Genomic DNA, 43,549 nt, shown 5'->3' on the forward strand with positions numbered 1-43,549 from the left:
GCTGCCCTCCGGGATGCCGACCCGGCTGCCCGCCACCCAGGCGGCCTTCAGCGAGATGTACGGCAGCGTGCTCACGATGGCCAGGGCGGACAGCGTCTTCTTCATGTTCATGGCTCCCACCCTCCTGTTCGGCGTGCGCACGACACCTCCTGCGCAGAGAGGAACCGCCTCCGCCGCACGGGGGAGGCGGGCTCGCGGGCCGGTGAGAATTGACCAGAGATTCTGATGCCGAAGTGCACCCTGATCCAGGTCACTCGATTGCATAAGATGATCTTCATGAACACGCAGAAGAACGCCTTCGCCCCCGTCCTGACCCGCGCCGCCGAGGCCGAGACCACCGCCGACCCGAGCGCCGTGATGACCCTGCTCGCCGACTCCGACGCCACCGGCGGCGCGCTCACCAGCTACCGCTCGACCTTCGCGAAGGGTGCGGTCGGCGCCCCGGCGCACTTCCACACCAAGGCGTCGGAGATGTTCTTCGTCCTCGACGGCTCGCTCCAGGTGCTGCTCGGCGAGGAGCTCACCGTCCTGGAGCGCGGCGACTTCCTGCTGGTGCCGCCGCACACCCCGCACGCCTTCGCGGCCGCGCCCGGCGACACCGCCGACGTGCTGTTCGTCTTCACCCCGGGCATGCCGCGCTTCGACTACCTGCGGCTGCTCGGCCGGGTCATGCGCGGCGAGGCGAGCGTCCAGGAGATCAAGGACTCCTCCGAGCAGTACGACAACCACTACGTCGACAGCCCGGTCTGGCAGCAGGCCCTGGCCGCCCGCTGAGCGACGCCGGCCGGCCCGCTGCCTCTCGCCCCCTTGTTTGAACGCCCGGCCCGTCCATAGATTCACCTGCAGGAACTGTGCTCAGCAAGGCGAACAGGGGCGTGTCGGTGGCAGCGGAACCAGTGTGGAGTGTGGACCCCCGGACCGGGAAGGCACGGGAGCAGGTCGCGGTGGAGGCCTCGGCCGAGGAGATCGATCAGGCCGTCCGGGCCGCGCACGGCGCCCGCGCCGCGCTCGCGGACCGGACCGCACGGGCCGCGCTGCTCCGGGCCGCCGCCGACCTGCTCGATGCGGCGGCCGAGCACGTCATCGAGGCCGCAGACGCCGAGACCGCGCTCGGCCCCACCCGGCTCACCGGCGAACTCGCCCGTACCACGGGGCAGTTGCGGCTCTTCGCGGACGCCGTCGACGAGGGCTCGTTCCTGGACGTCCGGATCGACCGGCCTGACCAGGACCGCACCCCGCCCTGGCCCGATCTGCGCCGGATGAAGATCCCGCTGGGCGTCGTCGCCGTGTACGCGGCGAGCAACTTCCCTCTCGCCTTCTCCGTCCCCGGTGGCGACACCGCCAGCGCCCTCGCGGCCGGCTGCCCGGTCGTCGTCAAGGCGCACCCGTACCACCCGGCCACCTCCGAGCTCTGCGCCTCCCTGCTGCGCCGGGCCGCGGCCGAGGTCGGACTGCCCGAGGACGTCGTCGTCCTGGTCCACGGCTTCGACGCGGGCGTGGAGCTGATCCGCCACCCGCTGGTCGCCGCCGCCGGGTTCACGGGTTCGGTGGAGGGCGGGCGGGCGCTCCACGACGCGGCGGCCGCCCGTCCCGTGCCGATCCCCTTCCACGGCGAGCTCGGCTCCCTCAACCCGGTCGTCGTCACCGCGGCCGCCGCCGAGGAGCGGGGCGCGGACATCGGCGCCGGCCTCGCCGCGTCCATGACGCTCGGCGAGGGCCAGTTCTGCACCAAGCCCGGCTTCGTGCTGGCGCCCTCGGGCGAGGCGGGCGACCGGCTCGTGTCCGCCCTGACCGACGCGGTGAGCGAGACCGAGCCCGGGGTGATGCTCTCCCAGCGGATGCGGGGCGCGTTCCTCACCGCCACCTACGAGCTGGCCATCCTCCCCGGGGTCACCGCACCGGTCCACCCAGGTCCCGGCGGGCCGTACACCGTCAACGCGGGCTTCCTGGCGATCGACGCCCGCACCCTCCTCGAGGAGGGGTACCGGACGCCTCTGATGGAGTGCTTCGGCCCGGTGACCATGGTCGTCCGGTACGCCTCGCGCGAGGAGGTCACCTCCGTCCTCGCCCTGGTCCCCGGCAGCCTCACCGCCACCCTCCAGGCCGCCGAGGAGGACCCCGAGGCCGCGTCCCTGCTCGCCGAACTCGCGCCGCTCGCCGGCCGCGTGCTCGTCAACGGCTGGCCCACCGGCGTCGCCGTCGCCCCCGCCCAGCACCACGGCGGCCCGTACCCGGCGACCACCTCCACGTCCACCTCGGTCGGCACGACCGCGGTCGAGCGCTGGCTGCGCCCGATCACGTACCAGTCGACCCCGGACCACCTGCTGCCGCCGGAGCTGCGCGACGACAACCCGCTGGGCCTGCCCCGCAGGGAGAGCTAGGGCCTGCCCGGCGGATCATGGCCGGGGCCGCGAGCCGGCCGGACTCATACCGTCACCACGATCTTGCCGGTGTGGGTGTTGGACTCCATCAGCCGATGGGCGTCCGGCATCCGCTCCAGACCGGCGAAGGTCTCGGCGACCACCGGGGCGAGCGAGCCGTCGGCCAGGCCCGCGCCGAGGAACCCGGCGGCCCGGCGGCGGCCCTCCGCGGTACCGGTGAACGTGAGGTTGTTGTACGTGTGCACGGTCTGCGGCCAGTTCATCGACAGCGCGACCGGACGCGGGTTCAGCCAGCCGTACAGCACCGTCGTGCCGCCCGGCGCCAGCGCGTCCCCGAGCCGCGCGAACTCCGGTCCGCCGATCGCGTCGAAGGCGATCTCCGCGCCCCGGCCGCCGGTGATCCGCCGCACCTCCTTCACCAGGTCCTCGCTCTCGGTCGCGATCACATGCGCCGCGCCGAGGTCGAGCAGCCGCTGCCGCTTCGCCTCGCCGCGGGTCGTGGCGATCGGGATCGCGCCGACCCGCAGCGCCGTCTGGATCGCGGCCGTGCCCACGCCGCTCGACCCGCTGGTGATCACCACATGGTCGCCGGCCTTCAGCCCGGCCGTCTCGATCAGGCCGCCGTACGCGGTGGAGTACGTCAGCCACGCCGCCGCGCCCGTGACGGCGTCCACGCCGGCCGGGCGGTGCACCGCGTACTCCTGCGGCAGCACGACCCGCTCCGCGTACACCCCGTGCACGCCGAAGTCGAAGTTGGCGGCGGACAGCACCGGATCGCCCGGCGCGAAGGCGGTCACGCCCTCGCCGACCGCCTCGACGACGCCGGCCGCCTCGTAGCCGAGCCGGGAGCCCGGCAGCGTCGCCGGGTAGTAGTAGCCGCCCGAACGGAACAGCGCCTCCGCCCGGTTGAGGCCGATCGCCGCCACCCGGATCAGGATCTCGCCCGGGCCGGGCGCGGGGAGCGGCACCTCCTCGACGGTGAGGACCTCCGGCCCGCCGATCTCATGGAACAGAACTGCCCTGGTCTGTGCGTCAGTTGTCATGCCGACGACCGTAGGCCGGGGGCGGTGAGACGATCCATGTCCGAAAGCCTCCGGACCATGTCCGCACGTCTGCGGCGGGTGCGGCTTGGGTACGGTGCGGGCATGGACGTACTGAGCGACGCGATCGCCGCGATGCGGACCGGGCGCCCGCACTCCTCGCGCACCCGCGCCCGCGGCGCCTGGGGGATGCGGTTCCCGCCGAGCGGTGGGGCCGGTTTCCACGTCGTCCTGCAGGGGACCTCGTGGCTGCTGCCGCCGGGGGACGCCGAGCCGGTCCGGCTCGGGCCCGGCGACGTCGTGTTCGACGCCCACGGCACCGGGCACGGTCTCGCGGGCCACCCGGACGCGCCGCTCCTCGACGTCACGCCGCTGCCCGACGGGTCCTGGCCCGCCTGGCCGGATCCGCGGCCCGGGGCGGAGGGCGCGGAGACCGTGCTGCTGTGCGGGGCGTACCAGCTGCGCCGCGCTCGGGCGCATCCGCTGTTCACGGAGCTGCCGGCGTACCTGCACATCCCGGCCCGGGTCGGCGCGCACCCGCGGCTGCGGGCCGCGATCGACCTGCTCGGGGCCGAGCTCGCCGACCCGCAGCCGGGCTCGGACGCGGTCGTGCCGGCCCTGCTCGACACGCTGCTGCTCTACCTGCTGCGCACCTGGTGGCTCGCGGAGCGCCCGGACCGTGCGACCGGCTGGTCGGGAGCGCTCGCCGACCCGGGGATCGCGGCGGCGCTGCGGGCGGTGCACGCGGACCCGTCGAAGCCGTGGACCGTGGAGAGCCTCGGCGCGGTCGCCGGGCTCTCCCGGGCCGCCTTCGCCCGCCGCTTCACCGCCCTGGTGGGCCGGGCCCCGCTCGCGTACCTGACCTGGTGGCGGATGACGACCGCGGGCCGCCTGCTGCGCACCGGCGACGCGCCGCTGCGCGCGGTGGCGGACCGGGTGGGCTACGCCTCGGAGTTCGCCTTCGCCAAGGCGTTCAAGCGCGAGTTCGGGGTGGCTCCGGGACGGTACCGGACGGTGGGGGAGGAGGCGGGCGCCGCGGGGGCGGGCGCGACCGTCGCGGCCCGGGCGGGCGCAACCGTCGCCGCTGCCCGCGCGTCCCACACATCATGATCAGACTCGCCATCGCCGACGACCTCGACGCCATAGCCGCCCTGCACCGCGAGGCGCGCGCCACGTACTACCGGGACCGGCTCCCGGAGGACGAGTACGACGGGGCGGAGGAGCTCGCGCGGTCCCGGGCGGCGTGGGGGAGCGCCGTGGCGGAGGGGCGGGTGCTGTGCGCCGTGCGGGACGGGGTGATCGCCGGGGTCGCGGCGAGCGGCGTCCGCGACGGCGTCATGCAGCTGAGCCAGCTCCACGTCGCGCCCGCGCTGTGGCGGCGCGGCGTCGGCAGCGAGCTGCACCGGGCCTGCGTCGACGCCTGGCGGGAGGGGGGCGTCACGGACGTACGGCTCGACGTGTACGAGCACAACACCCGCGCCCAGGCCTTCTACGCGGCCCGCGGCTGGGAGCCCGACCCGGACGTGCCGCGCGGCTCCACGCACCTCGTGCTCCGGCTCACACTCGCGCCGTCCGCGGAATGAGACGCGCCCGGTCCGCGTTGATGCCGGGAGTGAGCGGAGGAGACGCCTCCGGGCCGGGAGAGCCCTCCGGGCCGTAAGAGCGGGAGAGAAACGGACACATGCGCGTCGAGATCTGGAGCGACATCGCCTGCCCCTGGTGCTACATCGGGAAGGCCCGCTTCGAGAAGGGCCTCGCGGCCTTCGCCCACCGCGACGACGTCGAGGTCGTGCACCGGTCCTTCGAGCTCGACCCGAACCGGGCCAAGGGCGACACCGGCCCCGTCCTGGAGATGCTGGCGAAGAAGTACGGCCGCACCCTCGACGAGGCCCGCGGGATGGAGGAGCACGTCGCCGCCAACGCGCGCTCCGAGGGCCTGGAGTACCGCACCGAGGGCCGCGACCACGGCAACACCTTCGACATCCACCGGCTGCTCCACCTCGCGCGCGAGCGCGGCCGGCAGAACGAGCTGCTCGACCTCGCCTACCGGGCCAACTTCGCCGAGGAGCGCTCGGTCTTCGACGACGAGACCCTGGTCGTGCTGGGCGTCGAGGCCGGCCTCGACGAGGCCGAGGTGCGCGCGGTGCTCGCCGACCCGACCGCGTACGCCGAGGCCGTGCGGTCCGACGAGCGGGAGGCCGCCGAGCTGGGCGCGAACGGCGTGCCGTTCTTCGTGCTCGACCGCCGCTTCGGGATCTCCGGCGGCCAGCCCGCCGAGCTCTTCACCCAGGCGCTGGAGCAGGCCTGGTCCAGCCGCGTCCTCCAGCCGGTCGCCGTCACCGCCAGCGGGGCCGGCGACGTGCCCGTCTGCGACGTGGACGGGAACTGCGAGGTCTGACCGCGTTCCACGGATCTGACCGCGTTCCACGGGTCTGATCGCGTTGCAGAGGTCTGACCTCGCTCTATAAGAACTTCTTGGATGCAACCCTCAACCCTTTGTTATTGACTTTGAGTTGAGGGTTGTCCAGGGTGGGGGCATGGAGTTCGAGCCCCTCGGCGGCGACGAGTTCGCCCCGACGCAGACGTATCTGAACACTTCCACCTGTGGCCTGCTGCCGCGCCGGGCGGTGGCGGCCGTGACGGCCCTCGCCGCCGAGCTCGCGGCCGGGCGGCCCGGCGGGTCGGGTGACGACGAGGCCGTGGCGGCCGCGCGCGCCTCCTACGCCCGGATCGTGGGCGTGGACCCGGACCGGGTCGCCACCGGCGGCTCGGTCGCCGTACACGTCGGACTGATCGCGCAGTCGCTGCCCGCCGGGGCCGAAGTCCTCTTCCCGGAGGGCGAGTTCAGCTCGGTCATCGACCCGTTCCTGGTCCGCGGCGACCTCAAGCTCCGGTACGTCCCGCTGGAGCGGATCGCCGACTCCGTCGGCGCCGACACCGCGTTGGTCGCCCTCTCCTCCGTCCAGTCCGCCGACGGCCGCACGGCCGACCTGGCGGCAGTGCGCGCCGCGGCCGCCGCGCACGGGGCCCGGACCCTGGTGGACGCCACCCAGTCGGCCGGCTGGCTGCCGCTGCGCGCGGGGGACTTCGACTACACCGTCTCCGGCGGCTTCAAGTACCTGATCTGCCCGCGCGGCGTCTCCTTCCTCACCGTGACCGAGGAGGCCCAGGAGAGCCTCACCCCGATCCACGCGGGCATGGCCGCGAGCGCGGACCCCTGGGGCAGCGTCTACGGCCCGCTGGCCGAACTCGCCCGCTCCGCGCTGCGGTTCGACGAGCCCCCGGCCTACCTGTCGTACCACGGCGCGGCCGCGTCACTGGCGCTCCTGGAGGAGATCGGCATCGAGCGCGTGCACGCGCACGGCACCGCCCTGGCCGCCCGCTTCCGGGCCGGCCTGGAGCGGATCGGCCACCCCGCCGTGCCCGACACCTCGGTCGTCGTCGCCGTGCCGGGCCTCGGCGACCGCCACGCCGACCTGCTGCGCGCCGGGGTCGTCACCGCCGCCCGCGCGGGCAACCTGCGGGCCTCGTTCCACCTCTACAACACGGACGCCGACGTGGACCGCGCGCTGGACGTGCTCTCCGCCTGAGCCCCGCCGCCCTCCGCCGGAGGGCAGGTGAGCGGCTCGTCCAGCCCCTCCGCGTACAGCCCTTCCTCGACCCGGATCAGCAGCCGCTCCAGCGTGGCGCGCTCGTCCGGGTCGAGGTGCTTCAGGGTCACTTCTTCCAGGGTCGCCCAGGCCCCCGCCACCTTCGCCCGGAGCGCCTCGCTCTCCTCCGTGGGCTCCACGCGCACCGCGCGCCGGTCGGCGGGGTCGGGGGAGCGGCGCACGTGGCCGGCCTGCTCCAGGCGCTGGAGCATCTTCGTCATCGTCGACGGGTCGAGCCCCATCTCCTTGATCAGCACCGACTGGCGCGCCGGACCGCCCTCCCACAGCCGCATCATCAGGAACTCCTGTCCCGGGTAGAGCCCGAGGTCCCTGAGCAGCCGGGCCGCGGTCATCCGGTGCACCCGGAACGTCCGGGCCAGCGTGCAGCTGACCGGTGCGTGGTCCGTGACCGACGGCGGCCGCCGGCCGCAGTCGGCGTCGCCCTGGGCTCCGGGACTCTCGGCGGACATGGGTTCTCCTCGTGTGTGACGTTCGTTTCCCAGATTACCTTGGTCGGCCAATGAATGCGTTACAGTGGCATCCGGGCCATTTACTTGGCCGACCACATAAACCCTTTTCTCCTGCCCGGGGGCAGACATGACCACCGCGTTCGACCCGATCGACCTGGCCGGCACCCGCCTCGCCAACCGTATCGCCATGGCCCCGATGACCCGCAGCCGCGCCGAGGGCGAGACCCGCACCCCGACCGCCCAGGTCGCCGAGTACTACGCCCAGCGCGCCTCGGCCGGCCTGATCATCACCGAGGGCGCCCAGCCCTCGGCGGTCGGCCAGGGCTACCCGAACACCCCCGGCCTGCACAGCCGCGAGCAGATCGCCGCCTGGCGCGAGGTCACCGACGCCGTGCACGCCAAGGGCGGCCGCATCTTCGCCCAGCTCATGCACGCCGGCCGGATCGGCCACCCCGACGTACTGGACGGCGACCTGCACCCGGTCGGGGCCTCCGCCGTCGCCGCGGCCGGGCAGCACTTCACCGCCGACGGGCTCAAGGACCTCCCCGTCCCGCGCGAGTTGACCGCCGACGGGATCCGCGCCACGGTCGCCGACTTCGCCGCCGCCGCCCGCAACGCGGTGGAGGCCGGCTTCGACGGCGTCGAGATCCACGGCGCCAACGGCTACCTGGTCCAGCAGTTCCTCTCCACCGGCACCAATCTCCGCACCGACGAGTGGGGCGGCTCCGTCGAGAAGCGCATCCGCTTCGCGACGGAGGTGGCGCGCGCCGTCGCCGCCGAGATCGGCCCCGAACGCACCGGCCTGCGCATCTCCCCCGCCGGCACCGTCAACGACATGGCGGAGACGGACACCGAGGAGACCTACACCGCCCTGGTCGCCGCCATCGAGCCGCTCGGCCTCGCCTACCTGCACGTGGCCGAGACCGTCCCGGGCACCCGCGAGATCACCCTCGCCCTGCGCAAGCAGTTCTCCGGCGTCTTCGTCCTCAACCCGCACACGGACGGCCCGACGAACCGCGAGGCGCTCTCCCTGATCGAGGACGGCACCGCCGACCTCATCGCCTTCGGCCGGCTGTTCATCTCCAACCCCGACCTGCCGGCCCGCCTCAAGGCCGACGGCCCGTACAACGAGGGGGACTTCCAGACCTTCTACGGCGGCGGCGACCGCGGCTACACCGACTACCCGGCGCTCACGCCGACCGCGTAGCGCTCTTGTGCGGGGGAAGGGGCATGCCGCCCGCGCGGCATGCCCCTTCCGTGCGTCGTCAGACCCATGCCTCCGTGACCGCGCGCCGCGCGCCCTCCAGGTCCACCGTGCGGCCCGTCTCGCCGAGCGCCGCGCCCAGCGCCGCCAGCGAGGACTGCACCGCGCCCGGCGTCGCGTCCACGCCGTAGTGGTTCACCCGGATCATCTCCTTCGCCAGCGTGCCGCCGCCCGCGATCAGCGGCAGCGACGGGTCCGCCGCCAGCGCCTTCGCGACCAGCTCCGAAGCGTCCACGCCGGCCGGCGCGCGCAGCGTCGTCGCCACCGGGGCCGCGTCCCGCGCCTCGTACACGTACGGCTCCAGGCCGCCGCCGAGGGCCAGCGCGCCCGCCCGCGTCGCCGCGGCCGCCGTCGCGTGCCGGGCCGTCAGCGCCTCCAGACCCTCCGCCTCGATCCGCTCCAGGCACGCCTCAAGGGCCAGCATCTCCAGCTGCGCCGGGGCGTGAAGCAGCGCCTTGCGGCCGCCGTCGATCCAGCGCTCCTTCCAGTCGAGCAGCGACAGATACGAACGGCGCGGCGCGGCCGGGTTCGCCGCGAACCGCTCCCAGGCCCGCTCGCTCACCGACACCGCGGACACGCCCGCCGGGCCGCCCATCGCCTTCTGTGCGCCGATGATGCACATGTCCACGCCCCAGGCGTCCGGCAGCACCGGCTCCGCGCCGATCGAGGCCACCGCGTCCAGGTAGAACAGCGCGCCGTGCGCCCGCACCACCTCGCCGATCTCCGCGACCGGGTTGGTGTTCCCGGTCGCCGCCTCCGCGTGCACCAGCGACACGAACTCGATCTCCGGGTGCTCGGCCAGCGCCCGCTCCACCTGCGCGGCCGTCACCGCCGTGTGGAACGGCACCTCCAGGTCGACCACCATGGCCCCGCAGTCCCGCAGCCAGTTCCCGAAGGTCTGCCCGTACGGACCGGTCACCACGTTCAGCGCCGTCGAACCGGCCCTGGCCCCGCTGCGGATGCACCCCTCCAGCGGCAGCAGCGCCTCGCCCTGGGTGATCACCACGTCCTGCTCGGTGGAGAGGAGGGCGGCGACGCGGCGCTCGATGGACGCGAAGTGCGCGGCGGTCAGCGGAGCCAGGTCCAGGAGCGGGTGTGTCACGGTCACGGCGGTGCCTACTTCGAATCGGTGCGGTGCGGTGCGTTCTGTACGGGCGGAACCCCGGCTCAGGGTATCGAGCGGGCCGCGCCGGGCCGTCGGGCCTGGCCGGATCTTCGCTGTCAAACCGTGACATCCGACGCGTACAACCCTGACGGTCCATCCGGTGTCAAAGAGGGTGCCGGACAAGGGACGGGCCCTTTCCGGACACACCCCCACTGCCGCCCGGATCATCTTCAGTGCATCCAGGAGCCGCTCCATGCGCAAGAACCGCACCGCCGCACTCACCGCGGCGACGTTCCTCCTCATCGCGGGCGCGGGGATCATGACCGCGCCCGCCGCACACGCCGGGGTCCCCGGCGGAACCCGTGCCGACGACCGCAACTGCGACTTCAACGGCGACGGTTACGACGACGTCCTCGTCGGCGCGCCCGGCGCTCCCGTCGGCGGGAAGCGGGGCGCGGGCCTCGTCACCGTCCAGTACGGCTCGTCCCGCGGCATCGGCACCAGCCGCGCCGCGGTCATCAGCCAGAACACGGCCGGCGTGCCCGGCACGGCGGAGAGCGGCGACGCCTTCGGGAAGGCCGTCGCCACCGGCGACCTCGACGGCGACGGGTACGACGACGCGATCGTCGGCGTCCCCGGCGAGGACATCGGCACCAGGACGGACTCCGGCGGGGCCGTGGTTCTTTGGGGCTCCCCGAAGGGCCTGGTCGGGGCGAACAGTCAGGGCCTTGACAGCCTGCTCGGCGTCACCGCGGGCCAGCGCTTCGGCTCCGCGTTCGCGGCGGCCCGGTTCAGCGCCGAGAGCCCCGGCGACCAGCTGATCGTGCTCGACCGCCAGGCCGCGGAACTGCACCGGTTCGAAGCCGTGCCGCAGCGGAGCGCCGCCCGCGCCGACCGGATCAGCCCGCTCACCCGCAGCGCGCTGCGCGCGACCGCCGGCGCCGAGGACCCGGTCCGCGACATCGCCGCGAAGTCCCTCACCACCGGGGACTACGACCGCAACGGCTTCGCCGACCTGGTGATCAGCGGCACCAGCCGCGGCGAGGACCCCGGCCACGGCTGGTCCTGGTACATCGCCGGCACGTCCGGCGGGCTCGAGTACCAGCGCGCCCTGCGCGGCGGCCCGGTCGTCGCCTCCGGCGACATCAACCGCGACGGGTACGACGACCTCGTCACCGGCGAGCCGCACAGCCCGAACGACGGCGGCGACTGGATGACCGGCGGTCAGGTCGGCGTCTACCTGGGCAGCGGCCAGGGGCTGAAGGGCGCCGGCGGCGTCGGCGCCCCGCCGACGTGGTGGACGCAGAACTCGCCCGGCGTGCCCGGTGCGTCGGAGCGCGGCGACGGCTGGGGCGCGGACCTGTCCGTGGCCGACACCAACGGCGACGGCTACGCCGACGTCGCGATCGGCGCCCCCGAGGAGGACATCGGCACGGTCGCCGACGCGGGCATGGTCACCGTGCTGCGCGGCAGCTCCCGCGGGCTCACCGCGACCGGGGCCGCGGCCTGGACCCAGAACTCGCCGGGCGTGCCCGGCGGGGTGGAGAAGGGCGACAAGTTCGGCGGCCAGGTCCGCTTCGTCGACCCCAACCGCGACGGCCGGTTCGGGCTGCTCGCGGCCGCGCCCGGCGAGAACACCAACGACGGCGTGGTGTGGGTGTTCTCGGCCGGCTCGGGCGGCGTGACGGCGAGCGGCTCGTGGACCTTCGGCGCGGGCTCGTTCGGTGCGCCGTACGTGGACGGGCTGTACGGAGCGGCGATCGACGAGTGACGGACGACGAGTGACGGATCACGCATCCCGCACGGGCGCCCGCCCCTCGTACAGTGCAGACATGAGCGATCACGTGGTGCTGCATGTGAAGGGGCGGGTGCTCGTCGGACCGGAGGACGTCCGGGACGAGCTGTGGGTGGTCGACGGCCGGATCACGTACGACCGCCCCGCCGGGGCGGACGACGTCCGCACCGTACGCGGCTGGGCGCTGCCCGGTCTCGTCGACGCGCACTGCCACGTGGGCCTCGACCAGCACGGCCCGGTCGACGCGGCCACCAGCGAGAAGCAGGCGCTCGCCGACCGGGACGCCGGCACGCTGCTGATCCGCGACGCCGGATCGCCCTCCGACACCCGCTGGATCGACGACCGCGACGATCTGCCGAAGATCATCCGGGCCGGCCGGCACATCGCCCGTACCCGCCGCTACATCCGCAACTACGCCCACGAGATCGAGCCCGACGAGCTGGTCGCCTACGTCGGGCAGGAGGCCCGGCGCGGCGACGGCTGGGTCAAGCTGGTCGGCGACTGGATCGACCGCGGGGCCGGCGATCTCACCGCCTGCTGGCCGCGCGCCGAGGTCGAGGCCGCGATCGCCGAGGCGCACCGGCTCGGGGCGCGGGTCACCGCGCACTGCTTCGCCGAGGACTCGCTGCGGGACCTGGTGGAGGCGGGCATCGACTGCATCGAGCACGCGACCGGGCTCACCGAGGACACGATCCCGCTGTTCGCGGAGCGCGGCGTCGCGATCGTCCCCACCCTGGTCAACATCGCGACCTTCCCGAAGCTCGCGGCGGGCGGCGACGAGCGCTTCCCGCGCTGGTCCGCGCACATGCGGCGGCTGCACGAGCGCCGGTACGACACCGTCCGCTCGGCGTACGACGCGGGCATCCCGGTCTTCGTCGGCACCGACGCGGGCGGCTCGCTGGCCCACGGCCTGGTCGCGGCGGAGGTCGCGGAGCTGGTCAAGGCCGGCATCCCGCCGGTCGAGGCCCTCGCGGCGACCACCTGGGCGGCCCGCGCCTGGCTGGGCCGCCCGGCCCTGGACGAGGGCGCCCCGGCCGACCTCGTCGTCTACGACGACGACCCCCGGGCCGACGTCCGCGCCCTGGCGGGTCCGCGCCGCGTGGTCGTCAACGGCCGCGTGATCGCCTGAGGTTCCGTTTCCGGTGCGGCATGCCGGGAACATGGCGGCGGGCCGGCTCGTTGATCTTGATGCCGACCACCCCGAACCGAGGAGCGCCTTGACCGACACCTCTTCCGCCGACACTTCTTCCGGCGCCGCCTCTTCCGCCACCGCTGCCGTCACGTCTCTTCCGGCGCTCGCCGCGCAGGCGGAGCAGCTGATCGAGCTCGGGGTGCACGAGCTCGCGGGGATACCCGCCGACGAGCTGCGCGCCTTCGCGGAAGGCGCCGGCAGCGGACGTACGGACGCCCTGCTCGCCGTCCACCCGGACCGCGCCCCCGCCTCCGCCCTCGCGCCGCTGCTCCGCCGCGACGGCAAGCCCGGCTTCGTCGTCGTCGACATGCCCGACGTCGACGGCTTCGCGCCCGAGGGCGTCGAGCTGCCGGACGCCCCGCTCTACCTCGTGACCGGTGTCGACCGCGGTGACGACATGGCCAACTGGAGCCCGGAGGAGGCGCTGCCCGCCCTCACCGAGCGGGACCGCACGCCCCTCCTGCTCACCGAGGGCATCCACTGGGTGCTCCAGCAGCCGGAGGCCCTGGAGCGCAACCGCTGCTTCATGACCATCGGCTCGCGGCTGCGCAAGGCGAAGGGCGGCTTCGACGCCCGCACCCCGGCGATCTGGATCAGCAACGGCACGGGGCGGGACGGCCGCGAGCGGCGCAATGCCCCGAAGGTCGGCTGGTGCTGGTGGGGCAACCGCCACACCTGGCTGGGCTTCGGCTCTGCCACGGGGCGCACGTCGTAGGCCTTGTGGGGAAGGCCTGCTAGGGCCTGTCCGGCGGATCATGGCCGGGCTCGCGACGCCTGGCACGGCACCTCGCCGCGTTGCCGAAACGCCCCAATAGCTCCTTCCTCAAGCTCTCGGCTCCGTTCGAGCAGGGGAGACCCCATCCGAGGCGCTCCGGCGCCTTGCGATGCACCGCACCAGACGCCGCGACCTATCCGGCCCTGATCCGCCGGACAGGCCCTAGTCGGACGGCGTCTTGTCCTCGCGCTCCTTGTGGGCGATCTTTCCGACGGCTCCCTTGGCCTTGCCGGTGCCGGAGTGGATCTTGGTGCTGTACTTGCCCTTGGTCGTCGAGTCGACCATCCTCGCGGCCTTGTCCAGGCTCTGGTCGATCTTCTCCTCGTGCCGCTCGGCCAGCTGGGACACCTTGTCCTTCGCCGGGCCGAGCTTGGCCTTCAGCGAATCCATCAGGCCCATCGGGTCACCGCCCTTGGTCGAAAACGCCCATATCAACCTGAATCAACAGCGTACTCGTGCGCACGGACATTGCGCCGCCGGAGGTTTGGGAGACTGGGGAGGTGAGAAGTGCAGCTCCCGCGCCGCGGGTCATCGCCGTCGTCGGCCCCACAGCGGCCGGTAAGTCCGATCTGGGCGTGTACCTCGCCCAGCAGCTGGGCGGCGAGGTCGTCAACGCCGACTCGATGCAGCTCTACCGCGGGATGGACATCGGCACCGCCAAACTGACGGAGGAGGAGCGTGACGGCGTCCCGCACCACCTCCTCGACATCTGGGACGTCACCGAGGCCGCCAGCGTCGCCGAGTACCAGCGGCTCGCCCGCGCCGAGATCGACCGGTTGCTCGCCGCCGGCCGCACCCCGATCCTCGTCGGCGGCTCCGGCCTGTACGTACGCGGCGCCATCGACGCCCTGGAGTTCCCCGGCACCGACCCGGCCGTCCGCGCCCGCCTGGAGGCCGAGCTGGCCGAGCGCGGCTCCGGCGTGCTGCACGACCGGCTCGCCGCCGCCGACCCCGAGGCGGCCCGCGCGATCCTGCCCAGCAACGGCCGCCGGATCGTCCGCGCCCTGGAGGTCATCGAGATCACCGGCAAGCCCTTCACCGCCAACCTGCCGGGCCCGGACTCCGTCTATGACACCGTGCAGATCGGCGTGGACGTCGGCCGCCCCGAGCTCGACGAACGGATCGCCCTGCGGGTGGACCGCATGTGGGAGGCCGGACTCGTCGACGAGGTGCGCGCCCTGGAGGCCGTCGGCCTGCGCGAAGGGCGGACCGCCGCCCGCGCCCTCGGCTACCAGCAGGTGCTCGCGGCGCTCGCGGGGGAGTGCACCGAGGACGAGGCGCGCGCCGAGACCGTGCGCGCCACCAAGCGCTTCGCGCGCCGTCAGGACTCCTGGTTCCGCCGCGACACGCGGGTGCACTGGCTCAGCGGCGCGGCCGAGGACCGCGGGGAACTCCCGCACCATGCGCTGACGTTGGTCGAACGAGCGGTTACAGCCTGATCACGTGATGGCATCGGGACGCTCTGCCCGTCATTTCGGCGGTCGAGGGCGTGCCATCATCGAGCATCGATCGACCAAGTGGAGTCCGAGTGGGGAGGGCGCGTGGCGATGGAGGCCGGCCCTCGCGACAGAGAACAGCACGATGCACGGGACGCCCGGGAGGGCGCCCTGGGCGCGATCCGCGGCGGCGCCCGTGACGCGGACGCCGCGGCTCTGACGCCGGACGGCCCCGACGACGCCGAGGGCTCCTCCGTCGAGGTCGCCCCGGACGAGGTTGAGGTCGAACTCCGCCCGCAGCGGCGGCTGCGGATCTGGCAGCTCGCCCCCATCGTCGGACTGGCCGCGCTCGGCTCCCTGATGTTCGCCTTCCCGCTGGCCTTCGGCTCGGGCGAGGGCGGACCGGTCGTCGCCATGCTCGGCCTGCTGATCTGCTCCTGCGCCGCCGGCTGGGGCATGATGGCCGCCCGCAAGGTCGGCCACACCTGGCCCGGACTGCCCGCCCGCGGCTCCGGCGAGCGCCCCGACTGGCGGGTCCTCGCCCTGTACGTGGGCGTCAGCGCCGTCCTCGTCGCCCTGGCGGTATGGCGGGTCGCCCGCCTCCGCTGAGGACCGGCCCGGCCGCGTCCCACCCCGCGGTCGCCCGGGCCCGCCGTCGTACCCCACCCGTACGATGGATCACGTGACGAACACCCAGGCCGCTCCGCTCGCCTTCCTCAAGGGCCACGGCACCGAGAACGACTTCGTGATCGTGCCGGACGCCGACAACGCCGTCGACCTGTCCCCGGCGGACGTCGCCCGGCTCTGCGACCGCCGGGCCGGCATCGGCGGCGACGGGGTGCTGCACGTGGTGCGCAGCGCCGCCCACCCCGAGGCGAAGGCCATGGCCGACGAGGCCGAGTGGTTCATGGACTACCGCAACGCGGACGGCTCGGTCGCCGAGATGTGCGGCAACGGGGTCCGGGTCTTCGCCCGCTACCTGGAGCACGCCGGCCATGTCGCCGCCGGCGAGGTCGCCGTCGCCACCCGGGGCGGCGTCAAGCACGTCCACCTCGACAAGGACGGCTCCGTCACCGTCGCCATGGGCCGCGCCGTACTGCCCGAGGAGAGCGTCACCGTCACCGTCGACGGCCGCAGCTGGCCCGCCCGCAACGTGAACATGGGCAACCCACACGCCGTCGCGTTCGTCGAATCACTCGACCACGCCGGAGACCTGCGCGCCGAGCCGCCGTACCAGCCCGCCTCGGTCTACCCGGACGGCGTGAACATCGAGTTCGTCGCCGACCGCGGCCCCCGCCACGTCGCCATGCGGGTGCACGAGCGCGGCGCGTCCGAGACCCGCTCCTGCGGCACCGGCGCCTGCGCCGTGGCCGTCGCCACCGCCCGCCGTGACGGGCTCGACCCCGCCGAGAGCGGGACGCCCGTCACGTACACCGTCGACGTGCTCGGCGGGACGCTGATCATCACCGAGCACCCGGACGGACGGGTCGACATGACCGGTCCGGCCGTCATCGTCGCCGAGGGCGTCGTCGACCCGTCCTGGCTCACCTCCTGAGCCTCCCGGCGCGATCCATATCGCGTGTGAGACACCGAATCGCACGCGAAACAAACGGCACTCGCCCGATCCATCGCTCGAATGGGTGATCCGTTTCACGCTGAGCGAGAGCGGGACTCCGCCACGTGGTGGGGTCGGTAGCATCAAGCACCGGCCCCACGGGCACGCCTTGCCCGCCATCCGCCGGTCGACGCCGCCGGAGGTGCCCCATGAGTGCAGAGGCCACCAACCCTGACGCCCCCAGCCGCCGCCGCGCCCGCCCGCGGATCGACCTCCGCAGGCTGGGCCGCGCCGCTCTGCTCGGACCTGCCGCGCGGGACCGGCTGCCCGACGCCATCGGGCACGTCGCCGAGGCGCACCGCGCCCACCACCCCGACGCTGACCTGGCGGTGCTCCGCCGGGCGTACGTCCTCGCCGAGTCCTCGCACCGCGGCCAGTTCCGCAAGAGCGGCGAGCCGTACATCACCCACCCGCTCGCGGTGACCCTGATCCTCGCCGAACTCGGCGCGGAGACCACGACATTGACCGCCGCGCTCCTCCACGACACTGTCGAGGACACCGAGGTGACGCTCGATCAGGTACGCGAGGAGTTCGGCGACGAGGTCTGCTATCTCGTCGACGGCGTCACCAAGCTGGAGAAGGTCGACTACGGCGCGGCCGCCGAGCCCGAGACCTTTCGCAAGATGCTCGTCGCCACCGGCAACGACGTCCGGGTGATGTCGATCAAGCTGGCCGACCGGCTGCACAACATGCGCACCCTCGGCGTGATGCGCCCCGAGAAACAGGCCCGGATCGCCAAGGTCACCCGCGACGTCCTCATCCCGCTCGCCGAACGGCTCGGCGTCCAGGCGCTCAAGACCGAGCTGGAGGACCTCGTCTTCGCGATCCTCCATCCCGAGGAGTACGAGACCACCCGCGCCCTGATCGCCGAGAACAGCCGCGCCTGCGACGCGCTCGCCACCATCGCCGACGACGTCTCCGCCGTGCTGCGCGAGGCCGACGTCCCCGCCGAAGTCCTGGTCCGGCCACGGCACTTCGTCTCCGTCCACCGGGCCAGGCTCAAGCGCGGAGAGATGCGCGGCACCGACTTCGGCCGGCTCCTCGTGCTGGTCAACGAGGACGCCGACTGCTACGCCGTCCTCGGTGAACTCCACACCTGCTTCACGCCGTTGATCTCGGAGTTCAAGGACTTCATCGCGGCCCCCAAGTTCAACCTGTACCAGTCGCTGCACACCGCCGTCGCCGGACCCGACGGCGCGGTCGCCGAAGTCCTCATCCGCACCCACCGGATGCACAAGGTCGCCGAGGCCGGCGTCGTCGCCCTCGGCAACCCCTACGCGACCGCGGACGGCGCCGAACCGGCCGCCGCCGGGCCCGCCGAGGACGGCGAGCGCGCCGACCCCACCCGCCCCGGCTGGCTCTCCCGGCTGCTCGACTGGCAGGAGTCCACGCCCGACCCCGACACCTTCTGGACCCAGCTGCGCGACCACCTCGCCGAGGACCGCGAGATCACCGTGTTCCGGCCCGACGGCGACACCCTCGGCCTGCCCGTCGGAGCCACCTGCATCGACGCCGCCTACGCCGAACACGGTGAGGCCGCCCACGCCTGCCTGGGCGCACGCGTCAACGGCCGCCTCGCGACCCTCGCCACGGTGCTCGGCGACGGCGACACCGTGCAGCTGCTGCTCGCCCAGGACACCGCCCAGGACACCGCCTCCGGCCCCTCGCCCGACTGGCTGGAGCACGCCCGCACGCCCGCCGCCCGGATCGCGATCACCGCCTGGCTGCAGGCCCACCCGGAGAGCGCCAAGGCCCCGGCCGCAGCCCCCCGGGCGGCCGCGTCCGTCACCGCCGACCGGGGCGGGGCGGCCAACGCCGTCGTGGACCTGCCGGGCGCCCAGGTACGGCTGGCCGGCTGCTGCACCCCCGTACCGCCCGACGCGATCACCGGCTTCCCGGTACGGGGCGGCGCGGTCACCGTCCACCGGGAGGAGTGTCCCGGCGTCGACCGGATGAGGGCCCTCGGCCGCGCGCCGCTCCCGGTCCGCTGGGGCGACACCGCCGACTGCCGGGTCACCCTGGTCGCCGAGTCCTTCGGCCGGCCCCGGCTGCTCGCCGACCTCACCGAGGCCATCGCCACCGCCGGCGCCGCCGTCGTCTCGGCCACCGTCGAGCCGCCCAGCGAGCAACGGGTCCGGCACACGTACACCCTCCAACTGCCCGACGCGGCCGGTCTGCCCGCCCTGATGCGCGCCATGCGGGAGGTGGCCGGGGTCTACGACGTCAGCCGGGTCCGCCACCCGGCCTCCGCGACCGTGCGCTGACCTCCTTCGGGTGGCGGCCGCGCGCGTCGCCCGCTGCGGTGCACGGCCTCCTGGTAGCGGTAGGCCATGCTGCTCACCCCCCGACCTCCCGCTCCCCGCCGGCGGCTGCTGCGGGCCGCCGTCCTGGTCGCCGCATCGACCGCCCTGGTCGCCGCCGCGCTGCCCGCGCCCGGCCCGCTCGGCATCGGCGACCCGCTCTTCCCGCACCTCGGCAACCCGGGCTACGACGTCCTCGCGTACGACATCGCCCTCACCTATCCGGGGAAGAACACCCAGCCCCTGGAGGCGGTCACCGGCATCGAGGCGATCGCCACCAAGAGCCTGGACCACCTCAACCTCGACTTCACCCACGGCTCTGTCCGCGCCGTCCGCGTCAACGGGGCCCCCGCCGCGTACCAGACGAGCGGCGAGGACCTGGTGATCACCCCCGACGAGCGGATCGAGCAAGGGGAGACGCTGGAGATCACGGTCACCCACACCAGCGACCCGTCGGGACCGGCCGACACCGGCGGCTGGGTGCGCACCGCCGACGGCCTCGCGATGGCCAACCAGGCCGACGCCGCCCACCGGGTCTTCCCGTCCAACGACCACCCGGCCGACAAGGCGTACTTCACCTTCCGCATCACCGCGCCCAGCACCCTGACCGCCGTCGCCAACGGCCTGCCCGGCGACCGCACCGAGAACGGCGCGACCACCACCTGGACGTACCGCACCGCCCACCCCATGGCCACCGAGCTCGCGCAGGTGTCCATCGGCCGCTCCACCGTGCTGCACCGGACCGGACCGCACGACCTGCCGGTGCGGGACGTCGTGCCCGCCGCCGACGCGGACCTCCTGGAGCCCTGGCTGCGCAAGACCCCCGAACAGCTGACCTGGATGGAGGGCAAGGTCGGCGCGTACCCCTTCGAGAACTACGGGCTGCTCGTCGCCGACGCCGAGACGGGCTTCGAGCTGGAGACCCAGACCCTCTCCCTCTTCGAGCGCCGGCTCTTCACCGACACGCGCTACCCCGCCTGGCTGGTCGAGGCGATCATGGTCCACGAGCTGGCCCACCAGTGGTTCGGCGACAGCGTCTCGCCGCGCGGCTGGTCGGACCTCTGGCTCAACGAGGGACACGCCAGCTGGTACGAGGCCCTGTACGCCGACGAGACCGCCGGGCAGTCCCTGGACCGGCGCATGAAGGCCGCGTACGCAGCGTCCGACCGCTGGCGCGCGGCCGGCGGCCCGCCCGCCGCGCCCGAGCCGCCCTCCCCGGGCCAGAAGATCAGCCTGTTCCGGCCCGTGGTGTACGACGGCAGCGCGCTGGTCCTGTACGCCCTGCGCCAGGAGATCGGCAAGGAGGCCTTCGAGCTCCTGGAGCGGCGCTGGGTCGCCGACCACAAGGACGCCACGGCCACCACCGCCGACTTCGTCCGGCTGGCCGGCGAGATCGCCGGCCGTGACCTGACCGCCTTCTTCAAGGACTGGCTGTACGGCGAGAAGACCCCGGCGATGCCGGGCCACGCGGACTGGCGCACCACGCCCGTCACCGCCGCGAAACCCGGATGACGGCTCCCGTCCGGCCGTGTCACCATCTTCAGGTCGGCGACGCGGCCGGGCCCGGGAATCTTTCGAGCTCGTCACCCGTTGTGATCGACGTAACCGACTTTCCAATCGACGTAAGGATCAAATGACCTCCTCTTCATCCCCTTCCCAGGACGAGCAGAGCTTCGCGGACACCAGCCGCACCGAGAGCCTTCGGGCCGATGCCCTGATGGAAGAGGACGTCGCCTGGAGCCACGAGATCGACGGAGAGCGGGACGGCGAGCAGTTCGACCGCTCCGAGCGTGCCGCGCTGCGGCGTGTGGCGGGCCTCTCCACCGAGCTCGAGGACGTCACCGAGGTCGAGTACCGACAGCTCCGACTGGAGCGCGTGGTACTCGTCGGCGTGTGGACCTCGGGGACGGTGCAGGACGCGGAGAACTCCCTCGCGGAGCTGGCGGCCCTCGCCGAGACGGCGGGCGCCCTGGTGCTCGACGGCGTGATCCAGCGCCGTGACAAGCCCGACCCGGCGACCTTCATCGGCTCGGGCAAGGCGCGCGAGCTGCGCGACATCGTGCTCGAGACCGGCGCGGACACGGTCGTCTGCGACGGCGAGCTCAGCCCCGGTCAGCTCATCGCCCTCGAAGACGTCGTCAAGGTCAAGGTGGTCGACCGGACCGCCCTGATCCTGGACATCTTCGCCCAGCACGCCAAGTCCCGAGAGGGCAAGGCGCAGGTCGCTCTCGCGCAGATGCAGTACATGCTGCCGCGACTGCGCGGCTGGGGTCAGTCGCTCTCCCGGCAGATGGGCGGCGGCGGCGGTGGCGGCATGGCCACCCGTGGTCCCGGTGAGACCAAGATCGAGACCGACCGGCGTCGGATCCGCGAGAAGATGGCGAAGATGCGCCGGGAGATCGCGGAGATGAAGACCGGCCGCGACATCAAGCGCCAGGAGCGCCGACGGAACAAGGTGCCGTCGGTGGCGATCGCCGGCTACACCAACGCCGGCAAGTCGTCCCTGCTCAACCGTCTGACCGGGGCCGGCGTGCTGGTGGAGAACGCGCTGTTCGCCACCCTCGACCCGACCGTCCGCCGGGCCGAGACGCCCGGTGGCCGGGTCTACACCCTGGCCGACACCGTCGGGTTCGTCCGGCACCTGCCGCACCACCTGGTCGAGGCGTTCCGCTCCACCATGGAGGAGGTCGGCGACTCCGACCTGATCCTGCACGTGGTGGACGGCTCGCACCCTGCCCCGGAGGAGCAGCTGGCCGCCGTGCGCGAGGTGTTCCGGGACGTCGGCGCGGTCAACGTGCCGGAGGTCGTGGTCGTCAACAAGGCGGACGCGGCCGACCCGCTGGTGCTGCAGCGGCTGCTGCGCATCGAGAAGCACGTGATCGCCGTCTCGGCCCGTACCGGCCAGGGCATCGACGAGCTGCTCGCGCTGATCGACCGCGAACTGCCGCGGCCGCAGGTCGAGATCGAGGCTCTCGTGCCGTACACGCACGGCGGACTCGTCTCGCGGGTGCACGCCGAGGGCGAGGTGCTCTCCGAGGAGCACACGTCCGAGGGCACGCTGCTCAAGGCGCAGGTGCACGAGGAACTGGCGGCGCTCCTGACGCCGTTCGTCCCGGCCGCGCACTGACGGCCCCGTACAACGGCGGAAGGCCCCGCCCCCTCCTTCTGAAGGAGGGGGCGGGGCCTTCCGTGCTGTAGCCGACGTGTCGTCGTGCGGATCAGCGGGCGAACTTCTTGCTGACCATCTCGTGCGCGTCCTTGGCACCGCGGCCGAGCTGCGGTCCGGCGAGCCAGCCGTTGCCGCCGGCCGGGCCGATCGAGGTGTTCGACACCAGCGCCGGCTTCCCGTTCGGCATCGTGCGGATCCAGCCGCCGCCGGAGGAACCGCCGGTCATGGTGCAGCCGATGCGGTACATCGTGGGCGTGGCCGGAGCCGTGGTCAGCCGGGTGGGCCGGTCGATGCACTTGTGCATGATCAGGCCGTTGTACGGCGGGGCGGCCGGGTAGCCCCAGGCGCCCATGTAGCCCGCCGCGGCGTGCGTCGGCGCGGAGAAGTCGACCGGCAGCGCCACGCCGACGGTCTCCTCCAGGGACTTCCTGCCCCGCTCCGGCTTCACGTGCAGCACGGCGTAGTCGTACGGCCAGGCGGCGTTGGTGCCGCCGCGCTGGATCCAGTCGCCCGAGGTCACGGCCCAGTCGGCCCAGTACTGGCCGTACGGCGCGACCTCGTGCGGCTGCGCGTTGTTCAGCGCGGCCGCGGACTTGCCGAGGTCGTTGTAGGCCGGGACGAAGGTGATGTTGCGGTACCAGCCGCCCTTCTGACCGGCGTGGACGCAGTGGCCCGCCGTCCAGACCATGTTGGACTTGCCGGGCCGGCGCGGGTCCTTCACGATCGTGCCGGAGCAGACCATGTGACCCTGGGGCGAGTCGAAGAAGATCTTGCCGACCGGCGCCGCGTTCTTGTGGTACGGCGTCTTCTCCCGCTGCGCCCTGACGGGACGCGGGGTCGGGTCGGTGCCGCCGGCGCCGCCCGCGGTGGCCGCGATGGTCGGGTCGGGGCTCTTCGCCGACTTCATGCGCTCGGTGTCCCAGAGCCCCTCGATCACCGGGTTGACGAAGTCCTGGGCCTCGCGGAGCCAGGTCTCCTTGTCCCAGTTCTTCCAGGCGCCGCCCTTCCACTTGTCCGGGTCGACGCCGTGCTTCTTGAGCTTGTCGGCCAGGTCCTTGGGGAGCGCGGCTCCGCCGCCCTCTCCGGCGGCGGCCGGGCTGGACGCGTCGACGGGCTTGGCGTCGGGCGTGGGCTCGGTCGGGCCGCAGGCGGTGGCCGTCAGCGCCAGCGCCAGGGCGAGGCCGCCGAGAACGGCCGGCAACGGTCGTGCGGAACGCATGAGATGAATCCCCCTGAGAGACGTGCAACCGCGTCCATAAATGCCATGGACGCGTCATGAGCGGTGCACAGTATGCCGGGCGGAGGCGGGCGAAACCCCATCGGGCCCCTGCCGCGCCCGCCTCCTTCACCGATCTTTCACCGTGCAACGGGCCTACCTGGCCCGCGTACTGGGCAACGGACCCACTCGGCCCGCCTGCAGGGCAACGCCCGCTGATTGTCGTGCTGCGGAACAGGCCAACTGCTTCGCGTGCTGCGGAACAGGCCTACTGCTTCGCGTACTTCTGGCTCACCGCGTCGTACACGGCCTGCGCCTCCTTGCCCAGCCGCGGACCGGCCAGCCAGCCCGCCGTCACCGGGCCGATGGAGGTGTTGGACACCAGCGCCGGCTTGCCGTCCTGGCCCGTGGCCACCCAACCGCCGCCGGACGCGCCACCGGTCATCGTGCAGCCGATCCGGTACATCGTCGGCTGCGCCGCCTTGATGGTGAGCCGGCCCGGCTTGTCCTTGCACTGGAACATCTTCTCGCCGTCGTACGGCGGCGCCGCCGGGTAGCCGGTCGCCGTCATCGAGGCGATCTTCGGCACCGCGGGAGCGTTGAACTCCACCGGCAGCGCCGAACCGACCGTCTCCTCGAGCGACTTGCCGCCGCTGCCCTTCTCCGGCGTCACGTGGATGACGGCGAAGTCGTACGGCGCGCCCTGCCCGCCCCTCGACCCGCCCTGCGAGATCCACTGCTCGGAGGTCTTGGCCCAGTCCCCCCACCACACGCCGTACGGCGCGATCTGCTCGCGGGTGGCCTGCTTCAGCTCGGCCGTGGGCTTCGCGCCGTCGTTGTACGACGGGACGAAGACGATGTTGCGGTACCAGCCGCCCTTCTTGCCCGCGTGGACGCAATGCCCCGCCGTCCAGACCATGTTGGACTTGCCGGGGTGCGCCGGGTCCTGGATCACCGTCGCCGAGCAGACCATCGAGCCCTCGGGGCCGTCGAAGAAGACCTTCCCGGCCTCCGCCGCCTTGTCGTGGTACTGCGCCTTCACGCTCTTCGCCCGCACCGGCAGCGGGGTCGGGTCGGTGACGCCCTCGTCGCCGGAGATGTCCTCCTCCTTGACCGGCTTGTCGGGCCGCTCGGCGTCGCGCATGCGGTCCGGGTCCCAGAGGTCCTCGATGATCGGGTTGACGTAGTCCTTGGCCTCACGCAGCCACTTCTCGCGGTCCCAGTTCTTCCACTCGCCGCCCCGCCACTTGTCCATGTCGATCCCGTGCTCCTTGAGCCGGTCCTTCAGGTCCTGCGGGATCTCGATCTTGTCGGTGCCGGGCTGGGACGCCGGAGCGCTGGGCTTGTTCTGCGCGTTCTCCTCGGTCGGACCGCAGGCAGTGGCCGTCAGCGTCAGCGCCGCGACGGCGGAGGCTGCTGCCAGCAGCGGACGAATCGGTCGCATGAAGTGATCCCCCTGGGACTACGTCGACAAATGCAAGGCCCCACTATGCCCGCGCCGGTGGGGACGGTTCTCGCCCGGCCCGCGGTTCCGGCCGCCCCAAGGATCTTGCGTCCGGCCCGTGGCCCAGGGCTTCCCGCGTCGTTGGTACGTACGGGGGACACAGCTATGTGCAACGCAACTGTTACAGCGGGAGGACACGACACCGTGGCCGTGACCGAACCAGCTCCGGCGGTACGTCCGCACCCACGCGGGGGGAGCGGGACCACGACGGGGGAGGGGCGCGAGGGATACGAAGGGATCCTGCGGCGGCAGTCGTTGCGGGAGTCCGCCGCCCGCACCTACGCGCGCTCCCTGCCCATCGTCCCCGTCCGCGCCCGGGGCCTCACCATCGAGGGCGCCGACGGCCGGCGCTACCTCGACTGCCTGTCCGGCGCGGGCACGTTGGCCCTGGGCCACAACCACCCCGTGGTCCTCGAAGCCATCAAGAAGGTCATCGACTCCGGAGCCCCGCTGCACGTCCTCGACCTCGCCACCCCGGTCAAGGACGCCTTCACCACCGAGCTGTTCGCCACCCTGCCGGCCCCGCTCGCCGACGACGCCCGCATCCAGTTCTGCGGCCCGGCCGGCACGGACGCCGTCGAGGCCGCCCTCAAACTGGTCCGCACCGCCACCGGCCGCAGCGGCCTGCTCGCCTTCACCGGCGCCTACCACGGCATGACGGCCGGCGCCCTCGACGCCTCCGGAGGCGCCCCCGACGTACGCGTCACCCGGCTGCCCTACCCGCAGAACTACCGTTGCCCGTACGGCGTCGGCGGCGAGCGCGGGGCCGAACTCGGCGCCCGCTGGACCGAGAACCTCCTCGACGACCCCAAGAGCGGCGCCGGCGCCCCGGCCGCGATGATCCTCGAACCCGTCCAGGGCGAGGGCGGCGTGATCCCCGCCCCCGACGCCTGGATGCGCCGGATGCGGCAGATCACCCGGGAGCGCGGCATCCCGCTGATCGCCGACGAGGTGCAGACCGGAGTCGGCCGCACCGGCGCGTTCTGGGCCGTCGAGCACAGCGGCGTCGTCCCCGACGTGATGGTCCTGTCCAAGGCCATCGGCGGCTCCCTGCCGCTCGCCGTCGTCGTCTACAGGTCGGGGCTCGACGCCTGGCAGCCCGGCGCCCACGCCGGCACCTTCCGGGGCAACCAGCTCGCCATGGCGGCCGGCGCGGCCACCCTCGCGTACGTACGGGAGAACCGGCTCGCCGACCGCGCGGCCACCCTCGGCGCCCGCATGCTCGCCCGGCTCCAGGGCCTCGCCGCGACGCACCCCTGCATCGGCGACGTACGCGGCCGCGGCCTGATGATCGGCGTCGAGCTCGTCGACCCGGACACCGACGACCCCGCCGCCACCGTGCCGCCGCCCGCCCCCGCGCTGGCCGCCGCCGTCCAGCGCGCCTGCCTCGACCGCGGGCTCATCGTCGAACTCGGCGGCCGGCACAACGCCGTGGTCCGCCTCCTCCCCCCGCTCACCCTCACCGACGAACAGGCCGGGGCCGTCCTCGACCGGTTCGCCGACGCCCTGGCCGCCGCCGAGCGCGCCCAGCGGCGCCGGACCGACGCCGGACCCTCCCACTGAACCCGGACCCACCCGGACCGAACCCGGACCATCCCAAGGAAGCCCCCGTGAACGCCAGCCCCGCCCCCGAAGCGCCCGACGCCCCAGCCGGTCCCCCCACCGGATCCCGCGGCCCGCTCGCCGTCGACCAGGTCACCGTCCCGCGCCAGCAGTCCGGCCCGTACGACCCCCGGCCCGCGACCCCCGCGCCCCAGTCGGCGCCCGCGCTCGGCGACGACCCGCTCGACCACCCGGACCCCGAACGGGCCGCGGACGCGGCGGCCGTCGAGAACCTGCTCCGCTGCTGGGCACGGGAGAAGGACCTGCCCGCCCCCGACGGCGACACCCTGCGCGTCCCGCTCGACGCCAGCGGCGCCGCCCTGCTCGTCCCCGTCCGCTACTGGTCGCCCACCGGCTGGCACCGCTTCGGCACGCCCGTCCTGGAGCACGCCCCGCGCAGCGCCCCGCCCGTCGACGCCGTCACCGTCGCCGCGCTCATCAGCCGGGAGAGCGGCCGCTCCGAAGGCGCCGAACTCGTCGGCCGCGTCGCCGACTCGGCCCGCCGCACCGCCGAGTTCATCGCCGAGCGGCGGCGCGACCCCGGGCCGCCGCCGGCCGCGGACGCCTTCCTGGCCGCCGAGCAGTCCCTGCTCCTCGGCCACCCCATGCACCCCACCCCGAAGAGCCGCGAAGGACTCTCCGAGGCCGAGACCCGGCTCTACTCGCCCGAACTCCACGGCTCCTTCCCGCTCCACTGGATGGCCGTCGACCGGTCCGTACTCGCCGCCGCGTCCGCCTGGACCGAGCAGGGCCGGCCCGTCTCCGCCGCGCAACTGGCCACCGGCTTCGCCGAGGGCCTCCAGATCCCCGACGGAACCGTTCCGCTGCCCCTGCACCCCTGGCAGGCCCGCGAACTCGTGCACCGCCCCGTCGTCGCCGAACTCCTCGACGCCGGGCTGCTCCACGACCTCGGCCCGTACGGCCGCCCCTGGCACCCCACCTCCTCCGTGCGCACCGTCCACCGCCCCGACGCCCGGGCGATGCTCAAGCTCTCGCTGGGCGTCCGGATCACCAACTCCCGCCGCGAGAACCTCCGCAAGGAGCTCCACCGCGGCGTCGAGGTCCACCGGCTGCTGCGCACCGGCCTCGCCGAGCAGTGGCAGGCTGCCAACCCCGGCTTCGACATCGTCCGCGACCCCGCCTGGCTCGCCGTCGACACCCGGGACGGCGAACCGGTCCCCGGACTCGACGTGATGATCCGGCACAACCCCTTCGGCCCCGACGACGACGCCGTCTGCATCGCCGCCCTCACCGCCCCGCGCCCCTGGCCCGGCAGCACCCGGATGCGCTCCCGCCTCGCCGACCTGGTCATCCGCCTCGCCGCCCGCACCGGCCGGCCGACCGGCGCCGTCGCCGCCGAGTGGTTCCTGCGCTACCTCGACCACGTCGTCCGCCCCGTGCTCTGGCTCGACGGCGCCGCGGGCGTGGCCCTGGAGGCCCACCAGCAGAACACCCTCGTCCTGCTCGACCCCGAGGGCTGGCCGATCGGCGGCCGCTACCGCGACAACCAGGGCTACTACTTCCGCGAATCGCACCGCGACGAGCTGGAGAAGCGGCTGCCCGGCATCGGCGTCGTCAGCGACACCTTCGTCTCCGACCAGGTCACCGACGAACGCTTCGCGTACTACCTCGGCATCAACAACGTCCTCGGCCTCATCGGCGCGTTCGGCGCCCAGCGGCTCGCCGACGAGCGCGTCCTGCTCGCCGCCTTCCGCCAGTTCCTCGGCTCCGTCACCGCGCTCGGCTCGCCGCTCCCGCACCGCCTCCTCGAGGCCGCCACCCTGCGCTGCAAGGCCAACCTGCTGACCCGGCTGCACGGTCTCGACGAACTCGTCGGGCCCGTCGACACCCAGTCCGTCTACGTCACCGTCGCCAACCCGCTCCGCTCCTGACCGACGTCCAGCCCCCGTCCACCCGCCGAGAGGAGAGCGCCCCCGTGCCTCCCGCCGATGCGCGCACCGACACCGGAGCCCCGTCCCGCCCGCCGTCCCCCGCGGGCGCGGACGACACCACGCTGGAGCTGCGGCTGCCCGACGACTTCCGCGCGCTGCTCGCGGCGGCCGAGACCGGCCCGCCCGAGGCCGACGACCTGCTCGACTCCGTCGCCACCTGGGGCCCCGCCGACACGCCCGCAGGCTCCTTCCGGCTCACGCCCGTACGGATCGAGCACGACCTGAAGACCGTCGCCGGCTGGATGAACGATCCGGCCGTCGCGGCCTTCTGGGAGCTCGCGGGCCCCGAGACCGTCACCGCCGAGCACCTGCGCGCCCAACTCGACGGCGACGGCCGCAGCGTGCCCTGCCTCGGCGTCCTCGACGGCACGCCCATGAGCTACTTCGAGATCTACCGCGCCGACCTCGACCCGCTGGCCCGCCACTACCCGGCACGCCCCCACGACACCGGAGTCCATCTCCTCATCGGCGGCGGCGCCGACCGGGGCCGCGGCCTCGGCACCGCCCTGCTGCGGGCCGTCGCCGGGCTCGTCCTCGACCACCGGCCGCGCTGCACCCGCGTGGTGGCCGAACCCGACCTCCACAACACGCCGTCCGTCTCCGCGTTCCTGAGCGCCGGGTTCCGCTACTCCGCGGAACTCGACCTCCCCGACAAACGCGCCGCGCTCATGGTCCGCGACCGCGCACTGCGGCACGTGCTGTGAACACCCCTCCGCCTTTACACCGCGCCACCCCAGCGGTTCCCACACCGAGGAGTCCCCGTGTCGATGTCCCCTGCCACCCACGACTCCGCACCACTGCTCGCGCCGCCCGAGCTGAACCCGGCCGCCTGGACGCGCGTCGGCGCCCGTCTGCTCGCCAAGACGATCGGCGAGTTCGCGTACGAGGAGATCGTCGAGCCTCAACCACGTGACGCGGTGTCCGCCTCGGGCAGCGCGACCTACGCCCTCCCCCTCGACGACGGATCGGAACTCACCTTCGCCGCCCGCCGCGGCGCGTACGGCCACTGGCGCGTCGACCCCGAGACGATCACCCGCGACGGCAGCCGCCTCACCGACCCGCTCGACTTCCTCGTCCGCGCCCGCGAAGGCCTCGGACTCGACGGGGCCACCCTCGGCCACCTCATCCGCGAGCTCACCACCACCCTCGCCGCCGACGCCCGGCTCGACCACACCGCCCTGAGCGCCGCCCGGCTCGCCGACCTCGGCTACGCGGAACTCGAAGGCCACCAGACCGGCCACCCCTGGATCGTCGTCAACAAGGGCCGCATCGGCTTCTCCGCCGGCGACGCCGCCCGATGGACCCCCGAGGCCCGGCAGGCCACCCGGCTGCCGTGGATCGCGGTCGCCTCCTCGCTCGCCGCGTACCGCGGCACCGCCGCCCTGGCCACGCCCGACCGGCTCTACGAGCGCGAGCTGGACCCGGCCGTCCGGGACCGCTTCGACGCGGTGCTGCGCGGCCGGGGCCTGGACCCGCGGACGTACCTCCTGCTGCCCGTCCATCCCTGGCAATGGGACGAGATCCTGCTCCCGCTCTTCGCGCCCGCCGTCGCGGACGGCACGATCGTCCCGCTCCCCGCCGACGACGACCTGCGCGTCCCGCAGCAGTCCGTCCGCACCTTCCTCAACACCAGCCGGCCCGAGCGGCACACGGTGAAACTGCCGCTGTCCGTGCTCAACACGCTGGTCTGGCGCGGCCTGCCGACCGAGCGCACGCTCGCCGCCCCCGCCGTCACCGCCTGGGTGCACGGCCTGCGCGACGCCGACCCCTTCCTGCGCGACGAATGCGGCGTGATCCTGCTCGGCGAGGTCGCCTCCGTGACCGTCGAGCACCCCCTCTACGACCGGCTGCCCGAGGTCCCGTACCAGTACAAGGAGCTGCTCGGCGCGATCTGGCGCGAGCCGCTCCGGCTCCCGCCGGGCGAGCGCGCCCGCACCCTCGCGTCCCTCCTCCACACCGACCCGGACGGCCGGGCCTTCGTGGCGGAGCTGGTCGCCCGCTCCGGGCTGACCCCCCGGGCCTGGCTCCAGCGCCTCTTCGCCGCGCTGCTCCCGCCGCTGCTGCGATTCCTCTACCGGTACGGCACCGTCTTCTCCCCGCACGGCGAGAACGCCATCGTGGTCCACGACGACCAGGACGTGCCCGTACGCCTGGCGATCAAGGACTTCGTGGACGACGTGAACATCAGCGCCCGGCCGCTGCCCGAACACGACTCCATGCCGGACGACGTGCGGGCCGTGCTGCTCACCGAGGAGCCCGCGTTCCTCACCCAGTTCATCCACTCCGGGCTCTTCGTCGGCGTCTTCCGGTACCTCGCCCCGCTCTGCGAGGAGCAACTGGACGTCCCCGAGGGTGAATTCTGGGAGCTGGTACGCGCCGAGATCCTGCGCCACCACGCACGCTTCCCCGAGCTGAAGGAACGGTTCGAGCTCTTCGACCTGCTCACCCCGCGGATCGAGCGGCTCTGCCTGAACCGCAACCGTCTGCACCTGGACGGATACCGGGACCGCCCCGAGCGGCCGCACGCGGCGGTCCACGGCACCGTCGCCAATCCGCTGGCCTGATCGGTTCGCCCGGGTGTTCGTGTGATCGGAGTGTCAGTGGTGCCCCGTAGGCTGGTCGGGCTATGACGAAGCCATCCCTCCCCGATCTCCTCCATGCCGCCGTCGCCGCCGTCGGCGGTGTGGAGCGGCCCGGCCAGGTCACCATGGCCGAGGCGGTCGCCGAAGCCATCGACGGCGACTCCCACCTCCTCGTCCAGGCCGGCACCGGCACCGGAAAGTCCCTCGGCTACCTGGTGCCCGCGCTCGCGCACGGGGAGCGCGTGGTCGTCGCCACGGCGACACTGGCGCTCCAGCGGCAGCTGGTCGAGCGCGATCTGCCGCGTACGGTCGACGCGCTGCACCCGCAGCTGCGCCGGCGTCCGGAGTTCGCGATGCTCAAGGGCCGGTCGAACTACATGTGCCTGCACCGCCTCCACGAGGGCGTGCCGCAGGACGAGGAGGACGGCCTCTTCGACCCGTTCGAGGCCGCCGCGCCCACCAGCAAGCTGGGCCAGGACCTGCTGCGGCTGCGGGACTGGGCGGACGAGACGGAGACCGGCGACCGGGACGACCTGACGCCGGGCGTGTCGGACCGGGCCTGGGGGCAGGTGTCGGTCTCCTCCCGCGAGTGCCTGGGCGCGAGCAAGTGCGCGTACGGAGCGGAGTGCTTCGCCGAGGCCGCCCGCGAGCGCGCCAAGCTGGCCGAGGTCGTGGTGACCAACCACGCGCTGCTCGCCATCGACGCCATCGAGGGCGCCCCGGTCCTGCCGCAGCACGAGGTGCTGATCGTCGACGAGGCGCACGAGCTGGTCTCCCGGGTCACCGGCGTCGCCACCGGCGAGCTCACGCCCGGCCAGGTCAACCGGGCCGTGCGCCGGGCCTCGAAGCTGGTGGACGAGAAGATCGCGGACCAGCTGCAGACCGCCGCGGAGGGCTTCGAGCGGCTGATGGAGCTGGCCCTGCCGGGCCGCCTGGAGGAGATCCCGGAGGACCTGGGCTACGCGCTGATGGCGCTGCGCGACGCGTCCCGCAACGTGATCAGCGCCCTCGGCTCGACCCGCGACAAGTCCGTCCAGGACGAGGACGCCGTGCGCAAGCAGGCCCTCGCCTCGGTGGAGTCGGTCCACGGGGTCGCCGAGCGGATCACCCAGGGCTCCGAGTACGACGTCGTCTGGTACGAGCGGCACGACCGCTTCGGGGCCTCGCTGCGGGTCGCCCCGCTCTCCGTCTCCGGGCTGCTGCGGGAGAAGCTCTTCGCCGAGCGGTCGGTGGTCCTGACCTCGGCCACCCTCAAGCTGGGCGGCGACTTCAACGGGGTGGGCGCCTCGCTCGGGCTCGCCCCTGAGGGGACGGAGGGCGAGGACATCCCGGTGTGGAAGGGGATCGACGTCGGCTCGCCGTTCGACTACCCGAAGCAGGGGATCATGTACGTCGCCAAGCACTTGGCCAAGCCGGCCAGGGACGGCGACCGCAAGGACATGCTGGACGAGTTGACCGAGCTGATCCAGGCGGCGGGCGGGCGGACCCTCGGGCTGTTCTCCTCGATGCGGGGCGCGCAGCTCGCTGCGGAGGAGCTGCGCAGCCGGATCCCCGAGTACCCGGTGCTGCTCCAGGGCGAGGACACGCTCGGCGAGCTCATCAAGGCGTTCTCCGCCGACCCGCAGACCTGTCTGTTCGGCACGCTGTCGCTCTGGCAGGGCGTGGACGTCCCCGGGGCCAGCTGCCAGCTGGTCGTCATGGACAAGATCCCCTTCCCGCGCCCGGACGACCCGCTGATGAGCGCCCGGCAGAAGGCCGTGGAGGAGGCTGGCGGGAACGGCTTCATGGCCGTCGCGGCGACCCACGCGGCGCTGCTGATGGCGCAGGGCGCCGGCCGGCTCGTACGGGCCACGGGCGACCGCGGCGTCGTCGCCGTACTGGACCCCAGGCTGGCCACGGCGCGGTACGGCAGCTATCTGAAGTCCTCGATGCCGGACTTCTGGTACACCACGGACCGCAACCAGGTCCGTAAGTCGCTGGCGGCGATCGACGCGGCGTCGAAGGCGGCGGACGCCTGAGGGCCCCTGCCGTGCCCGCCGGGGCCCTGTCGTGCGCCTGCGGGCGCACAGCAGGGCCCCGGGACCGGCGCAGTGGGTCCCGGGGCCCGGTCAGAGCCGGCGGAGTGAGGTCACACCCGCCGCAGCACCGCCACCACCTTGCCGAGGATGGTCGCCTCGTCGCCGGGGATCGGCTGGTACGCCGCGTTGTGCGGGAGCAGCCAGACATGGCCGTCCTCGCGCTTGAAGCGCTTGACCGTGGCCTCGCCGTCCAGCATGGCGGCGACGATGTCGCCGTTCTCCGCGACCGGCTGGCGGCGTACGGTGACCCAGTCGCCGTCGCAGATCGCGGCCTCGATCATCGAGTCGCCGACCACCTTGAGCACGAACAGCTCGCCGTCGCCGACCAGCTGGCGGGGGAGGGGGAAGACGTCCTCGACCGACTCCTCGGCGAGGATGGGGCCGCCGGCGGCGATCCGGCCGACCAGGGGGACGTACGACGCGGCGGGCTTGCCCGTGGTGTCGGTCGGCTGGGTGCTCGGCTGGTCGGAGCCCCGTACCTCGTAGGCGCGCGGCCGATGCGGGTCGCGGCGCAGGAAGCCCTTGCGCTCCAGAGCCATCAGCTGGTGGGCGACGGAGGACGTGCTGGACAGCCCCACCGCCTGGCCGATCTCACGCATCGACGGCGGGTAGCCCCGCCGCTGGACCGAGTCCCGGATGACCTCGATGACCCTGCGCTGCCGGTCCGTGAGGCCCGAGCTGTCCGCCCGGATGCCGGGAGGTCGGCCGGGCAGCGAGCGCGCGGGACGCGCGGGCTCGAGCCCTTCCGGGTTCGTGGCTGCGTCGTTCATGGCATGCACCGGCTCGAGTCGGCTCTGGGAGCGGTCCTGGGCAGTGATGGTGGCACTGTCTGCGGTGGTGGTCACGTCGTCGGCCCCTCCTATCGAATGGTCTCCCTAGCTGGACAACGGTAGTAGCTTTCGAAAGGTTGCGCCAAACACACGTTCGAGTGAAAAATCGCAGATTCGCTTACGCGTGTGCGTGACTGGGTGTATATGCGAGCCCGTTCCCGGTGGTAATTCGGTCCGTCACGGTACCCGCCACCGCCTGCCCGGGAGGGGGTGGGGTGCGCTCCCAGTGTGGCGCCCGAGGCCTCCGAATCCGCGTAACCCGGTGTCCAGGAGTCGCGTCGCGGCGGAGCCCCGTGTCGGGTCCGCCGGGGCCTTCCCGTACGCTCTTCGCCGATCCCCGGTGTTCCTGGACGCGCGCTGACGCGCGCTGAACGCGCGACACGCGCGATGCGCCGAAAATGCGGCCCGACACCAGATCTAGTGGTTGGATGGCTACAGCCACCCAGAAGTTGTGGTCCCCGGTCCGCCGGGGGCAAGCGCATCACCTATGCTGGTGGCTGCTTCGAAGGGCCTTGACCGGGCCGGTCGAGGCTATTCAGTCGTGCCGTGAGGGAGGGTCGGAATCGTGCATTGCCCCTTCTGCAGGCACCCTGACAGTCGTGTCGTCGACAGTCGCACCACCGACGACGGGACGTCGATCCGACGCCGGCGTCAGTGCCCCGACTGCTCCCGCCGTTTCACCACGGTGGAGACCGCGTCACTCATGGTGATCAAGCGGTCGGGCGTCACCGAACCCTTCAGCCGTACCAAGGTCATCTCCGGCGTCCGCAAGGCGTGCCAGGGGCGACCCGTCACCGAGGACGCCCTCGCCCAGCTCGGCCAGCGGGTCGAGGAGGCGGTGCGCGCCACCGGCAGCGCCGAGCTGACCACCCACGACGTGGGCCTGGCCATTCTCGGCCCCCTGCAGGAACTCGACCTCGTCGCGTACCTGCGCTTCGCATCGGTGTACAAGGCCTTCGAAAGCCTGGAGGACTTCGAGGCCGCCATCGCGGAACTTCGCGAGCGGCCTCCCGCTGAGGAATGCGGGACCGGAGCGACCCCCGGGGTCCCCGTTCCCGCTGTCGCCGCCGACTGACCGGCGGTGCCGGGCCGAGGAAGGCCCGGCGACCGGCCGCGGAGCGGCCGACAAAAAGACTTGCCCCGGGTGTCGTGAATCGGCGCCCGTGGCAGCAGTACAAAACGCAGTACAGAAGATGGTGCCCTGGGATTATCTGGGCGCCGCAGAGTGTTTTGCCCGTATATGGGAGGCGGCATGACAGAGACGGCGAGCGGTCCGGCACGTGGTTCCCGCGCCAAGGGAGCCAAGACGAGCAAGGGCCTGCGCATCGAGCGCATCCACACCACCCCCGGCGTGCATCCGTACGACGAGGTGGTCTGGGAGCGTCGTGACGTCGTCATGACCAACTGGCGCGACGGCTCGGTCAACTTCGAGCAGCGTGGCGTCGAGTTCCCCGACTTCTGGTCGGTGAACGCGGTCAACATCGTCACCAGCAAGTACTTCCGCGGGGCCGTCGGCACCCCGCAGCGCGAGACCGGTCTCAAGCAGCTCATCGACCGGATCGTGAAGACCTACACCAAGGCCGGTGAGGAGTACGGCTACTTCGCCTCGCCCGCCGACGCCGAGATCTTCGAGCACGAGCTGGCCTACGCCCTCCTGCACCAGATCTTCAGCTTCAACTCCCCGGTGTGGTTCAACGTCGGCACGCCCCAGCCGCAGCAGGTCTCCGCCTGCTTCATCCTGTCCGTCGACGACTCCATGGAGTCGATCCTCGACTGGTACAAGGAAGAGGGCATGATCTTCAAGGGCGGCTCCGGCGCCGGCCTGAACCTCTCCCGCATCCGCTCCTCCAAGGAGCTGCTCTCCTCCGGCGGCAACGCCTCCGGCCCGGTCTCCTTCATGCGCGGCGCCGACGCCTCCGCAGGAACGATCAAGTCGGGCGGCGCCACCCGCCGCGCGGCCAAGATGGTCATCCTCGACGTCGACCACCCCGACATCGAGGACTTCATCCAGACCAAGGTCAAGGAGGAGGAGAAGATCCGCGCCCTGCGTGACGCGGGCTTCGACATGGACCTGGGCGGCGACGACATCACGTCCGTCCAGTACCAGAACGCCAACAACTCGGTCCGAGTGAACGACGAGTTCATGAAGGCCGTCGAGCAGGGCGGGAAGTTCGGTCTGCGCGCCCGCATGACCGGCGAGGTCATCGAGGAGGTCGACGCCAAGTCGCTCTTCCGCAAGATGGCCGAGGCGGCCTGGGCCTGCGCCGACCCGGGCATCCAGTACGACGACACGATCAACCGCTGGCACACCTGCCCCGAGTCCGGCCGGATCAACGGCTCGAACCCGTGCAGCGAGTACATGCACCTGGACAACACGTCCTGCAACCTCGCCTCGCTGAACCTCATGAAGTTCCTCAAGGACGACGGCAAGGGCAGCCAGTCGTTCGACGTCGAGCGCTTCGCCAAGGTCGTCGAGCTGGTCATCACCGCGATGGACATCTCCATCTGCTTCGCCGACTTCCCGACCCAGAAGATCGGCGAGAACACCCGCGCCTTCCGCCAGCTCGGCATCGGCTACGCCAATCTCGGCGCCCTGCTGATGGCGACTGGCCACGCGTACGACTCCGACGGCGGCCGCGCCCTGGCCGGCGCCATCACCTCGCTGATGACCGGCACCTCGTACAAGCGCTCCGCCGAGCTCGCCGCGGTCGTCGGCGCGTACGACGGCTACGCCCGTAACGCCGAGCCGCACCAGCGCGTCATGAAGCAGCACGCCGACGCCAACTCCGCGGCCGTCCACGTGGACGACCTCGACTCGCCGATCTGGGCCGCCGCCACGGAGGCCTGGCAGGACGTGATCCGTCTCGGCGCCAAGAACGGCTTCCGCAACGCCCAGGCGTCGGTCATCGCCCCGACCGGCACCATCGGTCTCGCGATGTCCTGCGACACCACCGGCCTCGAGCCCGACCTCGCCCTGGTCAAGTTCAAGAAGCTGGTCGGCGGCGGCTCGATGCAGATCGTCAACGGCACCGTCCCGCAGGCCCTGCGCCGCCTGGGCTACCAGGAGGAGCAGATCGAGGCGATCGTCGCCCACATCGCCGACCACGGCAATGTGATCGACGCCCCCGGGCTGAAGACCGAGCACTACGAGGTCTTCGACTGCGCCATGGGCGAGCGCTCCATCTCCGCGATGGGCCACGTCCGCATGATGGCCGCCATCCAGCCGTGGATCTCCGGCGCTCTCTCCAAGACCGTGAACCTGCCGGAGACGGCCACGGTCGAGGACGTCGAGGAGGTCTACTTCGAGGCCTGGAAGATGGGCGTCAAGGCGCTCGCGATCTACCGCGACAACTGCAAGGTGGGCCAGCCTCTCTCCGCCAAGAAGAAGGAGGAGGAGAAGGCCGAGGTCACCGCGAAGTCCGAGGCGACGATCCGCGAGGCCGTCGAGAAGGTCGTCGAGTACCGCCCGGTCCGCAAGCGCCTGCCGAAGGGCCGTCCGGGGATCACCACCTCGTTCACCGTCGGTGGCGCCGAGGGCTACATGACCGCCAACTCCTACCCGGACGACGGTCTCGGCGAGGTCTTCCTGAAGATGTCCAAGCAGGGTTCGACGCTCGCGGGCATGATGGACGCCTTCTCCATCGCCGTCTCCGTCGGCCTGCAGTACGGCGTCCCCCTGGAGACGTACGTCTCCAAGTTCACCAACATGCGCTTCGAGCCGGCCGGCATGACGGACGACCCGGATGTGCGGATGGCGCAGTCGATCGTCGACTACATCTTCCGCCGCCTGGCGCTGGACTTCCTGCCCTTCGAGACCCGCTCCGCGCTCGGCATCCACTCCGCCGAGGAGCGTCAGCGGCACCTGGAGACGGGCTCCTACGAGCCCACCGACGACGAGATGGACGTCGAGGGCCTGGCCCAGTCCGCCCCGCGCACCCAGGAGCTGAAGGCCGTCGCCGCCCCCGCGGCGAAGGTCGAGATCCCGGCCCCGAAGGAGGCGCACACCTCCGCGGAGCTCGTCGAGATGCAGCTGGGCATCAGCGCGGACGCCCCGCTCTGCTTCTCCTGCGGCACCAAGATGCAGCGCGCCGGCTCGTGCTACATCTGCGAGGGCTGCGGCTCGACCAGCGGCTGCAGCTGAAATTGAGCACCACCAGGCCTGAAGTGCCTGGTCAGAGCGGGGAGTCGGCGAAAGCCGGCTCCCCGCTCGCGTCATTCAGCCCTTTTCATCCTCGGTCTGGCCTGGGCAGGTGCAAGTGAGGACGGCCTGAACCAGGGTGGTGATGCGGATGATGGAACACCTCAGCTCCCGCAACTCGACCAATGCGGCGCTGAATCATTGGTCATCAGCGGCTGGTTCTGCGTCGTAGGGCTCGAATTCGATGTATCCGAGGGGATCCTCGTCGCGGCGTCCGAGCGGGGGCAGGCCCTCGGTCGCGAACCGGCCGCGCAGCCACTCCAGCAGGGTTTTGGTGAGGTCGCGGTTGAGCGGTGGGCCTTGGTCGGCATGGCGCGGCACAACGATCAATGGCCAGTCGTCCGGCGTGGCACCTTCGGTCAGCCAGCACAGTTGGTCGCCGTCGATGGAGTCGGCGAAGGGCAGGAATCCCCCGGGCTCGGGATAGACAGCCAGGGGATGATAGTCAGGGAACTCGGCTCGCTGCCCCTGGTAGGTCTCCGCGTACCACTCGGCCCACGGTGCGAGTGCGTACTGGTCCTCGCCGAAGGGGATGCTGAAGCGCAGCCAGCCGCACCAGGAGCCGGCCCCGTACCGCTCCATCAGTTGTATGTACTCGCCGGGCAGACGTGTACCCAGCCGTTCGTACAGCCAGTCCCAGTTGTGCTGACCGAGCGCGGGTGTCTCCGGCGGCGGGACGAGTGCGATCAAAGTCTCCAGCCCGTTGCCTGTGGTGAGCGCCGCCCGCTGCTGAGCGGTTGGCTCCGGTCGCCGAGGCGGCGGTGTCCACGGAGTGTGCTCCAGGTCGGTTTGCATGCCACTTCGGGCTGCCACGGGGCGCATGCCGTCGGCCACGAGACGGGCCAGCGTCGGCACGAGCGGGGTCGCGAAGCGCCGCCAGGGGTCGCGGCCCGCGTTCGCGTCATCCTGACAGTGCAGGACGACCGGCCACTGGTCGGGGTCGTCGGACGCTGTGGTGTCCCAGTAGAGGGTATCGGCGGTACGGGTGGCTCCGAAGGGAAGGACGCCGGGAGCGTCACGCCCAGTCTGCTGGACCCAGGCCCCATAGTCGAACCAACCGCGGTTGACGCATGGCATATGAAGCCAGAGCCAGGCGCCAATATCGAGTGGGCCGTACGCGGCGGCGATGGCCTTGTAGTCGGCGGGCAGGCTCGTCCCCAACCAGGACTCGACTGCCGCCCAGTCGACAGGTACGGCGTAGTCGGCCGGCGGATCGCCGAAGATCTCGGCGAAGGCGTTGACGTGTGGATCTGAAGCATTCACGGGGCTATAGACCTTTTTACCGGGAGCGAACGGGTGTTGACCGGGAGGGCGGGGAAGCACATGAGCTTCTCCCAACCTGCGGAAAAGGCAAAGTGGTTGGGCTGACAATGCGGTGAAGCCCCTGGTAGATGGGTTTTCGCAAGAGAACCGTCTCCACCAGAGGCTTCGAATGCTTGTCTACCCGTCGGGTGTCGATGTGTCCAGTTATGCCCTACGCTTCCTGTCCACCCGTCTGCGGCAGCACCGTCGCGCGATCGGCTCCCGGTGGCGGCGTCTGAGCGCCGGCCGGCAGGCCCTGCTCACGCTCGCCCACCTGAGGGTGGGACACACGTATGCCCAGCTCGCGGCCGGGTTCGGAGTCGGGATCACGACCGCCTACCGGTATGTCACCGAGGCTGTCGAACTCCTGGCCGTCCTCGCCCTGCATCTGGCCATCTCAGAGTGAGGATGGAAAGAGATCATTGCTGGTTGCATTTGATGCAACCGATCACGGGGCTGCGGATTAGTTCGCCTCTGCGGCGATCCGGTCCCGGGCCCGTTCTATTTCGTTGATATGGGCTTCCGTCCACTGCCGGAGCGCGGTTATCGGTTCTGCGAGGCTGCGGCCGAGTTCCGTCAGGTCGTACTCGACCCGTGGCGGGATGGTGGGGTGCACCGTGCGGGTGACGAAGCCGTCGGCCTCCAGGCTGCGCAGTGTCTGGGTGAGCATCTTCTGCGAGACGCCCTCGATGCGCCGGCTCAAGTCGGTGTATCGCATGGTGCCTTCGAGGAGTGCGTCCACGACCAGGATCGTCCACTTGCCGGAGATGTGGTCGAGGACCTGGCGAGTCGGGCACTTCGCCGAGTAGACGTCGGCCGGCAGCCCGGATGATTCCACCACGGTCTTCATGCCGGGAGAGTAACGCACTAAAAGGTGCCCTCTTTCGTAGAGAGAGCGACTCTCCAATAGTTAGCGACATGACGACTCACGCCATGACCGTCGCAGACGCCATCCGTACCCGCCGCACGGTCCGCCACTACCTGCCCGACCCGATCCCGGAGACCACGCTCACCTCACTGCTCGACCTCGCCATCGAGGCGCCCACCAGCTGGAACCTGCAGGATCGATCGATCGTCGTCGTCACCGGCGACGAGGGGCGCGAGGGGCTGACCTGGGCCACTGGCGGCCAGCCGCAGCCGCAGGAAGCCCCCGTCGTGCTGGTCTTCGTCGCCGAGTTGCGGTCCTGGCAGGACGACCACAGCGACGTCTATGAACAGGCTCGCGGCAACGGAGCATGGAGCGACGATTTCATCGCCATGTTCTCCGCCGCGTCGAAGGCGTTCCAGGAAGGCCTCGACGAGCGTGGACTGCTGAGGGAGTACGCGGTCAAGGATGCCGTGATCGCGGCCTCCTTCCTGATGCTCGCCGCGACGGAGATGGGCCTGGCGACCTCGCCGATGAACGGCTGGGACGAGGAGAAGGTGAAGAAGGTGATCGGTATCGACGGCCGCGACGACCTTGCCATCGCCCTGCTGGTATCGGTCGGTTACGCGGCGGAGGTACGGCCGCATCCGGGTCGGCGCGCCCCGGAGCGCAACATCGTCCGCGAGCGGTATGGCGATCCGGGGAATACGGCCCGCCAGGAATAGGTGCTCTGCGCCAGTAGCGGCGTATGGCTGAATGAAGTGGGGACCGGTGCGATGCACCGGTCCCCGCTTCCTTCGGTCCGGAATTCCTGATTAAACGCGCTGGGCGCCCATCAGGGCCGCGAACTCCTGAGGGTCCGCGTCGAAGCCGCGGGCGATCGGGTGGTACTCCCAGCCGTCCGCGCCGTCCCGGGTGAACTCCACGACCGTGGCCGCCGTCGCGTGCGCCAGCTCGGCGAAGTCGTCGGCCAGCAGGTCGCGGTGACCCTCGCGGACCAGGACCCCCGTGTTGGCGATGTCGCCGAAGGTCCGGCGCCCGCCGCCCTGTTGTATCGCCACCCCCACCACGACGCGCGCGTACGCGGGGGAGAGCCGCTCCAGTTCCACGGTCATCGCCTCGTCGTAGCCGAAGCCCTGGCCCGTACGGCTGTCCCGGTGCAGCGTGATCGTGCCGTCGGGGGAGCGGCTGCCGAAGTGGACCAGGAAGACCGGAGCCCCGAACGGATCCTCGGCGCCGTACACGCCGGCGATGATGTCGAGGTCGTGCGCCGGCGCGCCGATCGGAGCGGGGTCCCACTTGAGCGTCACCTCGACCTTGCCGACCCCCTTGTTGAGACCGCCCACCGTCAATCCCCTCTCTCGTAGCTCTCGCTTCGGACCTGTCGACCGATCAACTGCCCGTGGTCGCAGGCAGGTTGTTCATCGTGTCATGCCGTTCGCCCGGCCTCCGGCTCAGTGCGGGTAGCTGCGCGGCGGCCGCTGGCGTACGACCTCGTCGCGGAACTCCTCGATGATGCTGCTGACCTGGCGTATCAGGTGGGTGTGCTCGATCTGGTCGAGATAGAGGCAGCGGTCGGCCAGACCGCGCAGTTCGAAGGCGAAGTACAGGGACATCAGCGGGTTCACGAACAGTTCGCTCCCGCGCGTGCGGTCGGTGAACTGGACGTCTCCGAAGGAGCCTTGGACCGCCGCGGCGATCGAGCCGTTCACGATGCTGGGATGGTCCGGTGACTTGTGCCGGGCGTGTGCCACGGCGTCCAGGAACAGCGCACCCTCCCTGGTGGCCCGGGAGACCGAGAACGCCCCCAGGTACGCGCCGTCCCGTTCCAGCGCCGCGATGTTCTCCAGGACGAGGCCGTGGCTCACGCCGTGGTACGCGTCGACGCCGAAGCCGATCGAGACGACGAGCCGCTCGGTCAGACCGGGGAGATCGTCGAGTCCGGCGAGGGCGGCGACGCTGGCCATGTCCTCCTCCGGGGTCCCGAGGCCCGACTCGTCGCCCCGCATGAGGATGTCCGTGCCGCCGTCGACGAGGACCACGGCGTCGATGTCGTAATGCTCGATCAGCGCCCGGTACGCGGCGCGCAGCGGCTGCACGCCGACGCGGGCGAAGGCGTGGACGGTGCTCGGGTACCCGTGCAGCTTCAGCCACTGCGCGAGGGTGCGCTCGGGGAAGTACGTCTGGTGGGGCGCGGATTCGGGCGTGACGACGGCGACGTCGGGCGCGAGCCAGGAGTCCTGCGGCAGCCCTTCGATCGCGCTGAAGGCGAGGTTGGCGAGCCGGACCTCTTTGCCCTGGTGGAGCAGAGAAAGGGCGATCGGCAGTCCCGCGTAGATGTCGTAGCCGCCGCCCGCGCCGGCCACGAGGACGCGGCGGGCCGAATCCAGCCGGGAGAAAAGGGGATTGGTGCGCAGTGCCGTCATGCGAATCATTGTGCGAGAGGCCGGCGAAGACTACTCGTGAGTTTCGGGGGTGATCGCTCCGCAGACCTCTGACGAGGCGTTGTCCGGAGCCGTACGATGGCGCGGTGCTGGTCAAGTGGATTCGCTGCACTGTGGTGGACCGTCGGGGGTTCGAGCGAGGGCAGCGGAAGTGGGCGGGGCTGCTGGGGGAGCCGGGCTTCCGGGGGCAGGGCGGAGGATGGAGCCGCCGACGGCCCGATGTCGCCCATGTCTTCGCGTTCTGGGAGAGCCGCGCGTTCTACGACTCCTTCATGGCGCGGGCGCACGACCGGCTCGCGGCTTCGCAGGTCGGCACGTTCAAGGACGCCCAGGTCAAGCTCTTCGACCACCGCTTCGACGTGAAGACCGGGTTCGAACCGCGCTTCGCCGACGCGGACGTGGCCCGGGTGGCGCACTGCCGCGTCCACGAGGAGCGGGTCGAGCACTTCGCGCTGATGCAGGAGAAGGTGTGGAATCCGGCCATGGCCGGGTCGCCGGGAATGCTGCGCGGGCTGTTCGGCGAGGCGCCGGGGCACGAGTTCCTGGTGCTGTCGCTGTGGCACTCGGCGGCGGAGCACGGGAAGTACCGCACGGAACGGGTGGAGCGACTCGGGCTGCGGGCCCAGACCGAGGCCGATGTCGCGGCTATGGGCGGGGACGTGGTGCAGCTGGAGGGGGCTTGGACGGTGTGACGGGCGGGGTTTGATCGTGCGGCGTGGGGTGCGCGGCGTGGGGGTGCGGCGTGGGGTGCGCGGCGTGCGGCGTGCGGCGTGCGGCGTGGGGC

Annotated in this window: 36 protein-coding genes and 1 pseudogene; 26 read left to right on the forward strand and 11 right to left on the reverse strand. The window is 72.1% G+C overall.

All coding sequences use genetic code 11. From position 1 onward, the window contains the following. The first annotated feature begins 276 nt into the window (after window positions 1-276). Together VIU94_RS08015 and VIU94_RS08020 are read left to right on the forward strand one after the other, a co-directional pair. Window positions 277-774: a cupin domain-containing protein gene (locus VIU94_RS08015; protein ID WP_331909055.1), complete on the forward strand. Its 498-nt coding sequence runs from the start codon at window positions 277-279 to the stop codon at window positions 772-774. 107 nt (window positions 775-881) lie between these two features. Then, a complete protein-coding gene (locus tag VIU94_RS08020; protein ID WP_331909057.1) occupies window positions 882-2,381 on the forward strand; it encodes an aldehyde dehydrogenase (NADP(+)) in 1,500 nt (499 codons plus the stop codon). Between the two features lie 44 nt (window positions 2,382-2,425). Here the strand turns inward: VIU94_RS08020 and VIU94_RS08025 are convergent, their stop codons facing one another. Further along, a complete protein-coding gene (locus VIU94_RS08025; RefSeq protein ID WP_331909059.1) occupies window positions 2,426-3,424 on the reverse strand; it encodes a zinc-dependent alcohol dehydrogenase family protein in 999 nt (332 codons plus the stop codon). Between the two features lie 102 nt (window positions 3,425-3,526). Between VIU94_RS08025 and VIU94_RS08030 the strand changes: the two genes are divergently transcribed. From VIU94_RS08030 to VIU94_RS08045, 4 genes are all read left to right on the forward strand, one after another. Next, entirely contained in the window at window positions 3,527-4,531 is a 1,005-nt protein-coding gene (locus VIU94_RS08030; protein WP_331909061.1) for an AraC family transcriptional regulator, read from the forward strand. After that, window positions 4,528-5,004 carry a GNAT family N-acetyltransferase gene (locus VIU94_RS08035; RefSeq protein WP_331909063.1) on the forward strand — a complete coding sequence of 159 codons (477 nt, stop codon included), beginning with the start codon at window positions 4,528-4,530 and terminating at the stop codon, window positions 5,002-5,004. Before VIU94_RS08030 ends, VIU94_RS08035 begins: the two co-directional genes overlap by 4 nt. Window positions 5,005-5,102: 98 nt before the next feature. Continuing rightward, window positions 5,103-5,819, forward strand: coding sequence for a DsbA family oxidoreductase (locus tag VIU94_RS08040; RefSeq protein ID WP_331909065.1), 717 nt, complete (start codon window positions 5,103-5,105; stop codon window positions 5,817-5,819). A 139-nt stretch (window positions 5,820-5,958) separates the two neighbouring features. After that, window positions 5,959-7,011, forward strand: coding sequence for an aminotransferase class V-fold PLP-dependent enzyme (locus VIU94_RS08045; RefSeq protein WP_331909067.1), 1,053 nt, complete (start codon window positions 5,959-5,961; stop codon window positions 7,009-7,011). Here VIU94_RS08045 and VIU94_RS08050 read toward each other — a convergent pair. Beyond that, a complete protein-coding gene (locus VIU94_RS08050) occupies window positions 6,960-7,541 on the reverse strand; it encodes a MarR family winged helix-turn-helix transcriptional regulator (protein ID WP_331909069.1) in 582 nt (193 codons plus the stop codon). The genes VIU94_RS08045 and VIU94_RS08050 overlap by 52 nt on opposite strands. A 127-nt stretch (window positions 7,542-7,668) precedes the next feature. On the opposite strand from VIU94_RS08050, the gene VIU94_RS08055 reads away from it, so the two are divergent. Beyond that, window positions 7,669-8,748, forward strand: coding sequence for an alkene reductase (locus VIU94_RS08055; protein WP_331909071.1), 1,080 nt, complete (start codon window positions 7,669-7,671; stop codon window positions 8,746-8,748). A 58-nt stretch (window positions 8,749-8,806) separates the two neighbouring features. Here the strand turns inward: VIU94_RS08055 and VIU94_RS08060 are convergent, their stop codons facing one another. Continuing rightward, complete coding sequence (locus tag VIU94_RS08060; RefSeq protein WP_331909121.1) at window positions 8,807-9,907, reverse strand: pyridoxal-phosphate-dependent aminotransferase family protein; 1,101 nt, start codon at window positions 9,905-9,907, stop codon at window positions 8,807-8,809. Between the two features lie 256 nt (window positions 9,908-10,163). Here VIU94_RS08060 and VIU94_RS08065 point away from each other — a divergent pair, with 256 nt between their 5' ends. From VIU94_RS08065 to VIU94_RS08075, 3 genes are all read left to right on the forward strand, one after another. Then, a complete protein-coding gene (locus VIU94_RS08065) occupies window positions 10,164-11,681 on the forward strand; it encodes an esterase (RefSeq protein ID WP_331909073.1) in 1,518 nt (505 codons plus the stop codon). 61 nt (window positions 11,682-11,742) lie between these two features. Continuing rightward, window positions 11,743-12,834, forward strand: coding sequence for an amidohydrolase family protein (locus tag VIU94_RS08070; RefSeq protein WP_331909075.1), 1,092 nt, complete (start codon window positions 11,743-11,745; stop codon window positions 12,832-12,834). A gap of 88 nt (window positions 12,835-12,922) precedes the next feature. After that, complete coding sequence (locus VIU94_RS08075) at window positions 12,923-13,612, forward strand: DUF5701 family protein (RefSeq protein ID WP_331909077.1); 690 nt, start codon at window positions 12,923-12,925, stop codon at window positions 13,610-13,612. Window positions 13,613-13,834: 222 nt separating this feature from the next. On the opposite strand, the gene VIU94_RS08080 is transcribed toward VIU94_RS08075, so the two are convergent. Further along, window positions 13,835-14,062: an antitoxin gene (locus VIU94_RS08080; RefSeq protein WP_331909079.1), complete on the reverse strand. Its 228-nt coding sequence runs from the start codon at window positions 14,060-14,062 to the stop codon at window positions 13,835-13,837. 110 nt (window positions 14,063-14,172) lie between these two features. Here VIU94_RS08080 and miaA point away from each other — a divergent pair, with 110 nt between their 5' ends. From miaA to hflX, 6 genes are all read left to right on the forward strand, one after another. Continuing rightward, window positions 14,173-15,111 carry a tRNA (adenosine(37)-N6)-dimethylallyltransferase MiaA gene (gene miaA / locus VIU94_RS08085; RefSeq protein WP_331909081.1) on the forward strand — a complete coding sequence of 313 codons (939 nt, stop codon included), beginning with the start codon at window positions 14,173-14,175 and terminating at the stop codon, window positions 15,109-15,111. Window positions 15,112-15,213: 102 nt separating this feature from the next. Beyond that, a complete protein-coding gene (locus VIU94_RS08090) occupies window positions 15,214-15,717 on the forward strand; it encodes a hypothetical protein (protein ID WP_414720904.1) in 504 nt (167 codons plus the stop codon). Window positions 15,718-15,781: 64 nt separating this feature from the next. After that, window positions 15,782-16,663, forward strand: a complete 882-nt coding sequence (gene dapF / locus VIU94_RS08095) for a diaminopimelate epimerase (protein ID WP_331909083.1) — start codon at window positions 15,782-15,784, stop codon at window positions 16,661-16,663. A gap of 209 nt (window positions 16,664-16,872) precedes the next feature. After that, complete coding sequence (locus VIU94_RS08100; protein ID WP_331909085.1) at window positions 16,873-18,987, forward strand: RelA/SpoT family protein; 2,115 nt, start codon at window positions 16,873-16,875, stop codon at window positions 18,985-18,987. A 66-nt stretch (window positions 18,988-19,053) separates the two neighbouring features. Then, window positions 19,054-20,535 (forward strand): M1 family metallopeptidase, encoded by a 1,482-nt coding sequence (locus VIU94_RS08105; RefSeq protein WP_331909087.1) that lies wholly within the window; start codon window positions 19,054-19,056, stop codon window positions 20,533-20,535. A gap of 121 nt (window positions 20,536-20,656) precedes the next feature. Further along, on the forward strand, window positions 20,657-22,150 hold the full coding sequence (gene hflX, locus VIU94_RS08110; protein WP_331909089.1) for a GTPase HflX: 1,494 nt from the start codon (window positions 20,657-20,659) through the stop codon (window positions 22,148-22,150). 91 nt (window positions 22,151-22,241) lie between these two features. Here the strand turns inward: hflX and VIU94_RS08115 are convergent, their stop codons facing one another. Together VIU94_RS08115 and VIU94_RS08120 are read right to left on the reverse strand one after the other, a co-directional pair. After that, window positions 22,242-23,411 carry a trypsin-like serine peptidase gene (locus VIU94_RS08115; protein ID WP_331909091.1) on the reverse strand — a complete coding sequence of 390 codons (1,170 nt, stop codon included), beginning with the start codon at window positions 23,409-23,411 and terminating at the stop codon, window positions 22,242-22,244. A gap of 265 nt (window positions 23,412-23,676) precedes the next feature. Beyond that, window positions 23,677-24,852, reverse strand: a complete 1,176-nt coding sequence (locus VIU94_RS08120; protein WP_331909093.1) for a trypsin-like serine peptidase — start codon at window positions 24,850-24,852, stop codon at window positions 23,677-23,679. A gap of 204 nt (window positions 24,853-25,056) precedes the next feature. Between VIU94_RS08120 and VIU94_RS08125 the strand changes: the two genes are divergently transcribed. The 5 genes from VIU94_RS08125 (at window position 25,057) to VIU94_RS08145 (ending at window position 33,066) form a co-directional block, all read left to right on the forward strand. Continuing rightward, complete coding sequence (locus VIU94_RS08125) at window positions 25,057-26,475, forward strand: diaminobutyrate--2-oxoglutarate transaminase family protein (protein WP_331909095.1); 1,419 nt, start codon at window positions 25,057-25,059, stop codon at window positions 26,473-26,475. A 47-nt stretch (window positions 26,476-26,522) separates the two neighbouring features. Then, on the forward strand, window positions 26,523-28,406 hold the full coding sequence (locus VIU94_RS08130; protein WP_331909097.1) for an IucA/IucC family protein: 1,884 nt from the start codon (window positions 26,523-26,525) through the stop codon (window positions 28,404-28,406). Window positions 28,407-28,450: 44 nt separating this feature from the next. Further along, window positions 28,451-29,170, forward strand: a complete 720-nt coding sequence (locus tag VIU94_RS08135) for a GNAT family N-acetyltransferase (protein WP_331909099.1) — start codon at window positions 28,451-28,453, stop codon at window positions 29,168-29,170. A gap of 63 nt (window positions 29,171-29,233) precedes the next feature. Further along, complete coding sequence (locus VIU94_RS08140; RefSeq protein ID WP_331909125.1) at window positions 29,234-31,030, forward strand: IucA/IucC family protein; 1,797 nt, start codon at window positions 29,234-29,236, stop codon at window positions 31,028-31,030. 62 nt (window positions 31,031-31,092) lie between these two features. Further along, window positions 31,093-33,066, forward strand: coding sequence for an ATP-dependent DNA helicase (locus tag VIU94_RS08145; RefSeq protein ID WP_331909101.1), 1,974 nt, complete (start codon window positions 31,093-31,095; stop codon window positions 33,064-33,066). A 110-nt stretch (window positions 33,067-33,176) separates the two neighbouring features. On the opposite strand, the gene lexA is transcribed toward VIU94_RS08145, so the two are convergent. Beyond that, complete coding sequence (lexA, locus tag VIU94_RS08150; protein WP_331909103.1) at window positions 33,177-33,971, reverse strand: transcriptional repressor LexA; 795 nt, start codon at window positions 33,969-33,971, stop codon at window positions 33,177-33,179. A gap of 550 nt (window positions 33,972-34,521) precedes the next feature. Here lexA and nrdR point away from each other — a divergent pair. Together nrdR and VIU94_RS08160 are read left to right on the forward strand one after the other, a co-directional pair. Continuing rightward, on the forward strand, window positions 34,522-35,031 hold the full coding sequence (gene nrdR / locus VIU94_RS08155; protein WP_331909105.1) for a transcriptional regulator NrdR: 510 nt from the start codon (window positions 34,522-34,524) through the stop codon (window positions 35,029-35,031). 177 nt (window positions 35,032-35,208) lie between these two features. Beyond that, window positions 35,209-38,097 (forward strand): vitamin B12-dependent ribonucleotide reductase, encoded by a 2,889-nt coding sequence (locus VIU94_RS08160; RefSeq protein ID WP_331909107.1) that lies wholly within the window; start codon window positions 35,209-35,211, stop codon window positions 38,095-38,097. 195 nt (window positions 38,098-38,292) lie between these two features. On the opposite strand, the gene VIU94_RS08165 is transcribed toward VIU94_RS08160, so the two are convergent. Continuing rightward, window positions 38,293-39,417, reverse strand: coding sequence for an SMI1/KNR4 family protein (locus tag VIU94_RS08165; RefSeq protein ID WP_331909109.1), 1,125 nt, complete (start codon window positions 39,415-39,417; stop codon window positions 38,293-38,295). A gap of 169 nt (window positions 39,418-39,586) precedes the next feature. Here VIU94_RS08165 and VIU94_RS08170 point away from each other — a divergent pair. Further along, window positions 39,587-39,850 (forward strand): annotated as a pseudogene (locus VIU94_RS08170) (transposase family protein); the annotation flags it as partial. 69 nt (window positions 39,851-39,919) lie between these two features. On the opposite strand, the gene VIU94_RS08175 reads toward VIU94_RS08170, so the two are convergent. Continuing rightward, entirely contained in the window at window positions 39,920-40,306 is a 387-nt protein-coding gene (locus tag VIU94_RS08175) for a winged helix-turn-helix transcriptional regulator (RefSeq protein WP_331909111.1), read from the reverse strand. A 68-nt stretch (window positions 40,307-40,374) separates the two neighbouring features. Here VIU94_RS08175 and VIU94_RS08180 point away from each other — a divergent pair, with 68 nt between their 5' ends. Beyond that, window positions 40,375-41,046, forward strand: coding sequence for a nitroreductase family protein (locus VIU94_RS08180; protein ID WP_331909113.1), 672 nt, complete (start codon window positions 40,375-40,377; stop codon window positions 41,044-41,046). Window positions 41,047-41,136: 90 nt separating this feature from the next. Here VIU94_RS08180 and VIU94_RS08185 read toward each other — a convergent pair whose 3' ends face one another. Together VIU94_RS08185 and VIU94_RS08190 are read right to left on the reverse strand one after the other, a co-directional pair. Then, the gene (locus tag VIU94_RS08185) at window positions 41,137-41,667 is read right to left on the reverse strand and encodes a TerD family protein (RefSeq protein ID WP_331909115.1); all 531 of its coding nucleotides are present in this window, start codon (window positions 41,665-41,667) and stop codon (window positions 41,137-41,139) included. 108 nt (window positions 41,668-41,775) lie between these two features. Beyond that, window positions 41,776-42,747, reverse strand: a complete 972-nt coding sequence (locus VIU94_RS08190; protein WP_331909117.1) for a DUF1152 domain-containing protein — start codon at window positions 42,745-42,747, stop codon at window positions 41,776-41,778. Window positions 42,748-42,851: 104 nt separating this feature from the next. Here VIU94_RS08190 and VIU94_RS08195 point away from each other — a divergent pair, with 104 nt between their 5' ends. Then, entirely contained in the window at window positions 42,852-43,457 is a 606-nt protein-coding gene (locus VIU94_RS08195; RefSeq protein ID WP_331909119.1) for a YdbC family protein, read from the forward strand. Window positions 43,458-43,549: the final 92 nt, after the last annotated feature.

Origin of the sequence: Streptomyces sp., from assembly GCF_036566765.1 — a bacterium.
Classification (GTDB): domain Bacteria; phylum Actinomycetota; class Actinomycetes; order Streptomycetales; family Streptomycetaceae; genus Streptomyces.

Excerpts from the sequence above, each read along its gene's own strand:
- VIU94_RS08115 (WP_331909091.1), bottom strand. The coding sequence starts at position 23,411 with ATGCGTTCCGCACGACCGTTGCCGGCCGTTCTCGGCGGCCTCGCCCTG.
- VIU94_RS08100 (WP_331909085.1), top strand. The coding sequence starts at position 16,873 with ATGAGTGCAGAGGCCACCAACCCTGACGCCCCCAGCCGCCGCCGCGCC.
- VIU94_RS08070 (WP_331909075.1), top strand. The coding sequence starts at position 11,743 with ATGAGCGATCACGTGGTGCTGCATGTGAAGGGGCGGGTGCTCGTCGGA.
- VIU94_RS08145 (WP_331909101.1), top strand. The coding sequence starts at position 31,093 with ATGACGAAGCCATCCCTCCCCGATCTCCTCCATGCCGCCGTCGCCGCC.
- VIU94_RS08055 (WP_331909071.1), top strand. The coding sequence starts at position 7,669 with ATGACCACCGCGTTCGACCCGATCGACCTGGCCGGCACCCGCCTCGCC.
- VIU94_RS08045 (WP_331909067.1), top strand. The coding sequence starts at position 5,959 with ATGGAGTTCGAGCCCCTCGGCGGCGACGAGTTCGCCCCGACGCAGACG.
- VIU94_RS08105 (WP_331909087.1), top strand. The coding sequence starts at position 19,054 with ATGCTGCTCACCCCCCGACCTCCCGCTCCCCGCCGGCGGCTGCTGCGG.
- VIU94_RS08120 (WP_331909093.1), bottom strand. The coding sequence starts at position 24,852 with ATGCGACCGATTCGTCCGCTGCTGGCAGCAGCCTCCGCCGTCGCGGCG.
- VIU94_RS08035 (WP_331909063.1), top strand. The coding sequence starts at position 4,528 with ATGATCAGACTCGCCATCGCCGACGACCTCGACGCCATAGCCGCCCTG.
- VIU94_RS08015 (WP_331909055.1), top strand. The coding sequence starts at position 277 with ATGAACACGCAGAAGAACGCCTTCGCCCCCGTCCTGACCCGCGCCGCC.
- dapF (WP_331909083.1), top strand. The coding sequence starts at position 15,782 with ATGGATCACGTGACGAACACCCAGGCCGCTCCGCTCGCCTTCCTCAAG.
- VIU94_RS08065 (WP_331909073.1), top strand. The coding sequence starts at position 10,164 with ATGCGCAAGAACCGCACCGCCGCACTCACCGCGGCGACGTTCCTCCTC.
- hflX (WP_331909089.1), top strand. The coding sequence starts at position 20,657 with ATGACCTCCTCTTCATCCCCTTCCCAGGACGAGCAGAGCTTCGCGGAC.
- VIU94_RS08140 (WP_331909125.1), top strand. The coding sequence starts at position 29,234 with ATGTCCCCTGCCACCCACGACTCCGCACCACTGCTCGCGCCGCCCGAG.
- VIU94_RS08180 (WP_331909113.1), top strand. The coding sequence starts at position 40,375 with ATGACGACTCACGCCATGACCGTCGCAGACGCCATCCGTACCCGCCGC.
- VIU94_RS08160 (WP_331909107.1), top strand. The coding sequence starts at position 35,209 with ATGACAGAGACGGCGAGCGGTCCGGCACGTGGTTCCCGCGCCAAGGGA.
- VIU94_RS08040 (WP_331909065.1), top strand. The coding sequence starts at position 5,103 with ATGCGCGTCGAGATCTGGAGCGACATCGCCTGCCCCTGGTGCTACATC.
- VIU94_RS08025 (WP_331909059.1), bottom strand. The coding sequence starts at position 3,424 with ATGACAACTGACGCACAGACCAGGGCAGTTCTGTTCCATGAGATCGGC.
- VIU94_RS08175 (WP_331909111.1), bottom strand. The coding sequence starts at position 40,306 with ATGAAGACCGTGGTGGAATCATCCGGGCTGCCGGCCGACGTCTACTCG.
- VIU94_RS08080 (WP_331909079.1), bottom strand. The coding sequence starts at position 14,062 with ATGGATTCGCTGAAGGCCAAGCTCGGCCCGGCGAAGGACAAGGTGTCC.
- VIU94_RS08030 (WP_331909061.1), top strand. The coding sequence starts at position 3,527 with ATGGACGTACTGAGCGACGCGATCGCCGCGATGCGGACCGGGCGCCCG.
- VIU94_RS08050 (WP_331909069.1), bottom strand. The coding sequence starts at position 7,541 with ATGTCCGCCGAGAGTCCCGGAGCCCAGGGCGACGCCGACTGCGGCCGG.
- VIU94_RS08190 (WP_331909117.1), bottom strand. The coding sequence starts at position 42,747 with ATGACGGCACTGCGCACCAATCCCCTTTTCTCCCGGCTGGATTCGGCC.